At 34.7% G+C, this 57,671-nt stretch carries 48 protein-coding genes (2 of these 48 running past the window's edge); 18 read left to right on the forward strand and 30 right to left on the reverse strand.

Annotated elements, in window-relative coordinates:
• Window positions 1-263, reverse strand: partial view of an amino acid permease gene (locus tag C1638_RS07755; protein ID WP_109619766.1) — the 5' portion only. Its footprint begins 1,255 nt before the window's first position; the window shows 263 of its 1,518 coding nt (coding positions 1-263); it begins with the start codon at window positions 261-263; the stop codon falls past the left edge of the window.
• Between the two features lie 164 nt (window positions 264-427).
• On the opposite strand from C1638_RS07755, the gene pnuC reads away from it, so the two are divergent.
• From pnuC to C1638_RS07780, 5 genes are all read left to right on the forward strand, one after another.
• A complete protein-coding gene (gene pnuC, locus C1638_RS07760; protein WP_109619768.1) occupies window positions 428-1,099 on the forward strand; it encodes a nicotinamide riboside transporter PnuC in 672 nt (223 codons plus the stop codon).
• Window positions 1,100-1,103: 4 nt separating this feature from the next.
• Window positions 1,104-1,772 carry a hypothetical protein gene (locus tag C1638_RS07765; protein ID WP_109619770.1) on the forward strand — a complete coding sequence of 223 codons (669 nt, stop codon included), beginning with the start codon at window positions 1,104-1,106 and terminating at the stop codon, window positions 1,770-1,772.
• Window positions 1,773-1,863: 91 nt separating this feature from the next.
• The gene (gene dapF, locus C1638_RS07770; RefSeq protein ID WP_109619772.1) at window positions 1,864-2,631 is read left to right on the forward strand and encodes a diaminopimelate epimerase; all 768 of its coding nucleotides are present in this window, start codon (window positions 1,864-1,866) and stop codon (window positions 2,629-2,631) included.
• A 33-nt stretch (window positions 2,632-2,664) separates the two neighbouring features.
• Window positions 2,665-3,690: an endolytic transglycosylase MltG gene (gene mltG / locus C1638_RS07775; protein ID WP_109619773.1), complete on the forward strand. Its 1,026-nt coding sequence runs from the start codon at window positions 2,665-2,667 to the stop codon at window positions 3,688-3,690.
• Window positions 3,691-3,821: 131 nt separating this feature from the next.
• Window positions 3,822-6,431, forward strand: coding sequence for a TonB-dependent receptor (locus tag C1638_RS07780; protein ID WP_109619775.1), 2,610 nt, complete (start codon window positions 3,822-3,824; stop codon window positions 6,429-6,431).
• A gap of 46 nt (window positions 6,432-6,477) precedes the next feature.
• On the opposite strand, the gene C1638_RS07785 is transcribed toward C1638_RS07780, so the two are convergent.
• The 5 genes from C1638_RS07785 to C1638_RS07805 are packed head-to-tail and all read right to left on the reverse strand — an operon-like array spanning window position 6,478 to window position 10,285.
• Complete coding sequence (locus C1638_RS07785) at window positions 6,478-6,930, reverse strand: adenylyltransferase/cytidyltransferase family protein (RefSeq protein ID WP_109619777.1); 453 nt, start codon at window positions 6,928-6,930, stop codon at window positions 6,478-6,480.
• Between the two features lie 12 nt (window positions 6,931-6,942).
• Window positions 6,943-7,707 (reverse strand): methyltransferase domain-containing protein, encoded by a 765-nt coding sequence (locus tag C1638_RS07790; RefSeq protein ID WP_109619779.1) that lies wholly within the window; start codon window positions 7,705-7,707, stop codon window positions 6,943-6,945.
• A gap of 11 nt (window positions 7,708-7,718) precedes the next feature.
• Window positions 7,719-8,741, reverse strand: coding sequence for a UDP-glucose 4-epimerase GalE (gene galE / locus C1638_RS07795; protein ID WP_109619781.1), 1,023 nt, complete (start codon window positions 8,739-8,741; stop codon window positions 7,719-7,721).
• Window positions 8,742-8,750: 9 nt separating this feature from the next.
• Window positions 8,751-9,161 carry a hypothetical protein gene (locus C1638_RS07800; RefSeq protein ID WP_109619783.1) on the reverse strand — a complete coding sequence of 137 codons (411 nt, stop codon included), beginning with the start codon at window positions 9,159-9,161 and terminating at the stop codon, window positions 8,751-8,753.
• Window positions 9,161-10,285, reverse strand: a complete 1,125-nt coding sequence (locus tag C1638_RS07805; RefSeq protein ID WP_109620617.1) for a DegT/DnrJ/EryC1/StrS family aminotransferase — start codon at window positions 10,283-10,285, stop codon at window positions 9,161-9,163. Before C1638_RS07805 ends, C1638_RS07800 begins: the two co-directional genes overlap by 1 nt.
• 88 nt (window positions 10,286-10,373) lie before the next feature.
• On the opposite strand from C1638_RS07805, the gene C1638_RS07810 reads away from it, so the two are divergent.
• Complete coding sequence (locus tag C1638_RS07810; RefSeq protein WP_109619785.1) at window positions 10,374-11,978, forward strand: S8/S53 family peptidase; 1,605 nt, start codon at window positions 10,374-10,376, stop codon at window positions 11,976-11,978.
• Between the two features lie 193 nt (window positions 11,979-12,171).
• Here the strand turns inward: C1638_RS07810 and C1638_RS07815 are convergent, their stop codons facing one another.
• A complete protein-coding gene (locus tag C1638_RS07815) occupies window positions 12,172-14,706 on the reverse strand; it encodes a phosphoenolpyruvate carboxylase (RefSeq protein WP_109619787.1) in 2,535 nt (844 codons plus the stop codon).
• 201 nt (window positions 14,707-14,907) lie between these two features.
• Between C1638_RS07815 and C1638_RS07820 the strand changes: the two genes are divergently transcribed.
• The 3 genes from C1638_RS07820 to C1638_RS07830 are packed head-to-tail and all read left to right on the forward strand — an operon-like array spanning window position 14,908 to window position 16,768.
• Complete coding sequence (locus C1638_RS07820; RefSeq protein WP_109619789.1) at window positions 14,908-15,474, forward strand: Crp/Fnr family transcriptional regulator; 567 nt, start codon at window positions 14,908-14,910, stop codon at window positions 15,472-15,474.
• A gap of 56 nt (window positions 15,475-15,530) precedes the next feature.
• Window positions 15,531-16,112 carry a peptide deformylase gene (gene def / locus C1638_RS07825; protein ID WP_109619791.1) on the forward strand — a complete coding sequence of 194 codons (582 nt, stop codon included), beginning with the start codon at window positions 15,531-15,533 and terminating at the stop codon, window positions 16,110-16,112.
• 50 nt (window positions 16,113-16,162) lie between these two features.
• Window positions 16,163-16,768, forward strand: a complete 606-nt coding sequence (locus C1638_RS07830) for a hypothetical protein (protein WP_109619793.1) — start codon at window positions 16,163-16,165, stop codon at window positions 16,766-16,768.
• A 169-nt stretch (window positions 16,769-16,937) separates the two neighbouring features.
• On the opposite strand, the gene lpdA is transcribed toward C1638_RS07830, so the two are convergent.
• Window positions 16,938-18,338, reverse strand: coding sequence for a dihydrolipoyl dehydrogenase (gene lpdA / locus C1638_RS07835; protein WP_109619795.1), 1,401 nt, complete (start codon window positions 18,336-18,338; stop codon window positions 16,938-16,940).
• A gap of 99 nt (window positions 18,339-18,437) precedes the next feature.
• Between lpdA and C1638_RS07840 the strand changes: the two genes are divergently transcribed.
• The 4 genes from C1638_RS07840 to C1638_RS07855 all read left to right on the forward strand — a co-directional run bounded on the left by C1638_RS07840 (window position 18,438) and on the right by C1638_RS07855 (window position 21,555).
• On the forward strand, window positions 18,438-18,851 hold the full coding sequence (locus C1638_RS07840; protein WP_109619796.1) for a winged helix-turn-helix transcriptional regulator: 414 nt from the start codon (window positions 18,438-18,440) through the stop codon (window positions 18,849-18,851).
• Between the two features lie 149 nt (window positions 18,852-19,000).
• Window positions 19,001-20,164, forward strand: coding sequence for an iron-containing alcohol dehydrogenase (locus tag C1638_RS07845; protein ID WP_109619798.1), 1,164 nt, complete (start codon window positions 19,001-19,003; stop codon window positions 20,162-20,164).
• Window positions 20,165-20,371: 207 nt separating this feature from the next.
• Window positions 20,372-20,833 (forward strand): lipocalin-like domain-containing protein, encoded by a 462-nt coding sequence (locus C1638_RS07850; protein WP_109619800.1) that lies wholly within the window; start codon window positions 20,372-20,374, stop codon window positions 20,831-20,833.
• A 65-nt stretch (window positions 20,834-20,898) separates the two neighbouring features.
• Entirely contained in the window at window positions 20,899-21,555 is a 657-nt protein-coding gene (locus C1638_RS07855; protein WP_109619802.1) for a GDSL-type esterase/lipase family protein, read from the forward strand.
• 48 nt (window positions 21,556-21,603) lie between these two features.
• Here the strand turns inward: C1638_RS07855 and C1638_RS07860 are convergent, their stop codons facing one another.
• The 4 genes from C1638_RS07860 to C1638_RS07875 form a co-directional block, all read right to left on the reverse strand.
• On the reverse strand, window positions 21,604-22,956 hold the full coding sequence (locus tag C1638_RS07860; protein WP_109619804.1) for a DEAD/DEAH box helicase: 1,353 nt from the start codon (window positions 22,954-22,956) through the stop codon (window positions 21,604-21,606).
• Window positions 22,957-23,103: 147 nt separating this feature from the next.
• On the reverse strand, window positions 23,104-24,750 hold the full coding sequence (locus tag C1638_RS07865; RefSeq protein WP_109619806.1) for an ABC1 kinase family protein: 1,647 nt from the start codon (window positions 24,748-24,750) through the stop codon (window positions 23,104-23,106).
• A gap of 120 nt (window positions 24,751-24,870) precedes the next feature.
• A complete protein-coding gene (locus C1638_RS07870) occupies window positions 24,871-25,077 on the reverse strand; it encodes a cold-shock protein (protein ID WP_109619808.1) in 207 nt (68 codons plus the stop codon).
• 40 nt (window positions 25,078-25,117) lie between these two features.
• The gene (locus tag C1638_RS07875; RefSeq protein WP_109620619.1) at window positions 25,118-25,327 is read right to left on the reverse strand and encodes a cold-shock protein; all 210 of its coding nucleotides are present in this window, start codon (window positions 25,325-25,327) and stop codon (window positions 25,118-25,120) included.
• Between the two features lie 195 nt (window positions 25,328-25,522).
• Here C1638_RS07875 and C1638_RS22290 point away from each other — a divergent pair, with 195 nt between their 5' ends.
• The gene (locus C1638_RS22290; RefSeq protein WP_165826511.1) at window positions 25,523-25,693 is read left to right on the forward strand and encodes a hypothetical protein; all 171 of its coding nucleotides are present in this window, start codon (window positions 25,523-25,525) and stop codon (window positions 25,691-25,693) included.
• A gap of 55 nt (window positions 25,694-25,748) precedes the next feature.
• On the opposite strand, the gene C1638_RS07880 is transcribed toward C1638_RS22290, so the two are convergent.
• A complete protein-coding gene (locus tag C1638_RS07880) occupies window positions 25,749-27,257 on the reverse strand; it encodes a carbon-nitrogen hydrolase family protein (RefSeq protein ID WP_109619811.1) in 1,509 nt (502 codons plus the stop codon).
• Window positions 27,258-27,360: 103 nt separating this feature from the next.
• On the opposite strand from C1638_RS07880, the gene C1638_RS07885 reads away from it, so the two are divergent.
• Window positions 27,361-27,735, forward strand: a complete 375-nt coding sequence (locus C1638_RS07885; RefSeq protein ID WP_109619812.1) for a hypothetical protein — start codon at window positions 27,361-27,363, stop codon at window positions 27,733-27,735.
• An 83-nt stretch (window positions 27,736-27,818) separates the two neighbouring features.
• Here C1638_RS07885 and C1638_RS07890 read toward each other — a convergent pair whose 3' ends face one another.
• The 12 genes from C1638_RS07890 to C1638_RS07945 form a co-directional block, all read right to left on the reverse strand.
• A complete protein-coding gene (locus C1638_RS07890) occupies window positions 27,819-28,865 on the reverse strand; it encodes a hypothetical protein (protein WP_109619815.1) in 1,047 nt (348 codons plus the stop codon).
• Between the two features lie 167 nt (window positions 28,866-29,032).
• The gene (guaA, locus tag C1638_RS07895) at window positions 29,033-30,562 is read right to left on the reverse strand and encodes a glutamine-hydrolyzing GMP synthase (RefSeq protein WP_109619817.1); all 1,530 of its coding nucleotides are present in this window, start codon (window positions 30,560-30,562) and stop codon (window positions 29,033-29,035) included.
• Window positions 30,563-30,720: 158 nt separating this feature from the next.
• Entirely contained in the window at window positions 30,721-31,959 is a 1,239-nt protein-coding gene (gene purD / locus C1638_RS07900) for a phosphoribosylamine--glycine ligase (protein WP_109619819.1), read from the reverse strand.
• Window positions 31,960-32,048: 89 nt separating this feature from the next.
• Window positions 32,049-33,566: a bifunctional phosphoribosylaminoimidazolecarboxamide formyltransferase/IMP cyclohydrolase gene (gene purH / locus C1638_RS07905; protein WP_109619821.1), complete on the reverse strand. Its 1,518-nt coding sequence runs from the start codon at window positions 33,564-33,566 to the stop codon at window positions 32,049-32,051.
• Between the two features lie 171 nt (window positions 33,567-33,737).
• A complete protein-coding gene (purN, locus tag C1638_RS07910) occupies window positions 33,738-34,304 on the reverse strand; it encodes a phosphoribosylglycinamide formyltransferase (protein ID WP_109619823.1) in 567 nt (188 codons plus the stop codon).
• A gap of 76 nt (window positions 34,305-34,380) precedes the next feature.
• Window positions 34,381-35,373 carry a phosphoribosylformylglycinamidine cyclo-ligase gene (gene purM / locus C1638_RS07915; RefSeq protein ID WP_109619825.1) on the reverse strand — a complete coding sequence of 331 codons (993 nt, stop codon included), beginning with the start codon at window positions 35,371-35,373 and terminating at the stop codon, window positions 34,381-34,383.
• A gap of 290 nt (window positions 35,374-35,663) precedes the next feature.
• Complete coding sequence (locus C1638_RS07920; protein ID WP_109619827.1) at window positions 35,664-36,215, reverse strand: NADPH-dependent FMN reductase; 552 nt, start codon at window positions 36,213-36,215, stop codon at window positions 35,664-35,666.
• Window positions 36,216-36,318: 103 nt separating this feature from the next.
• The gene (locus tag C1638_RS07925; protein WP_109619829.1) at window positions 36,319-37,047 is read right to left on the reverse strand and encodes a pirin family protein; all 729 of its coding nucleotides are present in this window, start codon (window positions 37,045-37,047) and stop codon (window positions 36,319-36,321) included.
• A gap of 298 nt (window positions 37,048-37,345) precedes the next feature.
• Window positions 37,346-37,801, reverse strand: coding sequence for a hypothetical protein (locus tag C1638_RS07930; RefSeq protein ID WP_109619831.1), 456 nt, complete (start codon window positions 37,799-37,801; stop codon window positions 37,346-37,348).
• A gap of 215 nt (window positions 37,802-38,016) precedes the next feature.
• Complete coding sequence (locus tag C1638_RS07935; RefSeq protein ID WP_109619832.1) at window positions 38,017-39,435, reverse strand: MFS transporter; 1,419 nt, start codon at window positions 39,433-39,435, stop codon at window positions 38,017-38,019.
• Window positions 39,435-39,953: a nuclear transport factor 2 family protein gene (locus C1638_RS07940; protein ID WP_109619834.1), complete on the reverse strand. Its 519-nt coding sequence runs from the start codon at window positions 39,951-39,953 to the stop codon at window positions 39,435-39,437. The genes C1638_RS07935 and C1638_RS07940 overlap by 1 nt, the downstream gene beginning before the upstream one ends.
• Window positions 39,954-39,962: 9 nt before the next feature.
• Window positions 39,963-41,825 (reverse strand): glycoside hydrolase family 13 protein, encoded by a 1,863-nt coding sequence (locus C1638_RS07945; protein WP_109619836.1) that lies wholly within the window; start codon window positions 41,823-41,825, stop codon window positions 39,963-39,965.
• A gap of 373 nt (window positions 41,826-42,198) precedes the next feature.
• Between C1638_RS07945 and C1638_RS07950 the strand changes: the two genes are divergently transcribed.
• Entirely contained in the window at window positions 42,199-43,173 is a 975-nt protein-coding gene (locus C1638_RS07950; RefSeq protein WP_109619838.1) for a sterol desaturase family protein, read from the forward strand.
• An 88-nt stretch (window positions 43,174-43,261) separates the two neighbouring features.
• Here C1638_RS07950 and C1638_RS07955 read toward each other — a convergent pair whose 3' ends face one another.
• The 4 genes from C1638_RS07955 to C1638_RS07970 form a co-directional block, all read right to left on the reverse strand.
• Window positions 43,262-45,415 (reverse strand): glycoside hydrolase family 97 protein, encoded by a 2,154-nt coding sequence (locus C1638_RS07955; protein ID WP_109619840.1) that lies wholly within the window; start codon window positions 45,413-45,415, stop codon window positions 43,262-43,264.
• Window positions 45,416-45,496: 81 nt separating this feature from the next.
• A complete protein-coding gene (locus C1638_RS07960) occupies window positions 45,497-46,603 on the reverse strand; it encodes a SusE domain-containing protein (RefSeq protein ID WP_109619842.1) in 1,107 nt (368 codons plus the stop codon).
• Between the two features lie 15 nt (window positions 46,604-46,618).
• A complete protein-coding gene (locus C1638_RS07965) occupies window positions 46,619-48,232 on the reverse strand; it encodes a RagB/SusD family nutrient uptake outer membrane protein (RefSeq protein WP_109619844.1) in 1,614 nt (537 codons plus the stop codon).
• 12 nt (window positions 48,233-48,244) lie between these two features.
• Window positions 48,245-50,977, reverse strand: coding sequence for a SusC/RagA family TonB-linked outer membrane protein (locus tag C1638_RS07970; protein ID WP_123838358.1), 2,733 nt, complete (start codon window positions 50,975-50,977; stop codon window positions 48,245-48,247).
• A gap of 333 nt (window positions 50,978-51,310) precedes the next feature.
• On the opposite strand from C1638_RS07970, the gene metG reads away from it, so the two are divergent.
• Window positions 51,311-53,347 (forward strand): methionine--tRNA ligase, encoded by a 2,037-nt coding sequence (gene metG / locus C1638_RS07975; protein WP_109619847.1) that lies wholly within the window; start codon window positions 51,311-51,313, stop codon window positions 53,345-53,347.
• Between the two features lie 285 nt (window positions 53,348-53,632).
• On the opposite strand, the gene C1638_RS07980 is transcribed toward metG, so the two are convergent.
• Window positions 53,633-55,813 (reverse strand): prolyl oligopeptidase family serine peptidase, encoded by a 2,181-nt coding sequence (locus C1638_RS07980; protein WP_109619849.1) that lies wholly within the window; start codon window positions 55,811-55,813, stop codon window positions 53,633-53,635.
• Between the two features lie 381 nt (window positions 55,814-56,194).
• On the opposite strand from C1638_RS07980, the gene C1638_RS07985 reads away from it, so the two are divergent.
• A protein-coding gene (locus tag C1638_RS07985; RefSeq protein WP_165826512.1) for a helix-turn-helix domain-containing protein crosses the window boundary here: on the forward strand, window positions 56,195-57,671 show its 5' portion. It continues 251 nt past the right edge of the window; only the first 1,477 of its 1,728 coding nucleotides appear in the window; the start codon lies at window positions 56,195-56,197; its stop codon lies off the right edge, out of view.

A 57,671-nucleotide genomic window follows, 5' to 3' on the forward strand; every position in this document is an offset into this window, starting at 1 on the left:
TCAACAGGAATGATGGAGGCGAACTCTGCGTAGCACAATGCTGCAAAAACACAGGCAATACCTGCTATAATAAAGGAGATTGCAAGCGCTGGGCCTGCATGGTAATAGGCTCCCGTTCCTGTAAGAACAAAGATTCCACCTCCAATGATAGCACCTACTCCAATTGCTGTTAAACTCCATTTTCCAAGGACTTTTTTCAGCTCACTTTTCTTCATATCTGCCTCATAGGCACTTAGTGGTTTTTTAACCCAAATTTTCGACATGTTTTTTTATTTATTAAGGATTTACGAAAATATAAAAAATTTAGGAACTCCCGCGTTTATCGTTAAACTTTCATCATTTATTTTACATTAAAGCCTCCAAAACTTAAGCAACACATTATTTAATTCATTTTAAAAAGTCCATTTTTTTGTTTATTTTTGATCGCATGAATTTATATGATCTTTTTGTAAAGCCTTATGAAAGCTATGATTTCTTACAGATTATGCTTGAAGCATCGGGTGCTATTTTCGGAACTCTGAGCGTATATTTTTCCATTAAAAAAAATATATGGGTATACCCTACTGGCATCATCTCTACTCTGATCTATGTGTATATTCTTTTCAACTTTGGTTTATTGGGAGACTGTCTTATCAATGTGTATTATTCTGTGATGAGTGTTTATGGTTGGATTTTATGGGCGAAGAATTCTGAAGATCATGTTCATGTGGAAGTTACCTGGGCTACGAAAAAAGAATGGGTCTATGCTGTCATACTTTTTGTCCTTAGTCTTGTGCTGGTTACCGTTATCTATTATTATAAGCCTTATATTGATAATAAGTTTTCAATGGAAGGTACAAGTCTTGGATTATATCATTTGGATTGGGCCAATTGGATGGATATTTTTACCACTTCAATATTTTTAGTAGGAATGTGGTTTATGGCCAAACAGCGCATTGAGAACTGGATTTTCTGGATTATCGGAGATTTTATTTGCATCCCAATGATGATTTTTAAGGGTCTTGGTATCACTTCGGTTCAATATTTGGTATTTACTATAATGGCTATCTTAGGATACCTTAGTTGGAAAAAAAGTTTTAAAGAAAAAAAAGTACAATAAAGTCATGAAAAATTTATTCAAAATAGCAGTCAGTATTTTTGCTATTACCAGTTTAACATCTTGTTTAGCATATACAGACGGATATGGTAGTAATAGTGGTTATGGAGATCCATACTATAATAACGGATATTACTATGCACCTTCCGGATATTATGGAAATGGAGGATACTATGGTAATGATGGCTATTATTATAGAAATAACGTTAATTATTATTATGATAATGGTATTCCTTACTATTATGATAATTACAATAACTCCAGAAGAAAAGTATACGTAGAAAGAAAGACTACGGTAACTTCACAAAGACCAAATAACGGCTTCCGTAATAATGGTGGTTCATACAACAATGGTGGCTCTTATAACAATGGAAGCTATAATAGAAACTCCAACAGCGGAAGAAATAATAATAGTGGATTCAGAAACCAAAGTAGTGGTAACCAAAACAACCAAGGAAACCAAAGCAGCGGCGGATTCAGAAATCAGAACAGTAGTTCTCAGGGAAGTCAGAACAACCAAAGCTCTGGTGGATTTAGAAACACTGAAAGCAGTAGCAATAGCTCCAGCCGATCAGAATCTTCTAATAGCGGTGGATTTAGAAATAGCTCAGGCACCCAAAGTAGCAGTTCTGGCACTTCAACCAGACAGAACAGCAGCAGCGGAGGCTTTAGATAAAACGATTATAAATAAGGAAACGAACAGTTAACACTGTTCGTTTTTCATTTAAAATATATTAATTTTGTCTCTTCAATTTAGACAAAAATATATGGAATTTTATAAATATCAGGGAACTGGAAATGATTTTGTAATGGTAGACAACCGTGATCTACAGTTTCCTAAAGACAAAAATATCATTGAAAAATTATGTGACAGACGCTTCGGAATAGGTGCCGATGGGCTTATCCTTTTGGAGAACGATCCTGATTACGATTTTAAAATGGTTTACTATAATTCTGACGGTGGCGAAAGTACCATGTGCGGAAACGGAGGAAGATGTCTTGTCGCCTTCGCATTTTTTCTAGACGTTTTTGAAGACAAATGTAAGTTCATCGCAATAGACGGTGAGCATGATGCTGAAATCCATAACGGGATCATTAAACTAAAAATGATTGATGTAAACACCATTTCACATGACGGAAACGATTCTGTTCTTAACACAGGCTCCCCTCATTATGTAAAATATGTAGAAAATCTGAAAGACTTTGACGTTTATACAGAAGGTCATGGTATCAGAAATTCAGAAAATTATATAGAAAAAGGGATCAATGTCAACTTTGTTGAAAAAATTTCCGACAATGAGATCTTTGTAAGAACCTATGAACGAGGCGTTGAGGACGAAACTTACAGCTGCGGCACAGGAGTTACAGCGGCAGCTTTAACTTTTCTTCAAAAAGACAATCTAACTTCTGTAAAAGTTAAAACCCTAGGAGGAAATCTTAAGGTATATGCTGAAAAAAGTGAGGACTCTTTCTGTAACATTTGGCTGGAAGGTCCCGCAAAGCAAGTTTTTAAAGGGAAAGTAGATATTCTTTAAAATCAAAAAACTTTTAATCAACATTATTTAAGAATGAAAAAAGCTATTCTCATTATTATTCTGCTGGTTTTTGTAGTCGCAGGATTTTTTGGTTTGAGATTTTATAATAAATACTTTGGAAACAATGTAGAAAAGGACGGCTATATTTTGATCCCTCATAAGGCAAATTTTAAGCAGATCCTGGACTCTATTGCTCCATATATTAAAGACCGTGAATCTTTTGAGGCTGTAGCCCAGGATAAAGGTCTTAATACAAGCTTTAAAGCCGGACGTTATCATATTGAAAGCGGCAAAGGTAATACCGACTTGGTAAATATGATTAAGGCTGGTAATCAATCAGCAAATTCTTTCAGAATCGGAGATTTTGGAGATATGTACCAAATGATTGGTAAGGTTACCAAAAAAACAGAACTGGATTCTTTACACTTTGTGAATGATCTGGATGGAGTTGCTCAGGAAAAAGGGTACAAAGGCGTTGAAGATTTAAAAAAATATTTCTTCATTGACACTTATAATTTCTTCTGGACAGTAAGCCCAAGAGAATTTTTTGCAAAATTTGAAGATCAGTACAATGACTTCTGGACCAGCGAAAGAAAAAATAAAGAGCAGCAGTCCGGATTAACAAGAGATCAGATCTATGCCCTTGCTTCTATTGTTTATAAGGAATCCGGAGGAAAAAAGGATGAAATGAAAACTATTGCAGGATTATATTTAAACCGTTATAGAAAAGGCATGAAACTTCAGTCTGATCCCACGGTGATCTATGCAATTAATAAACAGACTAATTTTAAAGAGCCTATCAAAAGGGTATTATATAAACATTTGTCTACTCCATCTCCGTATAATACATATGCCAATGCAGGCATCCCTCCGGGACCCATTTGTGTGGTAGATAAGAATTCGGTGGATGCTGTGTTGAGTGCAGAAAACAATAATTATATATTTATGTGTGCAGATCCTGCAAGATTCGGCTACCATAAGTTTACAGCAAGTGCTGAAGAGCATGCTGTAAATGCAAAAGCCTATCAGAATTGGCTCAATTCAAAAAATATAAAATAGGCTAAACAGGCATCTAAAATTTATACAGCTAAAAAAAATAAATAAATCATAATATTTTAAAAATCAAATTGATACAGACTTTTAAAATATTAAGGGTTATCCTTTCACGATTTTATACAAAAAAATAACCTATGAAGAATAAGACAGAAATTGTCAATATTTTCACAAGAAAAACACTAGGACTTACTTTAGTGCTCTCGGCGGCGGCAATGGCTTTCGCACAGGAAAAAGCAGGAGTTTCAGGGATCATTGTCAACAAGAAGAACCAACCGGTTCCTTATGCGTCTGTAACTTTTAGTAATAAATCCAACACTGCATTAAGTGATGCTGTACTTACCGATGAAAAAGGACAGTACCAATTACAACTTACTCCCGGAGCTTATGACATTACCGTAGAAGCTATTGATTACAAAAAAAATGTAGTTAATAAAAATATTACCGGAGCCGGCAACATTGGAGCATTATCCATAGAAGCAGAAGCTACCTCTACTCTGGATGGAAAAACGAATGAATTACAAGGTGTTGTTATTACTGCATCAGCAGCTAAGCCCTACAAAGTAGAACTTGACAAAAGAACTTATGATCCGTCACAGGATATTGTAAGTAAAGGAGGAAATCTTCAGGATGTTTTAAGTAATGTACCTTCTGTTTCAGTAGATACGGATGGAACAGTTTCCATGAGAGGAAGTACAAATGTAAAATTCCTGATTAACGGAAAGCCGTCTTCTCTTTTAGGAATTGATGATGGAGCTAATGCACTGCAAAGTATTCCTGCTGATCAGATTGAAAGAATTGAGGTGATTACCAATCCTTCTTCAAAGTTTGAAGCCAGTGGAACTTCTGGAATTTTGAATATCATTCTTAAAAAGAATAAGAAAATTGGTTTTAATGGTAGTGTGGTTGGAACTTTGGGATATTTTCCAAGAACAGCTCTTAATGCCAATTTAAGCTGGAGAAAGAATAACTGGACATGGTTTGTGAACGGTGGTGGGGGTTATACAGAAAACAAAACCAAAAATAATTCTGAAACAACCTACCATGATATTAAATTTCCAAAGCTAGATCCAATCCCAACAACACCAGCAGAGATAGCAAAAGTACCTAATGTCCCGGTTCATCAGTATCAAAACTCTGTCAATAAAACATATAATAAAAATTATAATGTAAGCGCAGGTTTTGTGTATGACATTTCTGATAAAACATCAGTTAATTTAACAGGATTGGTAAGAACGTTTGAAGGAGATGGAAATGAGCTTGTAAATACCTACGATTCCTTTTATAAATACACTGGAGCAACGTCAGAGCCATGGAAATTACTGAACCCTTATACGCTAAGAGATTCTAAAAGTGTTTTTAACAATCTGGCATTTCAAGGGGATTTAGGCTTAGATCATAAGTTTGATGATAACGGACAAAATTTATCCTTATCATTAAGTTTACAGAGAAACAGAAGCAATAATAACGCTGATATCCTAGAAAGTGTTGACAATATACCATCCGTACAAGATATTACCAGAAGACATTCTGTAAGCAAAACCGTAATAGGAAAAGCTGATTATGAGTTACCGGTAGGAGAAAATTCCAAAATTGAAGCAGGTTACAGATTGGATATCAATGATAATACTTATGATAATTTTGTAAGCAGTACTTCTAACAATCCTCTTATTCCGAATTATAATAACAATACGGATTATAAGGAAATGTTTAATGCATTCTATCTTCAGTTTAGAAGTAAAATAGGAAACTTTGGTTATCAATTGGGATTAAGAGACGAAATTTCAAACGTTAAGATCAATTATATTAGCCAAAACCCTGATAAGGCACCATTAAATAAAACTAAGAATTACAACAACTTGTTTCCAAGTGTATTCTTAAGTTATGATATATCTAAGAATAATCAGATCTTGGTTAACTACTCTCGCAGAATAGACAGACCTAGATCATTCTTTATGGTTCCTTTCCCTAATTACACGAATAATCAGAATATTTTTGAGGGGAACATTGACTTAAACCCATCATATGTAGATTCTTATGAAGTAGGTTATAACATCACTAAGAAGAAGTTTACCATCAACCCTACTTTATATTACAGACATGCAACTGATGATACAAAAATGTTGGTGTACAGACCTGATGAAAGACAAAAGGTATTCTATACAAAACCTGAAAACCTGGGTAATGACGACCGTTATGGTTTGGATCTAAACTTTACATACGATCCTTTTGCCTGGTTCAAAATTATGGGTAGTGTAGATTTATTCGGATACAAAACTTCCGGAATTGCAACTTATGAAACGAAAGACGTAGATGGTTTAACTCAGATACGTTCATTAGATTTTACAGGAAGCGGCTTTTCTACAAGACTACGTCTTAATACAACATTTAAGCTTGATAAGACATTAAGTGTACAGCTGCAAGGCTTCTACAGAGGAGGGCAAAAAACAGCCAGCCAAGACAGAAAAGATATGTATGCCATCAACTTGGGAGCATCTAAAACGATCTGGAAAGGTAATGGAACACTCTCATTCAACATACAGGATATCTTTAATACAAGAGGTATGGAGGTGACTAATTATAGTAATGACTATACCCGTAGCAGCTATATGCAATGGCAGCCAAGACAGTTCTCTATTGCTTTAACCTACAGATTCAAACAAGGTGAAAAAGTAGAGCAGCCTAAGAAGAAAAAGGATATCAACTCCAATGAAACAGGAGACGACCAACAAGGTGGTCCAATGTAATACAACAAAAATCCCGAAAATTAAATTTCGGGATTTTTTTATTCTTCTATTTTACTGACTCTTTTTTGTCATCTCTTTCTTTTTCAGCCTCATAGATTCTTTTTCTTAAATCACTGGTAGAAAAGCGATGATCTCTTTTATTATAAAAAATTTCAATTCCCTTTTCTTCACAGTATTGCTTACCTGTAAAATCTCTGTCCATGTAATCATCACCAATGATTCTTACATCAATTACAAAAGATTTTAAAATATCCAATAAATCTTCTTCTGTATAGTAAGGAATAATCTCATCCACAGAATTTACTGCCTTAAGCTGAATGTATCGCTCTACGATAGTTTGACTTGGCTTATTTTTAGTAGGACGATCATGCGAAGGGTCTATTTGCAACCCTACTATTAAATAATCGCACACTGTTTTCGCTTCTTCAAGCATTTTTATATGACCTGCGTGTAGTAGGTCAAATGAAGAAAATGTAATACCTATTCTTTGTGTCTTCATATTAATTTAAAATTAAAACTTCGCTGAAATAAATGTTCTTTTAAATGGATAAAAGACAGGTGATTCAGGGAAGATGTTTTGTAATTCTTTTTTATAATCGTTTTTAAATTGTTCTTTTAAGTCATTAGGAAGCCTCTCAATATAAGGAAGCATTGCTGTTCCTGAAGCCCAAGTAAATACTGCTTCAGCATTTTCAAGAACATGTGGGAATACTTTCTCATAAACGATAATCTCTCTTCCTTTATTGTCAAATAATATTTTAGCATAGTCTTCTATCTTCAAAACAGGAGACTCTCTTTCCCATGAATGATAAGCAGTTTTATAAGGCTCTGTACTCGCTATTTCCCTTAACAACTGATGTACTACATATTCATGATTGGAAGGTATTTGTACTGCTAATTGACCACCTTTATTGACTTTACTGATTATTCTTGGGAAAAGTTCCTTATGATTATTACACCATTGAATTGCCGCATTTGAAATAATCAGGTCATAAGTGTCTCCCAAATGAAGCTGCTCTTCTATACTTCTTTTTTCAAAGATCAACCTGCTTGTTTTAAACTGAGCTGCCTTTTCAAGCATTTCTTCCGAAGAATCTATCCCTAAAACCTTGGAATCTTCTAAATAATCTAAAAGCTTAGAAGTGAGTTCTCCGGTTCCACAACCCAGATCTATAACAGAGATCCCTGTCCTTGATTCAACAAGGTTTAATAAATCAAAAAATGGAGCTGAGCGCTCTTCTTTAAACTGGTCGTATACTTCGGGATTCCAAGCCATAATTAATATTTTTATGAGTTTCTAGAGTTCAGATACTTTTGCCATTCCCAAGTTGTTTTCAATGATTCTTCAAGTGAGGTTTCAGCTTTCCATCCCAATTCATTTTCAGCTTTAGCAGGATTAGCATAGGCAATGGTAATATCCCCTTCTCGTCTAGGGCATATCTGATAAGGTACCTCTACATTATTTGCTGTTTCAAAAGCTTTGACTATTTCCAGAACAGATGATCCTTTTCCTGTTCCCAGATTATAAGTATCAATCAATGCGTCTTCAGACTGATCGTTTATAAGTTTTTTCAAGGCAGCAACATGGGCTTTTGCCAGATCAACAACATAAATATAGTCACGAACAGCGGTTCCGTCCACTGTTGGATAATCATCACCCCAAATACTTAACTTTTCACGTATTCCCGCAGCAGTCTGCATTACGTAAGGAACCAAATTGTTAGGAATTCCTATTGGCAATTCTCCAAGTTTTGCAGATGGATGCGCTCCAATAGGATTAAAATATCTTAATAACGAAATTTTTCGGTTATAGGCCTTAGCAAAATCAATAAGAATCTCTTCTCCCATTTGCTTGGTCTTTCCATAGACACTTTCAGGCATTTTTAAAGGAGTATTTTCATCAATTGGCATCACATCAGCCTGTCCATAAACGGTGCATGATGAACTGAAAATAAAATTGGAAATCCCTCTTTCCTTAAACTCCTGTAAAATATTGATAAGTGAAAACATATTATTTTCATAGTAATCTACAGGCTTTATCTGGCTTTCTCCCACTGCTTTGAAAGCCGCGAAATTAATACAGCCATCAATCTGGTGTGCATCAAAAACCTGATTAAGCAGTTCTTTTCGCTTTAGATCAAAGGGGTAAAAAACTGGCTTTTTACCTGCAATTTCCTCAATATTTTTTAAAATAAACCTCTCTGAATTGGATAAATCATCTACAATAACCACTTCAAAGCCATTATTAAGAAGTTCCACTACTGTGTGAGAACCGATGTATCCAAGTCCTCCTGTAACAAGTATTGCCATTTTTATTTTTTAATCTTGGTGTTTTCCTATGTTTTCTATTTCTTTAGTTATCTTATATTCTTTTACTTTAAATACATTAACAATAATCAAAATTAATATGAATGAAACTAAAAGTTTAAAACCAAAATGTCCTAAAACATAATACCCATTTAAAAATCCTAAGAGTAAAGGATACCCTAAAACAATTATGGATAAAGATAAACTAAGGTTTAGAAACAAAACAGCTTTATCATATTTTTCAATCAAATTAATGAATGCAAATGCATTAATGACAAGTGAAATACCGATAACTAATGTCTTAAATATGCTGAAATTATCAAATAATTTCAAAATTGAAAATGCAGATATTATAAAAAGCAGTAGGCTGGTAATTACAGCTAAGTAATAAACCAGCCTATGTTTAAATATCTTTCTTTTCATTATTTCATAAACTCAAGCACAGCATCTGTAATATACTTCAACTGCTCTTCGTCTAATTCTGTATGCATTGGCAGAGAAACTACCTGATCCAGAAGTTTGTCTGTATTCACAAAATCTGCATCATTACTTTCCTGGAAGTAAGCTTTTTGCTTTCTTAAAGCCACCGGATAGTAAATCATTGCAGGAATTTCCTTTTCTGTAAGGAATTTCTGAAGTTCATTACGTTTTCCGTTCAGGATTCTTAAGGTATACTGGTGGAATACGTGGGTAGAACTCTCAGATCTTTTTGGAGTAAGGATATGTGGATGACCAGCAAATGCTTCATCATAGTAATCTGCAGCCTTTCTTCTTGCCTCATTATAAGAATCCAGATGAGGAAGTTTTTTTCTTAAAACCGCTGCCTGAATACTATCCAAACGGGAGTTCACTCCTACTTCATCATGGTAATATCTTTCGTACATTCCGTGGTTTACAATTCCTCTTAAACGGTGAGCTAATTCGTCATTATTGGTGAAAATAGCACCACCATCACCATAGCATCCCAGATTTTTTGATGGGAAGAAAGATGTTGTCCCCACAGTAGACATTGTTCCGGCATATTTTACCGTTCCATCAGAGAATGTATATTCTGCACCTATTGCCTGTGCATTATCTTCAATCACATATAAATTGTGCTCTTCAGCAATTTTAAGGATTTCTTCCATGTTCGCACATTGTCCGAACAAATGTACAGGAATAATCGCCTTTGTTTTTGGAGTAATTGCTTTTCTTAAATCATCTGTTGAAATTGTAAATGTATCATAGTCAACATCCACCAAAACAGATTTTAATTTAAGTAAATGGATTACTTCTACTGTTGCAGCAAAGGTAAAATCAGCAGTAATAACCTCATCTCCTTCTTTCAGATCCAGTGCCATAAGGGCAATCTGTAATGCATCAGTTCCATTAGCACACGGAATTACGTGCTTTACGTCTAAATAAGACTCCAATTCATTCTGGAAAGACTTTACTTCAGGACCGTTGATAAATGCCGCCGAATCCATTACATTTAAAACTGCATTGTCTACATCATTCTTTATTTTGTAATACTGACTTTGCAAGTCAACCATCTGAATTTTTTTCATAAATAAATATTTCTGTAAAAATAAGGATTTTAAAATCCTATCAAAAGTTTTATTGGTTTTTGTTTTTATCTTTATACAAAATAATGTCATGAAAAAAATTTTACTCTTTTGTTTCCTTACGGGCTGTGCTTATGTATCTGCACAAACGCAGCTTGTGTTTGTATATTTTAAGGATAAGCCCAACAAAGCTGTATTTTTTGCCAATCCCCTTTCAGAACTTTCACAAAAATCACTTAGCAGACGTACTGCATTAGGAATATCCCTTAATGATCAGGATGCTCCTGTGGAACAGTCTTATATTCAAAATCTTCAAAACCTGGGGTTTACGGTGACAGATTATTCTAAATGGCTTAACGGTGCTGCAGTCAATGCAACACCTGCTCAAATAACAGTTTTACAGGCGCAGCCTTTTGTACTGTCTGTGGAAAGTTTTATACGAAACAACTCAACCGGAGGCAACAAAGTTTCTGCTAATAAATGGAAAGATCAGACAAACACAAATAAAAATCTCACCACCTTTAATTATGGTTCTGGAACCGGCCAAATCGATCAGGTAAACATCAGGCCGCTTCATCTTGCAGGATATACAGGAGCAGGGGTTTCCATTGCTGTTATCGATAATGGTTTTCCTACCGTAGATACCGGAAATGCTTTTTTAAGAATGCGAGCCAATAACAGGATAAAAGCCGGCTATGATTTTGTTACCAAGACCAACAATATCTACAATACATCTTTAAACATACACGGATCAGTAGTTTTAGGTGCTATTGGCGGTTATTTGGAAAATGTATTTGTAGGCTCTGCTCCTGATGCCGATTTTTATTTGTACCGAAGTGAAGACGCCAGTGTTGAGATTCCTGAAGAGGAGATCTACTGGATTGAAGCAGCTGAGGAAGCAGACAGAAAGGGAGTTGAGATCATTACCACATCTTTGGGATACAATGTTTTCGACAACCCTCAATACAGTTACACCTATGCTGACATGAACGGAACTACTTCATTTGTCGCCCGTGGAGCGCAAATAGCAACTGAAAAAGGGATCTTTGTTCTTGCAGCCACAGGAAATTCAGGAGATAAGCCATGGCACTATCTTTTGACTCCGGCAGACAATGCCAAGGTATTCTCTATCGGGGCAGTAGATTCATCAGGAAATTCCTCAGTATTTTCATCTTTTGGCCCCAATTCGCTTAATATTGTAAAACCTGATGCGAGTGCACAAGGAACAGCGACAGCAACGGTTATAGGTGATGTCCCTTTTACGACCAACGGAACTTCCATTGCCACTCCAATTGCTGCAGGAGGTGTAGCATGTTTTATTCAGGCATTCCCAAATATGAACAGGGAGCTGATAAGAACAAAATTAAGACAAACAGCTTCTCTTTTCCCTAATCATACCGATCAAATGGGATATGGGATTCTTAATTTCGGAAGTTTGTTCAATGCTGTTCTGAACACTTCTGAAATGGTAAAAAAGGAAAAATTTTCTATATTCCCGAATCCTGCTAAAAACATCCTGAATGTAGCATCGGAACAGGAAGTTCAGTCTTTAGAAATTTATGATAATCTGGGAAGATTAATCAGAAAAAACAGCAACCAAAAATCTATAAAAGTAGATGATTTTGCAAAAGGAACCTATTATCTGAAAATTCAGACAAGGGATAAGACTTTGTACGAAAAATTCTTAAAGGAATAAGGATCTTGTTTCTCGCGGATTATTCAGATGTAGCAGATTTAATTCCCTATAAACATCCGCGTGATCTGAATAATCTGCGGGAGATATTATTGTGTTAATATTTATGACCTATAACTCATGAATAGTTGATAATAAAAAAACGAGCTAAAGCCCGTTTTATCGTTATGGAAATTATTCCTGTTTCAAAAATAACTTATGCCGAGTTTCTGCTCGCGTTAATATTTCCGAATAAGGAACGGGTCACCAGCTTTTCATAAGCCTCTTTATTCCCTTCTCCTTTTTGAATCTTCATTAAAGCATATTGCTGAATACTTAACAACGGAAGTACAATTTTCTCACGAATCTTCACTGACTTTCTAGACAATGGATCTTCTTCCTGAAGCATTTTGAAACCTGTAAGCTCCAGCATAATATCTCTTGAAAGCTCATATTCACTAAAAAGGACATTCCAGAAAGCGCCGAACTTCGGATTATTTTTGATGTAATAAGTTAGAGGAAAATAAGACTTGTTCATACTCATCATAGAGTTTAGAACTAAAGTTTTAAAGAAATCCGAACCTTTATATAGTTCTCTCACTTCTTCGAATCTTCCCTGCTCTTTCATTTTCTGCATCGCGTATCCAAAACCAAAGAAACCTGGTACATTCTGCTTCAATTGTGACCATGAACCAACAAAAGGAATTGCCCGTAAGTCTTCAAACTTCAATTCGCTGCCATTTCCTCTTTTGGACGGACGGCTTCCGATATTGGTTTTCCCATAATATTCCAGTGTACTCATCTCCTGAAGATAAGGAACAAACATTGGGTGAGCTTTTAGATCAGAATATTTTTGATAACTGATATTTGCCAATTCAATAATTAATGCTCTTTCTTTTTCAGTGAGATCTTTTTTAGCATTTTTAAAAACATCGTTTTCCACTCCGGCTGTTAAAAGCTGTTCAAAATTATATTTTGCCTGCTCTTTATTTCCGAAAATACTGGTAATCGTCTGCCCCTGAATCGTTAGTTCAATCTTATTATTGGCAATAGTTTTCCCTTGCGAAGCATAGAAATCGTGAGTTTTACCCCCTCCTCTTGCCGGTGGGCCTCCTCTACCATCAAAGAATACAACTTTGATATTATTTTGTTCTGAAAGTTGAGTTAGAACTTCCTTAGCCTTATAGATTTCCCAATTTGCTTTTAAATATCCACCATCCTTGGTTCCATCGGAGAAGCCAAGCATTATAGTCTGCTGATTTCCTCTTTTTTCAAGATGTTTTTTATAAACAGGGTTATGGTATAGTTCATTCATCACATTTTCGGCATTGGCAAGCCCTTCCATGGTTTCAAAAAGCGGAACGATATCCATATTGATAGCCTCATCCTGATAACCACAGATTTTAAAGAATGCATACACATTCATTACATCTTTCACGGCATCGGAATTGGAAATAATATAGCGGTTCATTCCTCTCAATCCATTTAAATCCTGAATTTTAGAAACTTGTGAAACCGTCAGCAATGTATCTTTTACAATATCTTCAAAATCATCAGCATTTACAGCGTGTGAAACTTGAATCAATTTATTAAATTTCTCCACGTAATCAGCATTCTCAGTTCCGTATACTTTTGCAAATACCGTATCAATTACTTGTTGATGAATCCTGCTGTCCTGACGGATATCCAATGTTGCAAAGTGAGTCCCAAAAATCTTCACACGATCTCTGAAATTGGCTAAAAGATCTAAAAACAAGGAATTATGCTCATTGATCAATATTTTTTCAGCTTCATCAGTTTTCTTTAAGATCGCTTCTGCTGTAATATTTTTTCCGTCAAAAATTGCAGCATACAATTCTTCACTTAATTGTGTTAGAACCTCTGAAACTCCTCTGAAGCTCAATCTTCTTCTAATGAATTTTAAATGGCTGTAATAAGATTTCAGTATCGCTGAACGAAGTTCTTCTGCTACTCTCTTGGTAACATCTGCTGTCACAAAAGGATTTCCATCTCTGTCTCCTCCTGGCCAGAAACCAAGCTGAATAATATCTTCATGCAAATGAAAATGATCGTTTCCAAAGGTCTTTTTTATCTTCGTAAACAATTCTCCGATGGTATCATAATATACATACCTCAAATAGGAAATAATACTCAATGCTTCATCAACAGGAGTGGGCTTTTCCTTGTTCACAAAAGGGGTTTTCCCTAGCTGCTGTAGAAGCATATCAATCTGTGTAACAGAATCACTGGTAATGGCACCTCTGAGATCCTGAATAATTCTTTGTACTGAGCTTGGATAAAACTGGGTCGGGTGAGCCGTAAATACAACCTTAACGCTGAAATCTTTTAATTTTTCGCGTACTTTTTCAATTTTATGATCCTGAAAAGAACGCTCGAAAAGATTGGTTACTGTTCCACTGTCACTTTCTGAATGGAGATTCGGAAATGCTGCATCTTCAATACTATCGAATAAAACTACCTGTCTTTCTATATACTGAATGATCTTAAAAAGCAGCTCAAGTTTCTGTTCTTCGGTCTGAAGATCTGTATGGTTTTTAAAAAATTCTTCGACGATTTCTTCAGGGGTTTTTCCTGCGTCATAGCCTGTTCTACTTTCTTCATACAAGAATGGAAGAAGCATTCCGATATTCGTCATTTTATCATAAGGCAGGCTCATAAATAATGAATTGTAGATCTGGAATTTGTTCTCCACGATCTGCCTGAATTTTTCTGTGCGTTGGTCGTGTCTCATAGTAACAAATGTAAGTGATTTTAGAATTAGTTGAATTGACAAATGACAAAAATTAAGGGCTAAAAGCAAAAAATATTAGAATGGTTTTTCACAATCGTTATCCTCAATTAAACATTTTGTAACTTTGATTTTTAAATTAATTCATAAATATAATCATCACAATCTCTGAAGTTATATTAAGAATTATTCAAATACATTTCTATGGGTTACATCAGAGAATATTACGAACAAATTGTAAAGTTACAGGAATCAGAATGGGCTTTTATTGCAGGACATTTCCAAAGAAAAGTCTACGCAAAAAATAACATCATTACCCAGCAAGGTGATACAGAAAACTACCTATCCTTTATAGAATCAGGGTTGGTAAGATTTTATATTCCTGATGATGAACACGGCTATACTTTCAGCTTCAGCTTTGAGAAAGAATTCACCTGTGCCTATGACTCTTTTCTTACCCAAACCCCATCGGAATATGAAATGCAGGCGCTCACAGAAACGGTAGTCTGGCAGGTTTCTTATGATGATTTACAAAAGATCTACAATCAGACGAACGTAGGAAATCATTTGGGGCGTTTTGCTTCTGAAAAATTGTTTTTAGCTAAAAGTAAAAGGGAGCTTTCTCTTTTAAAACTTACAGCCAAGGAGCGTTACCTAAAATTATTTACAGAGCAACCCGAACTACTGCAACGTGTTCCTTTAAAATACATAGCTTCCTATATTGGCATTACTCCACAGGCTTTGAGCAGAATTCGCAGGCAGATTAATTAACATAGGTTCATTGCATATCTTTCCCTTTCTAAGGAACTTTGCAGAAAAATAGTCTAATGAATTTATCTATTATAGCCTATGGCAACAGTGTTTTAAAGCAAAAATGCACGCAGCTTAAAGAAAATACTCCGGAAATACAGACACTCATTGCTGATATGTGGGACACCATGAATCAAGCCAATGGCTGTGGTCTCTCCTCCTCTCAAATTGGAAAACCTTTACAACTCTTTGTTGTAGACAGTAAGATTGCTTTTGAAAATCTGGATTCAGAAGATCAGATCCTTTACTTTGAAAAGAATGACAAGGGAATTGTGGAAACTTTTATCAATGCCAGAATCGTTCACAATTCTGAGGAAACATGGGATGATTATGAGGGATGTTTAAGTATTCCCGGATTATCTCAAAAGGTAACAAGACCATGGAAAATTACCATTGAGTATCAGAATCAGGATTTCACCCTGCAAACGAAAACCTTTACCGGATTAACGGCCAGAATCATCCAGCATGAATATGATCATACCCAAGGAATTTTATATACTAACCGCTTGAAACCCTTGACAAGGAAATTGATAGAATCTAAATTGAAAAAGATCATCAGTGGAAATGTTTCAACAAGCTATCCTATGAAGTTTATTTAAATTAGAATCATTAAGTTTTTTTGTAAATTTGCTCCGGAAACACTTCCTTTATGAGAATAATCATCGCTTTTTCCCTGATCCTATCCAATCTGTTTTGTGCACAGATCAAGGTTCCTGATGATTATAAAAAAATTCCTGATATTCTGGATACTACAGACTATCTCTATCCTTTTATTGTACCCGATAAAGAATATGAATACTGGAGAGTGCTAACCAATGACATTGACTTTGAAAAGGCAATAGTGTATGAGAGCCAGGCACCTGATTTTATGACAATCAATGAACCCGTTCCTGAAAAAGGTTTTTTTCAGAAATGTGTTGGCAACAATTGTTTCACCTATATTCTTGCGTGTAAAAAAGACAGATCTGTTTATTTTTCCAATGAACAGCAATTGAGAGATTTTATAGGAACAGTCGATAATCTTCCGGAAGCCATTTTACTGGCTAGAACCTACGGCTACTCAATTGATCCAAAAAACAAATTTACAGGTTCTTATAAAATTGAAAACAACCGTATTTACCTGTATGGCTTACAGTCTAAAGGATGCCCTGCTACCAAAGAATCTTTTTTGATTACGATCAACAGAAAAACCGGAAAGCTGGAAGCTAAAAGCAATGGGATCTATTCCAAAAACGAAGATTGTGCAGCTTTATAATAAAAGCTGTCATCTGTTGGAAAATCGCAAGGACGCAAGGATTTTATCTTCGATAAAATTTATAATTTGATGCACTATATAAGCTCTTTGATTTTCTTGTGTCTTAAAAAGACATTATAGTATAATAAGCCGTCTTTTACACCCTCGCAATTTTTCAACAAACTTTATTTTAAATATTAACAGCTCCTTGTCCAGACGCTATTAAATAAGCTTCCTTCAAGGTTTCAGAATAAGTAGGATGCGCATAAGAGATACGGAACATATCTTCTGCGGTCACTTCATATTCCTGAGCAATTACTCCTTGCGCAATAAGATCAGCAGCCCTTGCCCCAATAATATGCACCCCCAGAACCTCTCCATACTTCGGATCAACAAGCACTTTGGCAAAACCATCTGTATCCATTGAAGCTCTTGCCCTTGCACTGGCCGAAAATGGAAACTTTCCTACATTATAGGCTATATTATTCTTTTTCAGATACTCTTCAGTATATCCAACGGATGCTACCTCAGGCCAGGTATATACAACAGAAGGAATTCTATCATAATGGATATGGTGCTTCTGCCCGTTAATAGTCTCTGCAACCAGAACGCCCTCTTCTTCCGCCTTATGAGCCAACATGGCACCACCAATCACATCCCCAATAGCATAGATATTAGAAACAGCGGTTCGGTTATTTTCATCTACTTTAATAAATCCTCGCTCATCTAACTTTACCTCTGTATTTTCCAGGCCTAATCCTTTTACATAAGGACTTCTTCCGACAGCTACCAAAATATAATCTGCTTGGAGCTCATGAGCTGCACCATTTTTATCCTTAAAAAATACCTTGGCAACAGAATCTGAACTCTCAGTTTTATAAACAGCCTGATTGAGACGAATATCAATTCCCTCTTTTTTAAGTATTTTCTGAAGATTTTTCCCCAGTTCATGATCCATTCCAGCAATCAAATGGTCTGCATACTCAAGAATTGTCACCTGTGTTCCGATACGGCTGAAGATAGACGCCATTTCCACTCCAATCACTCCACCTCCAATAATAATCATAGTTTCAGGCTTTTCCTTTAAGGATAATGCCTCAGTAGAAGTAATGATTCTTTTCTTATCAATTTCTACCCCAGGAATGGTTGATGGTTTTGAACCCGTTGCTATGATGTAATTGTTGGCAGTAATCTCATGGGATTCTGTTTCATTAATAATATTTATAGTGGAATTATTGATGAAGCTTGCTGTGCCTTTCAAGCGGGTAATTTTATTTTTACTCATTAGAAAATCAAGGCCACTCGTGTTTTTTCCAACAACTTCAGATTTTCGCTTGTACATCTGGGGAAAATCGAGTTCTACTCTATCTACCTTAATTCCGTGGTCTTTAAATTTATGATGCGCATCTGCATAATGATGAGTACTATCCAGCAAAGCCTTTGTCGGAATGCACCCAACATTGGTACAGGTTCCACCCAAAGTATCATATTTTTCTATAATCACAGTTTTGTAACCAAGCTGTGCGCTTCTTATGGCAGCAACATATCCACCAGGTCCAGAGCCGATTACGGCAACATCATAATTTCCCATTGATTTATTAATTATTTATGATTAAATTTACTTGCAAAATAAAAGTAAATTTAAAACAAATACTTTCATTTTGCAAGTAATATTTTTAAAATTAAAATAATGGGTAAAAAAAGATCAGACTGCCCCATCAGTTGCTCCTTAGAAATATGGGGTGATAAATGGTCACTCTTAATCATTCGTGATCTAATGATTAAAAAAGAATGTACTTATGGAGAATTTTTAAAAGCTGATGAAAAAATTGCAACCAATATTTTGGCAACACGGCTTCAAACGCTCCTGGAAAATGGAATTATAACTAAAAAGGATCATCCTGATAATAAATTGAAAATCCTCTATCATCTTACAGAAAAAGGAATTGATCTGGTTCCTGTCATTGTGGAAATCAATCTTTGGGGGCACAAATATCTAACGATTCCGGATGACAGAAAGAAATTATTGGAGGATATTAAAAAAGATAAGATAGATTTCATCAAAAGAGCAAAAACCTATCTTTCCGATAATCCTACCTCATAATATTCAAGATAACAGACAACAGCCGCTGTTTTGTTATGAAATAAACCCTCAATAGCTTTCATTAAACTTAATGATAGCAATTTTAAAATTTCATTAACTCAATTTTCCTTTTTCATTCCGTAAATTTGGGTTAAAATAAATTTAGAACAATGCTTAATTTCGAACTTAAAAATCCAACAAAAATACTTTTCGGGAAAGGTGAAATTGCTAAAATTTCAAAAGAAATCCCTCAGGATGCTAAAATATTAATGATCTATGGTGGTGGAAGCATCAAAAACAATGGAGTTTATGATCAGGTAAAAGAAGCTTTAAAGAATCATGATCTTTATGAGTTTGGCGGAGTTCCTGCCAACCCTGAATATGAAGTTTTGATTAATGCACTAAGCTTCATTAAGGAAAAAAACATCAATTATCTTCTTGCTGTAGGTGGCGGATCTGTAATTGACGGTACTAAGTTTATCTCTGCAGCAGCCAACTACAATGGCGAACCTTGGGATATTTTAACCAAGCAAGTAAGAACCTTTGAAGGAGAAGGAATGCCTTTCGGAACTATTTTAACGCTTCCTGCAACCGGTTCTGAGATGAATTCAGGGTATGTAATTTCAAGAAGAGAAACCAATGAGAAGCTATCTTCGGGTGGTCCCGGACTTTTTCCTCAGTTTTCGGTTTTGGATCCTGAAGTAGTAAGATCTATTCCTAAAAATCAAATTGTAAATGGCCTTACAGATGCTTACACCCACGTGTTGGAACAGTATATGACGGCTCCGTCTTCTGCTGACCTCCAGGAAAGAATTGCAGAAAGTATCTTAATAAGTATTCAGGAAACAGCACCAAAAGTATTGGCAGATGATTTCGATTATGATGCAGCAGGAAACTTTATGTGGTGTTGTACAATGGCTTTAAACGGATTAATCCAAAAAGGAGTTATCACAGACTGGGCTGTACACGCCATGGGACATGAACTGACAGCTTATTTTGGTATAGACCATGCCAGAACATTGGCTATCATTGCTCCATCTCACTACCGTTACAATTTTGCAGACAAAAAAGGAAAGTTGGCTCAGTATGCTGAGAGAGTGTGGGGAATTAAAGATGGCACTATAGAAGAAAAGGCAGAATTAGGAATTAAAAAACTAGAAGAATTCTTCCACAGCCTGCATATCAAAACCAAGCTTTCAGAATATACAGAAGAATTTAAAGGTACTGCTGAAAGAGTGGAAAAAGCTTTTACAGACAGAAATTGGCTAGGTCTTGGAGAGTATAAGAAATTGACTCCTCAGGATGCTTCCAAAATTGTGGAAATGAGTTATTAAAAACTTCTTGAATAGATAATATATAAAAGCGGACTAAGGTTCGCTTTTTTTGATGCTTAATAACAAAATCTTTTAATAGTTTATCCTCACTCAATCTCATGATCTTTTAAATTATCTTATTTACAAACATTTGTTTAAAAAATCATGATTTCATTACAAATATTTCAAATTTATTTATATTTTAGCATATTCTTAAAATTTGTGAAAATGAAAAAACAACTACTTTTATTTGCCTTTTCTACTTTGGCATTAACTTCTTGTAACGATGATAACCTTCAAGCCTATGAAATGGACATAATGAAGGGAGATTGGAAAGAAGTGAAGAGAGAAGTAATTTCCGGAAAGGACAATAAAACAGTTCTTCAAACCGATGTTTTAACAGGATGTGCTACAAAAAACACTCTTTTCTTCAGAACAGATTTTTATATCAGCTACACGGGGTATGCCGGAACTGGTGCAGATTGTCAGATACTTGCAAAAAGCGAGGGGAATTATACATATGACCAAGAAACTAAAATTTTAGGTATCAAATTTGACAAAGAAGAAAGCATGAATTACAAAGTTGATATTCTGACAGGTCAAGACCTTAGGTTGGCACAACAATTTGGTAATTATGATCGAGACGGTGATAAAATACCGGATGTCACTTATATTACTTACAAAAGATAAAACCTAAACTCCCGCTGATCGGGAGTTTTTTATTACTTTTATCTCAAATTTTAAATCTGAAAATAATGAAGAAGATTCTAACGGCATTTCTATTGCTGTGTTTTACCATTGCCTTTTCTCAGGAAAAAAAACCAATGTTCTGGCAGGACATTCAAGAGTTTAAAAAGCTGGATCAGCAGAATCCACCACCCAAGGATGCCATTTTATTTTTAGGAAGCTCTTCCTTTACCAAATGGACAGATGTTGCTGATTATTTTCCAACTAAAACCATTATCAACAGAGGTTTTGGTGGTTCAAGGCTTACAGATCTCAATTATTTTGCTGATGATCTTTTAGCTCCTTATCAGCCTAAACAAATTATTATATATTGTGGGGAAAATGACTTTGCAGACAATCATCAGTTGAAAGCTCAAAAAGTTGTTAAAAGATATAAAACCCTTTACAAAAAGATCCGTGAAAGATTTCCTAATATTGAAGTGGATTATATCTCTATAAAATATTCTCCCAGCAGAGAAAAGCTTTGGCCACAAATGAAAGAAGCTAATAAAAGGATTGCAGCTTTTATGAAAAAGGAACCTAATGCTGAGTTTATTGATGTTACCAAGGCAATGGAAGATGCCAACGGAAATGTCAGAAAAGATATTTTTGTGGAAGATATGCTCCATTTTAAACCGGAAGGGTATCAGATCTGGACCAAAGTAATGAATCCTTACATGAAATAATCTATCATCATGATAAAAAAAAGACTCCCGATTGGGAGTCTTTTTTTATTATTTCTTTCTTTTCGATTTAGATATCGCTTTTTGTTGTGATCTGTTGGCTCCAAATTTCTTAGGTGCCTTTCTTTTCGATGGGCCACCCCAGTTTTCTTTAGTATTCTTCGTCTTTTTCTCATGGAAAGCTCCTCCTCCATCATTCAGTTTTACCTGAGCTGGGTTCTTCATCACCACTTCATCTTTCTCAGAAGCAATCTTATTAGGATTAATTTTCACGCCCTCTGGGAAGTCGTTAAACTTTAAATCCTTATCCATCAATAGCTCAATATCAAGAATTAAAGGCTCTTCTTTTTTAGTTACAAAAGTTACGGCCTTACCTTCTTTATCAGCTCTACCTGTTCTACCAATTCTGTGAATATATTGTTCTGGGATATCCGGTGTTTCAAAGTTGATAACGTGGGTAATATTTGAGATATCCAAACCTCTCGCCATTACATCTGTAGTAATCAAACCTCTGATTTCTTCATTTTCAAAGCTTTTCATCGCTTTAAGTCTATAGTTTTGAGACTTGTTGGAGTGAATCACGTCAAATTGCTCTGGAAAAAGCTCATCAATCTTCGTGAAAAGCAAATCTGCATGCTTTTTATTATTATTAAAAATCAATATCTTAGACATATCTGTCTTATTCTTCAATAAATGCTCAAGTAGATTGATTTTGGTATTGAAGTTTTCAACTTTATAGGCAGTCTGTTCGATTTTTTCAAGCGGTGTTCCTGATTTTGCCAATGAAATTTCTACCGGGCTGGCGAAATATTCATCCAACATATCATCTACAGCCTCCGTCATGGTTGCAGAGAAAAGGATATTTTGTCTCTTCTCTTTCATCATTTCAAAAATGTGAGTCAACTGTGGTCTGAAACCAAGGTTAAGCATTTCATCAAATTCGTCAATAATCAGCTTCTGAATTTCTTTTAGGGAAATTGCATTGTCTATGGAAAGGTCCATCACTCTACCCGGAGTTCCTACTAAAATATCACAACCATCATTAAATAATAACTTCTGGGTATTGATATTTTTTCCACCATATATTCCAATTACTCTTGCTGTAATATTTTCTGTCAGTTTCTCAATGATCTCGGTTACCTGTACTACCAATTCTCTTGTAGGAACAAGTACTAAAACAGTTGGATTTCCTGTTTTACTATACTTCCAAGTCTTTAAAACAGGTAAAAGATAGGCCAATGTTTTCCCGGTTCCGGTCTGTGCAATTCCCATTACATCTCTCCCGGAAAGGATCGGCTTTAAGCTTTTCTCCTGAATAGGTGTAGGCTCAAATAATTCTAAATCCGCTAAAACATCAAGAATTTTAACCGGCAGGTCAAAATCTGCAAAAGTGAGTTTTTCCATTTTGCAAAGATAGGTATTAATATGTAGAATTTAAAATCAGGTTTAAGAGGTAGCAGATGATAGATTTCAGGCAGCTTGTAACAGCTCTTCGATTGATATCATCACTCAATATCTAACCTACCATTTTTCTGACTTCTCATATCCAATTTACTTTCTTGTTACCCTCAACAAGAGTATCAAAACTAAAATAATTGAAAAAATAAATCCCAAGACTGCAACAACAGACAACTCTCCAATTCTTGGGCCTGATTCTGAAGTAAATACTATGGAGGTTGCTATAATATTTGCGCCCAGGATCATGGCTAAAATTAAATTGACAACACTGGATTTTATGAGCTGGTTTGTCTTTTCAATATTTTTAATTTCACTGGAAACTGTAAACTTATTTTCATCCAGCTTTTGAAGCACAGAACGAAGTTCCTTGGGAATTTCATCTACATTGTCTGTAAAATTCATCATTCTGTCCATACCCGTCTTTAGAAGATTCTTTGGACTGATTTTTTTTGTAAATATTTTTCGGGTATACGGGTGAAGACTTTTTACAATATCAAGATCTGGATTAATATTTCTTCCAACTCCCTCTATCAGACTGATTCCTTTAAATAAAAGATAAAAATAATCAGGCATATAAAGTCTGTTATCTTTTAAAATATCTTTCATTTTATTGATGATCACCTGAACGTTGATTTCCTGCAATGAGGAACTGTGAACAAAATTCAGAATATCTTCCACATCATTTTCAAACCTTCTTTCATCCGGAATTTCATAGCTTACGGCCATTTTCTTGAGAGAGCGAACTATTTTATGCGAATTTTTGGCAACAAAGCTTACGATCAGATTTTCAAGAATTTCTTTGTCATTCGGCTGTATCTTTCCTACGGCACCAAAATCTATAAAAACAATTTTTCCATTTTTTTTCACGAGAATATTTCCGGCATGCGGATCTGCATGAAAGAATCCATAGTCGAGGATCTGGGAAACAAAAAGTCGTAATCCAGCTTCAGAAACCTTTACTGGATCAATATTATTGGCTAAAAGAACAGATTTATCCGTCACCTTGATTCCATCAATGAATTCCATACAAAGAATATTGTTGTTGGAGAATTCATCATATACTTTGGGAACGTAGGTTTCTTTATTATTTTTAAAATTAAGACGAAACTGTTGAATATTATTCTTTTCGTTGATGAGCGATACTTCTTCCAGTAATGATCTTTCGAAAGTTGAAATAGCTTGTTTGAGATTAAGCTTCTCTCCTATTTCTGAATAGGCAGAGATTAATTTTTCAATATCCTTAATTAAAAGTAAATCATCTTCAATAACAGACTGTACATCTGGTTTTCTCAATTTTAAGATTACTGGACTTCCATCCTGTAAAACGGCTTTATAAACCTGTGCAATAGAAGCTGTAGCCAATGGTTCTTTCTGAATTTCCAAAAAATGGTCTTTCACTGAGATATTGAATTCGCTTTCCAAGGCTTCTTCCACATCCATGTCTACCATTTCTACTTTATCCTGTAGTTTCTGTAATTCTTGAATCAGCTCCGGAGGAAGTAAATCTTCTCTATTACTGAATGTTTGACCAAGCTTTACAAAGGTTGGACCCAGCTCTTCAAGAGCGAGTCTGATTCTTTCATAAACGGTACCTTTTGAAATAACCTCATCCGAATTTGAGGTTTCTTCCTGCTTATTTCCTCCATTCATTCTCGCCAACATGTCTTTAAAACCGTATTTACTTAGCACGGAAATAAGTCTGGCGGATCTCTTCAGTTTTCTTTGCTGCTTGTCAAACATAATGTATTAATAGTAAGTGCAATTTACTCCAAAAACCATTCCCAACTCTATTTTTATAAAAACACTTACTAAAAAACGACCAGAACACTGGTCGTTTTTCATATAATTAATCTTTAAGATTTACTCCGATAATTTCACATTACTTGCTTCTAATTTCCCTGTTTTTGCTCTAACGAGTTCAAATGAGACTTTCTGTCCTTCGGATAAAGTTGTTATTCCTACCACTTTTAAAGCAGAATAGTGAACAAAAATATCTACGCTGCCATCATCGGGGGAAATAAATCCATATCCCTTTGATTCATTATACCATTTAACGATACCTGTCATTTTTTTATATTATATTTTAGTGATTTTTAATTGAACCTATTTAGTTACCGTTTACTATTCTCACATTTTCTGCCTGAACTCCTCTGGGACCTTCTACGATACGAAATTCTACAACCTGCCCTTCTGACAGAAACTTTGAAGAATCAGCAATAGCTGAGTGATGGCAAAAAATAGCATCCTCTCTTCCTTCCGGAGTGATAAAGCCATAGCCTTTTTCAGCGTTATACCATTTTACAATTCCTTTTTGCATAGTTTTTAGTTTTTTATTAATGATTAAATATAATGATTTTAAAGAATACATTGAAAAATTAAACACATAACCAGTATATTACACAATAAAAAATAATCATAATGATAAAATTCAATCATTAGTGATAAAATTTAATATATTTTTCTATATTTACAGCGTACAAATATCAAAACAAATCAATAAAAGTATTACACTATGAAAAATCTACGTAACAGTAAACTTTCAAGAGAACAATTAAAAGGTATTGCAGGAAGCGGGGCACTTAACCCAATCAAAAACTGCACAACTGAATGTTGCCCTACTGACGGAAGACAAACTTGCCCTTGGCTAATGTGTCCTGATGTGGTTTGCCCACAGTATTCATAAAATACTCCATTAAATTTTAGGTAAAAAAAACAGAATGCAAATGCATTCTGTTTTGTTATTTAAGATAGGTTTCATAAAGGTCTTTTCTTCTATCCTTCATCACCTGAACGGAACCATTGTGATGGAGATCCTTTAATAAATTTAAATCTACATCTACAATTAATGTCATCTCTGTATTGGGAGTAGCTTCTCCTTTAACAGCATTGGATGGAAACGCAAAATCTGATGGTGTAAACACTGCAGCCTGTCCAAACTGAATATCCATATTATTTACTTTCGGAAGGTTACCTACACAACCTGCGATTGCTACATAGCATTCATTTTCTATTGCTCTTGCTGCAGCACAATGGCGCACCCTCATGTAAGCGTTTTGAGTATCTGTAAGGTAAGGAACGAATAGGATCTTCATACCCTGATCTGCCAGAATCCTTGGTAACTCAGGGAATTCTACATCATAGCATATAACAAGACCTATTTTACCACAATCCGTATCAAAAACCTTTATTTCATTCCCTCCTTTCATTCCGTAATACCTCTTTTCATTGGGAGTAATGTGAATTTTTCGATATTCATCTATACGTCCGTCACGGTGCAGAAGATAGCTTACGTTATACAAATCATTATTATCATGATCAAAAACAGGCATGCTTCCGGAGATAATATTCACATTATAACTGATGGCCAATTCTGAAATTTTCTTTTTGATGTCTTCAGTAAGTTTAGCCAGTTCTATCATACTATCTCTTTCTGAAAGTTTGTTGAAAGGAGCCAGCAACGGTGTATTGAACAGCTCCGGGAAAAGCACAAAATCGGATTTGTAGTCTCCCATTACATTCACAAAGAACTCCACTTGTTCATAAAATGCTTCTATATCTTTAAAATGTCGCATTTGCCACTGTACCAAACCGAGACGAATGATACTATCCTGCATGGTATTAGGACTTTTGCTGTAGTAAATATTATTCCACTGCAAAAGAACAGCGTTTTCATGTGAAGCTTCATCTTCAGGGAGATACTTTTTTAGAACCCTGATCGGAAGAAAATTATTAGAAAGCTGAAAAGATAAAACGGGATCATAAATCTCCTTATCTCTTACTCTTCGTATATATTCTCTTGGAGAAAGTTCGTGGCTGTATTTGTGATAATTCGGGATTCTCCCTCCAAGAACAATCGATTTTAAGTTTAATAATTCACAAAGTTCTTTTCGGGCATCATACAACCTTCTTCCGAGACGAAGTTCACGGAATTCCGGATCTACAAAGACTTCTATTCCATATAAAACATTCCCTGTGGATAAATGAGTATTAAATGTATAATTTCCTGTTATGTCACTATACGTATGATCGTCTCCAAATTCATCATAATTAACAATAATGGAAAGTGCCACGGCGGCTAGTTTTCCGTCTACGGTAATGCAGATTTGCCCATTGGGAAACATTTTTGTCAGTTTTTCAATACTTTTTTTGGACCAAATGGATTCCGACATCTGTGGATAAGCCCTTTTCATTGTTTCCGCCAATTCATTATAATCCTGAAGCGTCAGGTTTCTTGTATCTATTTGCATTTGATGTAATTTTACTTAAATTTAGTGAAAATAACCTGAACAACACCAATGGATCTATTTGGTTATTTATTTTTTAATAAGTAAAACATCACATAATACAACCATGAAACTCAATTTATTTCTCATTATAATCTTATTTTTTACAGGATGCAATAAATTAGAAAAGCAAGAAGTAAAACCATCAGAAGATAGCTTGATCTGGATGAAAGATTCTTTAGGCTGTATGGGAAAGCGAAGCTTTGAATTGGCTGAGAAACTTATTTTGGAAAATACATTGGAAAATAGTTCAACTGAAAAATTCAAAACGGTATTTGGAAAGCCCAACGAAACTAACGAGGATAGAGGTTTTACCAGTTTTACTTACTATGTAGAATCCATATGCAATCATGATTCGATTCAAAAAAATTCTGACAAATGCTTTGTAGTATTTACTTTTAAGCATAATAAACTCATTGATCACAACAATGCTTGTGAATAAATCATAAGGTTTTATATAGCAAATTATTTCAATAAAAAAATCCCACCCCAAATGGGCAGGATTTATATTTTAAACTTAGTTTCTTATTTCTGTGAACTGATCTCTCTAATGATCTCATACTTGCCATTAAAATAGTCCAAGCGGCATTCATATTGTTTTGCTTTTCCCGTTTTTATCAAAATCCCAATTACTCCACCTACTACTCCGCTAATCAATTGTACTGTTATTCCTCCAGAAAACTGTCTTTTACCATTTGGCAGCTCATGAAGTTTTGAAATGAAATAAAAATCTTCCGGTGTTTTTCTCATTGGATACAACTCATCGGCATAAAGCACAAAAGGTCTTCCTTGGTAAACAACAGCGTACGAATCTTTTTTTGCATTTTTCTTCTTTCCTTTATCATCCATATAAGTTACCTTGGTAATCATTCCTTGCTCCATTTGTATTTCATCAATTGGCTGATCAGGAGTTTGCATACTGAATGATTTATAATTTAGGTAAATCCCATCTGTAAGCTTTTGGTTAGTATACAAAGGTAGTCGTGATTTCGCTATTTTATCATAATTATTAATATCTTCTAAAGTATAAACCCTATTATCAATAGGACTGGCAGAAACGCTTTCGAATATCGAATTTTTGATATAGTCCAAAGACTGCTTTTCCATTTCTTTTGTAACATCCATTTTATACAAAACCAATGTAGTGTCAATTTTTTTAATCAGTTGGTACTGATTACCCTTACCTCCAAAGATCAATCCTTTAAAATCAAAATATCCGTACTGAGTAAAGTCAATGGTTACTTCCAGATAATTCAAATCTCTCAACTGGAAAAATAGCTCCTGATCTTTTGCAGAGCTTTTATCAATTCCTTTATCAAACATTTTGGTGAGCTGCTCTTCAAAACTCGGACTGAATTTGACCTTAGCTTTTCTATCGGATACTCCTTTCATTACTATCCCGAAATTTTCGGGATCAGGCCTTACATCCTGAAGCTTGATCTTATTATAATTGGAGTTGGAAATTGCCTGCGTAGGATCTGGCAGATTTAACTCTTCAATAATAAACTTTTTAGATTGAGCAAAGATAGAGGTTACTGTTAGAAGCAGTAAGAATGTTAACGTGTTTCTCATACATAATTTGTATACCGATGGATATATTATTAAGGTTATCCATTCTGATTAGTGTTTCCATGATTATTTATGCTAAATAAAGGTTTTTCTCAGAAATAATAAAAACATTTAACAAAAAATCCCACCCAAAAATGGGCAGGATTTATATTTTAAATTCAAGTCAAAAATTATTCCCACTCAATCGTTGCAGGTGGTTTGCTTGAAATATCATAAGCTACTCTGTTGATTCCTCTTACTTCGTTGATGATTCTGCTTGAAACAGTATCTAAGAACTCGTAAGGAAGTCTGCTCCACGTTGCCGTCATAAAGTCGATTGTATTAGCAGAACGAACTACAGCTGTGTATTCATAAGTTCTCTCGTCACCCATTACTCCTACAGATTTTACAGGAAGCAATACCACGAAAGCCTGAGATACTTTTTCGTAAAGGTCATTTTTGTATAATTCTTCAATGAAGATATCATCAGCTTCTTGAAGGATTCTTACTTTTTCAGCATCTACAGCTCCCAATATTCTGATTCCAAGTCCAGGACCTGGGAAAGGGTGTCTGTATACCATGTGATGAGGAATTCCTAATTCTTCTCCTACTCTTCTTACTTCATCCTTGAAAAGTTCTCTTAATGGCTCTAATAATTCGAAGTCCATATCTTCAGGAAGTCCTCCAACGTTGTGGTGAGACTTTATCACTGCAGATGGTCCGTTTACAGACTGGCTTTCGATAACGTCAGGATAAATTGTTCCTTGTGCCAAGAATTTAGCTCCCTCAATTTTGTGAGATTCTTCATCAAAAACATGGATAAATTCGTTTCCGATAATTTTTCTTTTTGTTTCAGGATCATCTACTCCCGCTAATTTCGTAAGGAATCTTTCTTGAGCATCAACCATTTTAATGTTCATATGGAAGTGCTCTCCATATTGGTCCATTACTTTTTTCCCTTCATTTTTTCTCAATAATCCTGTATCTACGAAGATACAAGTCAACTGATCACCAATAGCCTTGTGAATCAAAACCGCAGCTACAGAAGAGTCAACACCTCCGGAAAGACCAAGGATCACTTTATTGTCTCCTACTTTTTCACGAATTTCTTCAACTGTTTTTTCAATATAATTAGTTAGTTTCCAGTTTTTATCTGCGTTACAGATTCCAAAAACAAAATTTTCAAGCATTTTCCCTCCTTCTTCTGTGTGAGAAACTTCCGGGTGGAACTGAACACAGAATATTTTTTTATCTTCGTTGGAAATGGAAGCAATTACTCCTGATTTTGCGTTTAATTCAAAACCTGCAGGTAATTCTCCTACTTCATCGAAGTGGCTCATCCAAACAACAGAGTTTTGAGTTACCCCTTTTAATAAAGAGCTTTCTTTAATGATTTCAAGGTTAGCCTTTCCATATTCTCCTTTTTCTCCCTTGTCTACTTTTCCGCCTAAAAGGTGAGCTGTCATCTGCATTCCGTAGCAAATTCCTAAAACAGGAACTCCCTGCTCGTATAATTCTTTTTCAACCAGGTGAGCATTTTCTGCATTCACAGAACTTGGTCCACCGGAAAGGATAATTCCTTTTGGCTGTCTTGCTAAAATATCTTGTAAAGGCGTATTGTAAGGTAGGATTTCAGAATATACACCCATCTCACGGATTCTTCTTCCGATAAGTTGGTTGTACTGGGATCCGAAATCTAAAATAATAATACCGTTGTTCATTTTATAACTGATTTTTTTTAAAGATATCAGATTTAGACCTCAGATTTCAGGGTTTTATGCTGAACTCTGTAATCTTGTATCTGACACCTCATTTCTAATATTGACTGTGTTACAAAAAAAGACTTGGAATTTCTCCAAATCTTTTTTCATGATTTTTATTAAAACTTTCCGATGTCTTCTCTGTAGAAGCCGTAATCGAAATGTACGTGACCTGCGTCTTCGTAAACTTTCTTGCGGGCATCTTCGAAAGTAGCTCCTGTTGCTACAATGTTCAATACTCTACCACCGTTGGAAACCACTTTATCTCCTTTTCTGATAGCTCCTGCATATAATAGTTTACTGTGATGTACTTTATCTTCACCTGTAATTGCAAAGCCTGTTTCAATGTTTCTAGGATATCCTCCTGAGCACATTACAAGACAAACTGCTTTTTCGTCCTTAAACTTAAGCTCAATGTCTTTTCCTTCCATACAGTCTTGGATCACATCCAGAAGATTATTTTCCATAAGAGCCATCAATACCTGAGTTTCAGGATCTCCGAATCTCATATTGTATTCAAGAAGGTAAGCTCCATTTTTAGTTACCATCAATCCGAAGAAGATGATTCCTTTAAATCCGAAGCCTTCAGCCTTAAGACCTGTAATGGTTGGTTCTAAGATATTTTTCTCGAAATCTGCATAGTGCTCCTGAGTAAATTCCGGACTTGGCGCTACTGAACCCATACCTCCTGTGTTTGGTCCTGTATCTCCGTTTCCAGCTTTTTTATAATCTTTTGCAGCTACACAAGGGAATAGTTTTTCACCGTTTGAAAAAGCGATGATAGATGCTTCAAAACCTTGTAAATATTCTTCGATAACTAAACGGATACCAGCATCTCCATAGATTCTTCTGATCATGAAATCATGGATGGTAGCTTCAGCTTCTTCAAGGGTGTCACAAATAACAACACCTTTTCCACCTGCTAAACCGCTTGCCTTGATTACTAAAGGATACTCCTGTGTCTGCACATATTCTTTAGCCTCATTATATGAATCAAATACTACAGCTTTTGCTGTTTTGATATCATAGGTCTGCATAAATTTCTTAGAGAAAGCTTTACTTCCTTCAAGGCTGGCCACTTTTTGAGTGGGTCCGAAAACTTTAAGATCGTGTTTTTTGAACTCATCCTTTAAACCCGCAACTAGTGGAGCTTCAGGACCTACAATCGTAAGATCAACCTTTTCTTTAATAGCGAAATCTCTAAGTTCTTTGATTTCTGATAAATGAACATTTTTCCCTATTACATCGGTAGTAGCATTCCCGTTAGCAAAAAACATTTTAGAAATTCTTGAGTCATTCTGAAGCTTTGCCGCTAAAGCAGATTCTCTACCGCCTTCACCTATGATTAATATTCTCATACTTTATTTATTATCTAGTCTTATTTTACAAATATATAATTTTGAATGCTAAAAATACAATCCCTAATTATTTTTTAATTCTATTTTAATTAGTGGAAAAAGTGTCTAACACCTGTAAACATCATTGGGATACCGTGCTCATTTGCAGCTTCTACACTATCCTGATCTTTTACACTTCCACCCGGCTGAATGATGGCCTTAATACCTTCCTGAGCGCAGAAATCTACTACATCACGGAAAGGGAAAAACGCATCTGAAGCCAGTACTAAATCTCCTGTGAATTTTTCTTTTGCTCTTTCAATAGCCTGTTGTGTAGCCCAGATTCTGTTTACCTGTCCACCTCCGATTCCGAAAGCCTGAATCCCATTGGAAACTACAATAGCGTTTGATTTCACATATTTTACAACTCTCTGAGAGAAAAGTAGTGCTTTTTTCTGCTCTTCTGTAGGCTGAACTTCAGTTACCACCTTAATATCATCAGAGAAATGAGTATCGTTATCCTGAACCAAGATACCACCATCCACTTTCACCCATGTCTGCTTGTCTGAAACAGGGTTTACAATTTTGATGATTCTCAGATTTTTCTTTTTTCTTAAAACTTCAAGAGCTTCTTCATCGAAGTCTGATGCCATTACAATCTCAAGGAATGTTTTGTTCAATTCCTCAGCTGTAGCTGCATCTATTTTATAGTTCATAGCAACAATTCCGCCAAAGATGGATACCGGATCACATTCGAATGTTTTTTGGTATGTTTCCAATGCTGAAGTACCGATTGCAACACCACAAGGTGTAGAATGTTTTACGGCACAACAAGCCATTTCTTCTTTGAACTCCGTTACCACTTTCCAGCAAAGGTCCATATCACGAAGATTGTTGAAAGAAAGTTCTTTACCTCCAAGCTGTTCAAAGTCTTTCATTGCTCCATTCTCGAAAGTAGAAGCATAGTAAGCCGCTGTCTGGTGAGGGTTTTCACCATATCTTAGGTCAGCAACCTTTTTGTAAGAAGCATTTAAATAGGTAGGATATTCCTCATCTAAAAGCATTCTTGAAATAGCTGCATCATAAGCAGATGTAAGGTTGAATACTTTTCCTGCAAGCTTTTTACGGGTTTCGATGTAAGTATCTCCGTTTTGCTCCATTTCCAGTTTTACTGTTGTATAATCTTCTACATCAGTAATTACCGTTACAGAGTTAAAGTTTTTAGCTGCAGAACGAAGCATTGATGGACCACCGATATCGATAAACTCTACTTTCTCGTGTAATGAAATATTTTTATTTACATTTTCGAAGAAAGGATAAAGATTTACGATAACCATGTCAATCAGATCAATTCCGTGCTCCTGAACCGTTTTCATGTGCTCTTCGTTGTTACGAACAGCTAGCAATCCACCGTGAACTTTTGGGTGTAGAGTTTTCACTCTTCCGTCCAACATTTCAGGGAAATTGGTTACCTCATCAATCTGAATGGGATTTAAGCCAGCGTCTTTCAAATGTTTGAACGTTCCTCCTGTAGAGATCAACTCATAGTTCTGAGCTTCCAAAAACTGTGCGAACTCAATTAATCCGCTCTTGTCAGAAACACTGATTAAAACTCTCTTTTTACTCATTTTACTTTCAATTTTTTACTTTTTACAGCTATTTCAAACTGTGTCCGGGTCTTTCACCTCCGAACTTACTTTTATTTTACTTAGATTTTTTTTTATTAATTTAACAATGTATCAGTCTAGCAATGTAACAATATCATCAATACTGGTTGTTACATTAGTACATTGTTAAATTTATTTATTTCCCAGGACCTTATTGATCGCTATTGGAAATATTTCATATTCAATTTGATGAACTTTCTGAGCTAGTGTTTCAGGAGTATCATCCGCTGTTACTTCAAAAGATTTTTGAAGAATAGCTTCTCCCTCATCAATGCCCGGTGTTACAAAATGCACTGTTGCCCCACTCTCTACTTCTTTAGCTTCAATTACTGCATTATGAACGTTCATTCCCCACATTCCTTTTCCTCCGAACTTCGGAAGCAATGCGGGATGAATATTGATTATTTTACCATTCCAGTTCTCACAGAACTCAGATTTTAAGATGGATAAGAATCCTGCCAATACGATTAGATCTGTATCTTGTGGGATTGCCTTAGCCAATTCGCTGCTGAAGTTCTTTCCTCTTGGGATGAGTATATTTTCTATATTATGATTCTTTGCTCTTTCCAATCCGAAACATTCTCTGTCGGCAATTACCAAAGTTACTTTTGCATTCTGGATTTCTCCAGCTTCAATGGTATCAATGATTCTTTGCAGATTGGTTCCGGAACCGGATACGAGTACAACGATGTTCTTCATATTCTTGTAAAATGTAAAAAGTATTAATGTATTTATGACTTAAAATCAGAAATACTTTTTACGTTCATACATTTATTTATAGTGATAAATTAATTTTCTCTGCTCTTTCTGTGATCTCACCAATTTCGTAAGCATCATCTAAAAGGTGTAATACTTTTTCAGCATGCTCAACATCTACTACGATGATCATCCCAACACCCATATTGAATGTTCCGAACATTTCTTCACGAGTAACTCCACCTCTTTTTTCCAGTTCAAGCATTACACTTGGAATTCTGATTTTTGAACCGTCGATAGAAGCACAAAGCCCTTCAGGGATGATTCTTGGAACGTTTTCGTAAAGTCCACCACCTGTAATATGAGCAATCCCTCCTACTTTTACTTCTTCCAATACTTTATGAATATCCTTGAAATATAATCTTGTTGGAACTAAAAGGGTTTCATATAAAGGTTTTCCTTCAAACTCCTCTTCGAAGTTCGGGAATACTTTTCTTACTAAAGAGAATCCATTTGAATGGAATCCTGAGCTTGGTAATGCAATAATTTTGTTACCTGGTTTAATGTTGGAACCATCAATGATTTGGTCCTTTTCCACGATTCCTACACAGAACCCTGCAACATCATAATCTCCTGGCTGGTACATTCCCGGCATTTCAGCAGTTTCTCCACCAATTAATGCACAGTTGTTATCCTTACAAGCTTTCACCATTCCTAAAACGATCTCAGCTGCAATTTCAGAATCAAGTTTCCCACAAGCTAAATAATCTAAAAAGAATAATGGCTTAGCACCGTGACAAAGAATATCATTGGCACACATGGCGAAACAATCTACACCAATAGAGTCGTATTTTTTAGTATCCAAAGCTACTTTCAGCTTTGTTCCTACTCCATCTGTTCCTGAAACAAGAACCGGATTTTTATATCCTCCGATCTCATAGAAAGCACCAAAACTTCCCAAGTGATTCAATACATTGGAGTTGTGGGTTTCACCGACCGCTTTTTTGATCTTGTCAACCGTTTTGTATCCTTCTTCTTTGTCTACTCCTGCTGATTTGTAAGTGTTGCTCATGTCTGCTTAGATTTTTAGATTTCAGATTTCAGATTTCAGATTTCAGATGATTAATTGTCTTGCATCTGACGTCTTGTGTCTTCTTATCTTTTAATATTTCAATTACTTTTATACTCGATTTTAAAAAACAAAAAAGCCGACAATCTTTTCAGATTATCGGCCGTTATTTTATCTCAGAATTTCAGAGTCCACAATTTTCCCTTTATGAGAAAAACATTGTTTATAGGAGGTCTGAATTTTCATCTCTTTTCTTTTTGCAAAAATAGTAATTTTAAATGAATATTCAAATTCTATTTTTCAAGGATAGTTTCAATGGCCGCAATCTTCTTGATTTTTTCCTTTAATTCACTGTTTTTCTCTTCATTAGAAATTTTTTGTTCAGCTTTATCAAAGTTATCATTAAAGAAAGGAAGAGAGAAAGTTTCTACCACATTTCCACCGTGGAAAGGGAAACGCTTTGATGCTGCATCCAAAACTCCTGCACCACCTCTACCTCCCGGAGATGTAGCCATCAATAGCATTGGCACTTCATTCCACACTGTTCTGTCTTTGATTCTGGACACCCAGTCGAACACATTTTTGAATGCCGTAGAGTAAGTTCCGTTATGTTCTGCCAAAGCAACCAGCAATACGTTTGCTCCATCGATCTTAGCAGCAAAGTCATGAGCTTCCTGAGGCACACCACCTGCTAATTCTCTTTCATGTTTATAAATTGGCATTTCGAAAGGGTTCAGATCCACTACTTCTACTTCTGCATTTTCAAATAATGTTGATGCATAGGCTACCAGCTGTTTATTCATTGAAACGTCTGAATTACTTCCTGCTATTGCTAAAATTTTCATATGTAGTATTTATTTTTAAGTTATACCAAACCACCATTCACAAGAATTCTGTAAATCGTGATTTGATACTATTTTTAATTTTTAAGAATACAAATTTAGTTTTTTATTTAAGATAAGATGGCAATTCCATTGGGACTTCCATTAATAATATTTCGGTGTCTTCTACCGCTTCAATATTAAAACTTTGTGTATCCCAGATTCCCAAACCGTCTCTTTCATTAAGGACACGATCTCCTACTTTTGCACTTCCTTTTAAAACAAAAGCATAGACTCCGTTTCCTTTTTTGTTCAACATATAGTTTTTGCCATTTCCTTTTTTGAAGTTAGCCAAATTGAACCAGGCATCCTGATGAATCCAAACTCCATCATCATTTTTATTTGGAGATAAAATCTGTTGGAATCCATTAATTTTTTCTCCTTCTTTGATGCTTTTCTGGTCATATCTTGGTTCAACATTCAATTCTTTAGGAAAAACCCAGATTTGTAAAAATTTTACTTCTTCATCTTTATTCTTATTGTATTCACTGTGCATCACTCCGGTTCCGGCACTCATCACCTGAATTTCGCCTTTCTTGATTACCGCAGCAGTTCCCATTGAATCTTTGTGTTCCAAATCTCCCTCCAAAGGAATGGATATAATTTCCATATCTCTGTGTGGGTGTGTTCCGAATCCCATTCCCTGAGAAACGGTATCGTCGTTCAATACTCTTAAAACACCAAAGTTCGTTCTGTCGTTGTTTTGATAGTTTGCAAAACTGAATGTATGATAAGAGTTTAACCAACCATGATTAGCATGGCCTCTTGAATCTGCTTTATGATATACTGTTTTCATTTCTGTGATTATTTATAGTACAAATGTAAGGGATGTGATGATGAAAAAAAGTTGATGTAGGTTAAGAAAGGAACGAATGGTTTTCGAAAGGATAAAATTGCTAATAAATTAGATTACGCAAAGGCCCCATTGATTTATTCTTTATGCTTTTAAGACACAAGGATTTTATCTTTTATAAAATTTCAGGTTGGATAGTATTTTTTCTTACAGAGTGAGCGAATTGAGCAGATTATATAAGGTAGTTGTAAACATCTGCGAAATCTAAGAGAAATTATTATCCTATTTCAATGGGAAATTCTTATTTGTTTTTATAAAGTATAGTGGTATAATCCGTATTATAATTTCGTGTTTCTATATTTAGTTTATTTAGTAGTTCATCAGCATCAATCTTTATATTTTTCCAGATTTCATTGGTATCCAGAAACTCCCAATCCCAAATTTCCACAGGGATATCATCCACTTTCTGTTTAAAAATTAAAAGTTCGGACTTAAGAGACTCATCTATTAGTTTGTTTCTAAATACTGTTTCAAATAAAACCGGTAAAAATGCATAATCCAGTTCTTCATATAGCTCCGTTAATGGATCTATTAAAACCGGAGCCATTTCATCTAATTGTTCCACACTATAGGTATACAGAATTAGTGAGTTTATAATATTTGTATAATAAAAATTCACATGTTTATCATATTCAAGCAACTCTTCTTGGGTAAATCCAAGGTCATCGGACTTATTCGGTTCTTCAATCTCTGACATCTTTTATTATTTTGATTTAAATAAGTGATTAAAAATACTAATTTAATTAACCTATTGGGGTTTAACCTTTTTACAGAAGATTATAAATATAAATATGTTTTGGCTAAAGCCAATGGATTTTTCTTGAAATACAAAAGCGGGCTAAAGCCCGCTCCTATTAAATATTAATTCTATTATTTTTATCTTATAGATGCTATAATATTTTTAATTTCTCACTAAAAATGCACCTGTTTAATCTCCTCTTCAATTTCTTTAGGGGTTTCATTTTCTGATGTAACGAAAATCATGGTGACTAAAGCTCCGACCAGCATGCAAACACCTCCTACCACTACATAATCCATTGCCTGCTTACCAAAAACACCACTTACGATTGGTCCTCCAAATAAACCATTGATGATCTGCGGAATAACAATAAAGAAATTGAATATCCCCATATAAACACCCATTTTTCTTTGTGGAATTACCTCAATAAGCATTGCATAAGGCATTGCCAGGATACTTGCCCAGGCAAATCCCAGTCCGATCATTGAAATCCATAGATTGTTTACATCCTTGATAAAATACATAGAGATCAGTCCCAAACCACCACATAATAAGGCTAAAGCATGGGTTTGCTTTTTACCAATCCACTTTGCTATGGGAGTTAATAAAAAGGCAAAAGGTATTGCCCAAAGATTATACATTCCAAAGAGTTTACCTGTTAAGTCTCCTGCATCATTGAATGCTTTGGAGTGTGTATCCTCAGGAGAAAGTCCCATATGATGGGTTGCCAGCGCACTGGTTGTAAACACCCACATGGTAAATAATGCAAACCATGAGAAGAATTGAACAATTCCCAATTTTTTCATTTGAACAGGAATGGAAGCAAAGTCTTTGAATATATCTGAAAATTTTGATTTTTCTTGTTCTGTTTCTTTCCCGTCTTCAAACTCAGCAAATTCCTGTGGAGAATATTCTCTGGTCGTCATGATTGTATACAGAATGGATATAATAAGCAGTACAGCTCCCACATAAAAGGAATAAATTACGTTATCTGCAACAAACCCCTTGGGTGCTTCATTAGAAATCCCAAGCTTTGTCAACCAATCCGGCAAATAAGAACCTAGTACCGCTCCTATTCCGATCAAAATGGTTTGTACTGAAAATCCTATTGTTCCTTGATGTTTCGGAAGCATATCTCCAACCAAAGCTCTGAAAGGTTCCATAGCAATATTTACGGACGCATCCATCATAGCAAGGAAAATGACGGCTAATAACAAGGCATTTGCAGCAAACATCTGAGTTACAGAAGCTGCATTTGGAAGTAAAACCAATCCTATGGCACACAAAACAGCACCAATTAAGAAATAAGGTTTCCTTCTTCCTAATGGGCTCCAGGTATTATCTCCCATATGCCCGATAATAGGCTGAACGATTAAACCAGTAATGGGAGCAACCAGCCAGAACCAAGACAGTTCATGAACATCTGCTCCTAAATTACCCAAAATACGGCTTGCATTTCCGTTCTGTAGTCCAAACGCCATTTGAATTCCTAAAAATCCCATGCTCATATTAATGATTTGCAGCATGGAAAGATTAGGCTTTATTCTTTTCCCAGATGAACCATCTGCATATCTCCCGTCCATTACTGCCATTACGACTTCAATTTTTGGATTAATACATCTTCTATTGGTGCTTTTTCAACTACAACTTTATCTACTACATCATTCGGAACGGTCATAGAAAGAACGTATTGTTTAACTTTCCAGCTTCCATTAATTTTTTCTACAACACCTGAACCACGGCAAATTTTCATTTGAGTATCCAATAATTCATCAAACCAAGCCAGTTTTCCATCTTTACTGAAATAGATATTTCTTTTAAGAGAGGTAAAATTCCAGGTTTTCTTTTTATCGAAATGAGGTTTTGCCCAAACCATGAATTCTTTTTTATTCCAGATTTCAGTGGCATCAGTTCCTATAAATGTAGATTCGTCAGCAAAATAATTGAAATAAGTTGTATAATCTGCTTTTGCAGCGGCTACATTAAAGGCATCCAGCATTGTACCTATTTCTGACTTTTCTTTTTCAAATGCCTTTCCTGATTGTGCTGAAAGCATTGAAAATCCTAATAAAAACAGAATGAATGTATGGACAGTTATTAATTTTCTCATAGGTATTATTTATTTTTCAAGTTCAATGATTAATGAGGTTTTCGCAGGAATTGTTATATTATTTTGTAACATGAATTCTTTTCCTGAAATCACCTCTTTTCCTTTGGAGAACCCTTTTAATGACTCTTCAAAATATTTTAAGTCTAACGTTTGATCTTTTGTATTATTGTTGATAACAACCATTACACTTTCTTTATCATTATATCTGAAATAAGTAAAGACTCCATCTTTAGGAACGAAATTTTTAGTTTTCCCTGTATGAATTACTTCTTTACCTTTTCTCCAGTTCAGTAATTTCTGTGTAAATTCATAAAACTCTTTCTGCTCAGAAGTTTGTGCTGATGGATTGAATGCGTTTTGTTTATCTGATTTCCAACCTCCCGGAAAGTCTCTGCGAATATCTGCATCACCACCTTTTTTCTTATCACCACGCATTCCGATTTCCGATCCGTAATAGATCTGTGGAATTCCACGAACAGTTGAAATTAAGGTCAATCCCATTTTATAAACGTTTGGATCTGCATTGAAGATTTCATTCCATCTCTCAGTGTCATGATTTTCAAAGAATACCATCACATTATTAATATCCGGATAAAGGAAGTCGCTGCTAAAGGAGTCATAAAGCCTTATTAAACCGGTATCCCAATCTTGTTTTTCTTTAAAAGCTTTAGGCATGTCTCCAAACAGCATAAAATCCATTACAGATGGTAGATTAGAGTTATATCCCGCTGCTTCTCCTGTTTTGGAATTCTTTTGCCATGCGGAAATTTGCCCTGCGGTATACAACCATGATTCTCCTACGATATTGAATTTAGGATATTCATCAGTAATCGCCTTGGCCCATTTTGCCATTGCATCTTTATCATTGTAAGGATAGGTATCTACACGGAAGCCTCCCAATTCGGCATATTCTATCCACCAGATTGCATTTTGAGTTAAATATTTTAAAACCAGAGGATTTTTTTGGTTAATGTCAGGCATTGTAGAATCAAACCATCCATCCAGCGCATATTTTTTATCAATTTCTGAGGCATTGGTATCAAACTGTGTTGATGTTTTATAATTAGATCTTTTGAAACCATTCTCTCCCTCTTTGAACCAGTGAATCCAGTCTTTTGTAGGAAGATCCTTGATCATCCAGTGAGAAATACCCCAGTGATTGGTTACATAATCCATCACCAGCTTCATATTTCTTTTATTTAATTCTTTGGAAAGGCTTTTGTAATCTTCGTTGGTTCCGTAGCGGGAATCAATTTTATACAGATCTGTTTGGGCATACCCATGATAAGAATATACTTTTTCATTATCCTCGTTTACAGGAGTTAGCCAAACAGCTGTTGCTCCAAGATTTTGGATATAATCAAGGTTATTCATGATCCCACGCAAATCTCCGCCATGTCTACCGTTAGGCAAACTACGATCAACCTTTTCTGTCAGAGTTGGAACAGAGTCATTTTTTTCATCTCCATTGGCAAAACGATCCGGCATAATCAGATACATTACATCCTTTGAAGTATAGGATTCACGGTCTGCAGACCCCAAGTTCCTTTGTTTCAACTCATATGTATAGGAGCCTAGATTTTTTTTATCTTTTTTAATAGTAATTGTAAACTTCGGTACGTTGATTTCATTGGTATTAACCGTGATAAAAACATAGTTTGGATTTTCTACCTTTTGAATATCTTTAATTTGAATTCCGTCTGACAGACTGATTTCATTATTAGCAATCCCTTTTCCGTAAACAAGGATTTGAAGTTCAGGATTTTTCATTCCTTTCCACCAGAAAGCCGGCTCTACTTTTTCCAATACTTTTGATTGTGAAAAAGCAATTGAAGCAGCTGAAAGGGCAAAAAACATATATATTTTTCTCATAACTTAGTCTTCGTCTTCAATTTAATAATCAGTTGTATATCATGAAGCTATATTAAAAACAACATTCATTACATTGAAAAACAGATCGTTACATGAATCCATACAACAATTTAACAATGAACAACTTAGGAGCAAATTACGAAAAAAATTTAAGAGTTATTACAAAATAATTGTTAGAATTTTCTTTTATTCATAGGGATTCTACATCTATTGATTAATGAATATCTAAACTAAAATTTATTGAAGAAAATAATAATATTTCACAATTACGCCTATAGTTATTATCGATATCTCAAAAAAAAGCTGTGTAAAAAGAACATTTAATCTAAAAATAACACTTTTTATCTATTTAATTTTTAATTTTACAGAAAAAATGTTTGATTTTAGTAAAATCTTTGAAAGCGATGGGCCGGATATTGTTTATACTTGGACCATTCCTGTATTTGCGGCTATTATTTTTATAGAGATGGCTTATAGCCATTTTAATAAGGAAAAGCTTTATGAGACCAAAGATGTGGCTACTAATGTTCTTTTTGCTCTTTTAAACTATAGCCTGGATATTATCATGAAAGGATTTTCCATGTTTGTCATGATGTTCTTTTATCATTACCGTATTTTCGATTGGGAAGTTGGAATATGGTATTGGATTGCGGTATTTCTAGCCCAGGATTTTGCTTATTATGTTCATCATTATGTAGACCATCACTCCCGTGTTTTCTGGGCGGTACACATTACTCATCATAATTCTGATTATTTCAATATCACCACAGGTTTCAGAAGCCCAGTATTTCAGCCTTTGTACAGATATCTGTTCTTTTCTCCGTTAGCGCTTGTTGGGTTCCATCCATTGCATGTCATGGTAGCTTATTCTTCCATCCAGATCTATGGTACCTTTGTACATACACAATCTATTAAAAGCATGGGGTTTCTGGAATATTTTTTAGTAACACCCTCGCACCACCGTGTACATCACGCATGTAATATCAAATATCTCGACCGTAATATGGGCATGGGATTGATTATCTGGGATAAAATCTTCGGAACATTTGAAAAGGAAGATCCTGAAGTTCCTGTTAAATATGGTATATATCCCAAAATGAAGTCTAAGGATCCGGCAACAGTTCTGTTTTATGAATGGCGAAGAATAGGAAAAGATCTCAGACAGCCAGGGCTCTCTTTGAAAAATCGAATTCAATATCTCTTTTACTCGCCGGGATGGAGGCATGATGGCACCGGAAAGACGGTAAAACAGTATCAAAAGGAATACAAAGAAAAGGCAATGAAGAACGCTCCGATTGTAGCAGAAGAACTGACTTCAGAACCAAAATATGAATATTCCGATAAATAAATCTATAGAGAAAGTTATCCTATCTACTTAAAAACAAATTGCCCCGATCAATATTATGATCGGGGCAATTTTATTATTGCTTTTAAAATTATTTTACTGGTTTAATAGAAATTGCGAATCCGCCACTTCTTACCATTTTAAAATTAATTTTTGATTTGCTGTTAATCTCTTTTTTGTAGATGTTATAGCTTTGGGGATTATCAATATAATCAGCATCTTTTCCATCTTCATAGATTGTTGCCTCATATTTCTTTCCTTTGTCTAAGAATGAGAAATCTACCGTATATTCACGTTTGTTCTCATCAGTAATACCTCCTACAAACCAGTTTTCAGTACCTTTTGCTTTTCTTGCTGTAATTACATAGTCACCTGGCTCCGCAGATAAGATTTTTGTATCATCCCAATCTGCTGCTACATCCTTGATAAACTGGAATGCATCCATATGTTTTTTGTAGTTCTCAGGAAGGTCTGCTGCCATCTGAAGAGGCATATACATTGTTACGTATAATGCAAGCTGTTTCGCTAATGTTGTTTTCACAAAACGCGTATCACCAGGGAAATAGTAATCTAGCTTAGTTTGGAAAATTCCTGGTGTATAATCCATTGATCCTCCCATCCATCTTGTAAACGGAAGAACTGTTTGGTGATCAGGTTTGTTACCTCCAAATGCTTCATATTCTGTTCCACGGGCAGCTTCTGCAGAAATGTAGTTTGGATACGTACGGCTTTCTCCTGTAGGACGCACAGATTCGTGAGAATTCACCATGATTTTATATTCATTAGCTTTTTCAGCAATTCTATAATAGTGGTTGATTGTCCATTGAGAATAATGATGCTCTCCTCTAGGAATTATATCTCCTACATATCCTGTTTTTACAGCATCATAACCGTATTTGTTCATGGTCTGGAAAGCTTTGTCTGCCCATCTTTCATAGTTCGTTGCAGAACCTGAAGTTTCGTGGTGCATGATGAGCTTAATTCCTTTGGAGTGTGCATATTCATTCAACATTTTGATATCAAAATCCGGGTAAGGAGTAATGAAGTCAAAAACAAATTCTTTAGAATGCCCGAACCAGTCTTCCCAACCGATGTTCCAACCTTCAATTAATAGCCCCTGGAATCCATTTTCTGCTGCAAAGTCGATATATTCTTTAACTTTAGTGTTATTCGCAGCATGTTTTCCGTTAGGAGTTAACTTGGCAAAGTCAGTTTTGTCTATATGAACGTTTTCTTCTGTAGAATAAGCCCACTGAGATTTCCCGATGATCATTTCCCACCAAACTCCCATGTATTTTGTAGGGTGAATGTAAGAAGTGTCTTTATATTTTGTAGGTTCGTTAAGGTTAAAGATCATTTTTGAATCCATCACCTGTTCTGCCTTTGGAGCAACGATAATGGTTCTCCATGGTGTTACTGACGGAGTCTGAATGTATCCTTTTGCACCTTGTCTGTCTGCTGTTAAATGCGTTTTAAACTTGAAGTTCTGCGCATCTACTTCCAAATGAGAAGCCGGATAATCCAATACTGCTGCTTCAGCAACGTTAATGTACAAAGGTTCCTTTCCTTCTTTCTTAAGCATTAAAGGAGACTGAACTGCATTTTTCACTAAACTCTGAGAGGCATTGGCATCGAATGCTTTATCCCATTTTGCCGGAATTTCAGAAACTTTTGACTCCTGATATTGATATTCCTGAGAATCATAGTCTGCCACAAGCCACCATGCTTTCATATCTGTAGGAAAATCAATTTCAGAATCTTCTTCTCTGATTACGAAATAATTAAGATTTTTCTGCTGTGGAAATTCATATCTGAATCCAAGACCATCATTGAACAATCTGAACTTCACAACAATACTTCTGTCTGTAGAAGCCTGATTCAGCGTAAGTGCCAATTCGTTGTAGTGATTGATATAATTTTTCTTTTCTCCAAGAATCGGCTGCCAGGTCTCATTTTTGGAGTCTCTTTTTTCATCTACCTTAGCAAAACCGTTATTCAAATCGAATTTTGCATCTTCCGGCTTTGCGATTTCGGAAGCAAATTTTATGGCTGTGTCTTTAAATAATCTCAGTCCCAATTTTGAATCTTCAACTACCACCGCACCGTTGTATTTCAGATTATAGAAAGGAACTCCATCTTTCAATTGGAAGTTCATTTCAAATTTACCGTCCGGCGATTTTAAAGATTGTGCTTTCACACCTAACATCATTGAGAGCAAAAGGGCTCCAACTGTAATTTTCTTCATAATGACTATTTATTAACTTAAAAAAATAGATAAAGTGCTGCGGTAAAGCAGCACTTTGCTTTTATAATTAAACTTAATGTATTATAATGGTTTTATTGTGTAGACTCCTAGTTTTAAATCTACAGTAATTTTATAGGCACCTCCCGTACCATCAAATTTGATATTTCCATTGCTTCCTTTCGGTCCAATATACCCAGTGTTTCCATCAGCTGTTATATTTCCCCAATCTAATTCTCCCCAGCTCTGCTGACCTAGAAATTTAAATTCAGAAGCTGCCGGAAGAGCAACTGTGTACTCAAATTTTCCATTTCCTAAATTACTCATCGGAATGGCTGTACCTGAATCCCAACCATTAACTGTACCAACTATGTATAAATTAGCCGGATTCCAATTATTAAGAGGGGACGGAGAAACTGTAATTGATTTCTGTGCAGCATCTGCATCAATAACGATTTTATACATCCCTGTAGGTCCATTGAACTGAATATTTTCAGCCGGTGCAGCCACCAAGTTAGGAGACCAGGTTTTAAAATACCTATTTTCAGCCTTTATTTCCGCTACATCTAAACTATAATTTATAGGATTCCAATCCTGTTGTCCTAAAAATCTAAATGCTTTTCCATTTTCCAAATAAGTGTATATGGTAGAGAAATTATCATTTTTATAAAGAAGCTGTGCACTTGATGCATTCCAACCCACAGCAGAAGCTTCCCCTACAAGATAAAAAGATGGAAGTTCTGTCAAATATGGTGTTACTGTAATAGCAACAGGATTAGAATACAATGTTACATTTCCTACTTTTGATCTCATTCTGACTTCAATTTGACTAGCTGCACCGGGTAAAATTCCAGCACTTAACATCATTTTGTTAAAATCGCGAATGGTATATGTTACAGTCTGATCTTTAGCAACTACATCAACACTTTTTGCATCTTTAAAATTGGTACCTGCTTTAGCAATTTCAAATGCATTATTAAAAGCAACCTGAATATTAAATTTTGGGTTTACCCAATCAAATTTTATGGCTTTATCATTTTCATGATCCTTATCCAATATCAATACTTTCGCATCAGCTGCGAGGGAAGGGTTGGTACCCTCTCCTAAAACCGCCTGATCTTCATCTTTTTCACAAGATATAACAAAGACTCCTATAACAAGGGCTATAAATATTTTAAAGAAATTTTTCATGTTTGTTATTTTATATTAGTATCCAGGATTCTGAGAAAGATTACTGTTTAGGTTAAGATACTTGTTAGGAATAGGGAAAAGCAATTTATTGCTGGTAAGATCTGATCCATTCATGCTTCCACCTTTCCACTGCCATGTATAGCCAGAAGTAAATTTTCCGAAACGGATAAGATCCTGACGTCTGTAGCCTTCCCAATAAAGCTCTCTTCCTCTTTCATTCAATATAAAATCCGGAGTTAAAGCAGACTGCATTACAATAGGAGCTCCAGCTCTGGTTCTTAGTATATTGATGTAGTTTAAAGCAGAAGCTATACTTCCTTTTCCATTTACTACAGCAAGTTCAGCATACATTAAATAAGCATCCGCCATTCTAAATAAAGGGAAATCTGCATCTACAAAATTTGCATCACTTCCATTGGATCCTGTTGAAGTCTTATTAGAAAATTTAATAAGCTTTGTACCTTGGTCAAATTTTAAATAATCTGAAATAGCAGCAGGATCAGTATTTCCAGCAACTTTCATCACCCTTGGGTCTGTATTGCCTACTGATTCCATAAATTCTTGTCTCACTCTATATCCCTGCCATCCAAAATCAATACCTAAAGTTACTCCTACTTCATTGGTACAGTTTGCATGAACAAGGAATGTAGTGCCTCCGTAAGTTCTTGTTCTGATTCCATCAAAAGCTATCGGAAAAATAATTTCTTCCTGAGCTCCATTACTATTATTATCTGCTTTAAATAAATTGTTAAAAGGAATTTGTGCCACTTTATAGCTTGAACCAATTACTTTTTCAACTTCTGCAAGGGCTTCAGTACTTTTATCAGCACCTGTATAAACTTTAGCGTTAAGGTATAGCTTTGCTTTTAGCATCCATATAGCTGCTTTATCAGCTCTTCCATATTCATTCATTCTAGGTGCAGGAAGTTCTCCTTCAATGGCATTCAGCTCACTAATCACATAATTGAACATAAATTCTCTGGACTGCATTACCGGCTTTGTTCCTAAAGGATCATTTTCTGTGATAAATGGCATTTTTCCATAAATATCAATAGCGTGATAAAAAGATAAAGCTCTTAAAAATCTAGCTTCTGCTCTGAAAGTTTTGATTTGTGCTTTTAAATCTTCTGCAACTCCTCTTGAGGCAAGTTTCTCATCAGTTGTTTCTCTTAAATACTCGTTAACCAATCCTATCTGAAAGAAAACTCTTGCAAAAAAAGCTTCATTAAAAATATTATCTGCATTCCATGTATTGAAATTCAGATCTCTGATTGTTGGATTATCACTTTCTCCCCAAGCGATCAGAGCTTCATCAGTAGTCAGCTCTTGTAATTGCCAATATCCTCTAAGATACTGCGAAAAACCTTCATTTGGACCTCCATCATCTTCAGCACCAAGGTCAGAATCTCCATTTCCTGCTTTTTGACCCGTTACTGCAAGTCCAGCATATATTTTTGCCAAAAACTGCTTATAAGAAGCGGGGTTAGCATAAAATTGCTCTGATGTATATAATTCATCATCATTAACTTTCACATCAAGATCATTTAAACATGACGATGTACTAAAAAGAAAAATACCTGCAATGGCTAAATTTCTTAATTTGAATATTTTTATCTTATTAAATTTCATTGTTAAAACGGATTAAAAGTTAGCACTAACACCTAAAGTGAACATCCTTGCTCTTGGATAAATCGAATTATCGATTCCATTATTAAATATTTCAGGATCTAGGTTTTTGTATTTGGTAATAACCAAAACATTCTGCGCTGCAACATACATTCTCAGAGAAGCATTCTCTCCAATGAATTTATTGAACGTATATCCTACCGTAACGTTATCAAGCTTCAGGAAACTTCCATTTTTAAGATAGTAATCCGACATTTTATTGGCTGATATAAAATGTGTTGAATTGAAGTCTACAGGTGCATTGTTAATTGTATTATCTACTGTATTATTAATATTCCCCAAGTGTGCTCTGTCTGCAGAGATCTGGTCATATACATAGTTTCCAATACTTGCTCTCCAAGCCATTGAGAAATCCCAGTTTTTTCCTAATGTTGCATTGGTCATTAGTCCCATTGTAACATCTGCCTGAGGTTTTTTATAATTGTATTTATCGGCAGAAGTAATTACCCCATCACCATTTCTGTCCACATAAGCTCCCTCTACAGGCATCCCGCTTTTATCATATACTTGTTGATACACCCAAAATGCATATGGAGAATATCCTTCTCTAAAGGTCTGTACAAATCCACCTAAACCAACTCCTCCTCTGTCAATTCCATTAACTTCAAGCTGTTGAATGTTAATTTTATTATATGAAAGATTATAGTTGAAGTTCAATGTAAAGTTCTCTTTTTGTATTGCCTTTATATCCAACCCAAGGTCAATTCCTTTGGACTGAAGTTTACCAATATTTTTAGGGCCAATAATTCTCAGGTTTTCAAGAGGTCCCTCAGGCACAATTGACAAAAGGTCTTTTGTATCCGCAAGATAAAAGTCCAAAGTACCTTTAATTCTGTTATTTAGCAATCCAAAGTCTAGCCCTACGTTATATTTTAAACTTTCTTCCCACTTTAAGTTTTGGTTATATCCATTTGCTTTTGCAATTTCATAAAACTGGTTTCCAAATTGGTAATAAAGCGTTGACGAAACATTATAAGTTTTGAAGTAGTCATACCTGTAAATTCCAATATCTTGTTGGCCTGTCTTCCCAACACTCGCTCTTAGTTTTAAATCTGAAATGCTACTATTTCCTTTTAAGAAATCCTCTTCAGAAATTTTCCAAGCAGCTGCAACTCCTCCAAAATCACCCCATCTGTTATCTTTACTGAATCTGGATGATCCATCCTTTCTATAATTAATAGTAAGTAAGTATTTATTCGCAAAACCTAAATTCAATCTTCCAAAGAACGCCTGTAGATTTACATCAGGTTTAGAGTCTGGATTATAAAAATTGTTGGTTGGATCTAAAGTATAAAGCAAGGTGTTTCCTGATGCTGAACTTACTTTATGATAATTTTGATATTCATATCCTGCCATTGCCTCTAAATTAAACTTACCAAAAGTCTTGGTATAGTTAAACTGGGCATTTGCATTTTTGTTTAGGATGTTTTCATCAGAATAAGAATCTTCTCCATAGAAACCAAAAACATTTTTCACAGAATAATATCCGTTTCTTGAGTATTTATTGGTAACCACATGTCCGTCTAGTTCTTTACTATCCAAACCTGCATTTACAATTAATCTTAATTCAGGAAGGAAATGGAATTTATAGTCCATACTGATATTTCCAAAAAATCTTTTGAAATTTTGAACATCATGCTTGTTTCTAAGCATACTCACAGGGTTTGAAACACCATATGCTTTCAATACCTGCTGTCCATTTTCATTATCATATCTAGTCCATTCCGTATAACCGTCAAATGGAGAGCCTGAATCATATACAGATTTTGTAGGATCATATGAAAGAGCATTTTTTATAGCATCTTCATTAGCCTTATTCTGAAACGTATAAGAATAGGTACCAGTAATATTAAATTTTAAATGATCATCGAAAAAGCTTGGACTTAATGAAATATTTGCTGTTGTTCTTCTGTATCTGGACGTTATCAATAGTCCCGAGTTATCCATATTATCTACAGAAAAACGAGCAGGTACTTTACCAAATAAACTACCCGACACGGAAGCATTGATATCAGAAGTCACGGAAGTTCTAAATATTTCATTCTGCCAATCCGTATTCGCCGTGCCCAATTTACCCGCCTTTTCAGGTGCAAACTGATTAATGATCGCTCGGAATTCATCTCCCGAGTACATTTTAACTTTTTTGGCTAACGTATTAACCGTAGTGAATGTATTTAAAGATACTCGGAGTCTTTTACTTCCTTTTTTTGTCGTAATTAAAATTACCCCATTAGATCCTCGTGAACCATAAATTGCTGTAGAAGCTGCATCTTTCAAAATAGAAAATGATTCAATATCATTCGGGTTAATTGTTGATAAAGAAACTCCATCTAAAGGCAAGCCATCTACTACTAATAATGGATCATTACTTGCATTTAAAGAAGAACCTCCTCGAATTCTAATCGTCGCCTCATTTCCTGGTGTACCAGACTGAGTAATTACCAATCCCGAGGATCTACCGTTGATTAGCCCCTCGGCGGTAGTTACAGCGCCTTTGTTAAAATCTGCGGTGGTCAAAGCTGTAATAGATCCCGTAAGGTCAGTTTTCTTCTGCTTACCATACCCAATCAGTACAACTTCCTCTATCTTTTTCTCTTGAGGAATAGAGTCCTTAGTCTGCGCGTGCATTACTGTACTTGCCAGTAAAAAAGCAGGCGCTATTTTTAATACCGTTGTAAAATTCTTCACAATCTTATTTTTATAGTTTCGTTTTCAGTCTTGTTTCTAGCCCTTGGCCAGCGTTGCAATTTAAAAAAAAATTAGAATTATCATAATTTTAATATAATTTAAGATAAAATTATGTATATTACGAAACGCATTTTAGTTAGTTTTTTATCCATCAATAGCTTACACGATGCTATGCAATACATAATATTTGTTTTAAGTTCATAATAAGTTAAACATTTGTTTAACTTAAATTCATATTCAAAGCTGAAAAACAGGAAGATTGTTCATAATAACTCCTCAAAGAGCGGTATTAAAGAGATAATCCTTATCTTTGCAGTCAAAACTTTACTATAAATGTCAAACAGAAAGATGATTACGGCAGCTTTGCCTTATGCAAACGGACCGGTTCATATAGGGCATTTGGCAGGTGTCTATATTCCTGCGGATGTTTACGCAAGATTTCAAAGAAGATTAGGAAAGGATGTAGCGTTTATCTGTGGTTCGGATGAACACGGTATTCCTATTACCATAAGAGCTAAAAAAGAGGGAGTTACTCCTCAAGATATTGTTGATAAATATCACGGGATCATTAAAAAATCTTTTTCTGATCTTGGAATTTCATTCGATGAATATTCTAGAACAACTTCCCAAAATCATTATGAGACCAGTCAGGATTTCTTCAAGGTTTTATATGAAAAAGGAAAATTTACAGAAGAGATTTCTGAGCAGTATTTTGATGAACAGGCGGGAGAATTCCTTGCAGACCGATATATTGTAGGAACCTGCCCGAATTGTGGCAACGAGAATGCTTATGGTGATCAGTGTGAGAAATGTGGTTCTACCCTTTCTCCATCAGAATTGATCAACCCGAAATCAATGCTAAGCGGAAATGTTCCTATCCTTAAGGAAACTAAGAACTGGTACCTTCCTTTAAATGAATATGAAGATTTCTTAAATGAATGGATCATTGAGGGTCATAAAGACGACTGGAAGCCGAATGTTTACGGACAGGTAAAATCTTGGCTGAACGATGGTTTGAAGCCTCGTGCTATGACAAGAGACCTGAACTGGGGTGTTCCGGTTCCACTTCCGAATGCAGAGGGGAAAGTTCTTTATGTTTGGTTTGATGCTCCTATCGGATATATTTCATTCACTAAAGAATGGGCGGAGAAAAACGGAAAAGACTGGAAAGATTACTGGCAAAGTGAAAGCAGTGACCTTGTACACTTCATTGGTAAGGATAATATTGTATTCCACTGTATTATCTTCCCTGCTATGATGAAGGCACATGGAGACTATATTATGCCTAAAAATGTTCCTGCTTTTGAATTCCTAAACCTTGAGAATGACAAAATCTCAACTTCAAGAAACTGGGCAGTTTGGGCGCACGAATATGTGGAAGAATTCCCTGGCCAACAAGATGTTTTAAGATATGCACTTCTTTCATCAGCTCCTGAAACTAAAGACAACAACTTCACATGGAAAGATTTCCAAACGAAAAATAATTCTGAGTTGGTAGGAATCTTCGGAAACTTCATCAATAGAGTGGCAGTTCTTGTTCATAAATATTATGATGGTGTTATTCCTCAGGGAGATGTAAACAGTCCGGAATTAAAAGAAATAAATAAAGCAGCAAAAGAAATTTCAGGATTCTTAGACAACTACGAGTTCAGAAACGCATTATCTGCATTAATGAACCTTGCAAGATTCGGAAACCAGTATCTTCAGACAGAAGAGCCTTGGAAGACCATTAAGGATAGTCCTGAGAAAGCAGCACAATCCTTATTTGTAGGAGCACAAATTGCAGTGGCTTTGGCTCAGTTGTGTGAACCGTTTATGCCTTTCAGCTCTGAAAAGTTATTGAATATGTTCAATGTTGAAAAGAAAAGCTGGAGTGATGTTGAAACTCAATCTGTTTTAATTGAAACAGGTCACAAAATCAATGAAGCTTCTCTTCTTTTCTCAAAAATTGAAGATAATGTAATTGAAGCTCAGATTCAAAAGCTTGAAGACACTAAACAAAACAATAAAAAAACAAACCCTAACGCAAAACCAATGAAAGAGGAGATTACTTTTGATGATTTTACTAAAATAGATCTTAGAACAGCTACTATTCTGGAAGCTGAAAAAGTAGAAAAAGCAGACAAATTACTAAAACTGACTGTAGATACAGGTGTAGATGTAAGAACTGTGGTTTCAGGAATTGCAGAAAGCTTTACTCCTGAAGAACTTATTGGTAAGCAGGTGATGATTTTATTGAACCTTGCTCCAAGAAAAATCAGAGGAATTGAATCTCAGGGAATGTTGTTATTAACAACTAAACCAGATGGGAAACTATCTTTCGTAACACCGGATGACAGCAATGTTGAAAACGGTATTGAGATCGGATAATCATTTTTGATTTAATATATAAAGAGACTGCCTTTGGGTGGTCTCTTTTTTTATAAGCTGTTTTTAGTATTTATATTTGCGGCCATAATTATAGCTACCAAAAACAAGAAAATGTATATCCAACCTCGTCTGAGATTTGTCAGTTTCATAATTGAAAATATTGAAGTCTCTAAACTGAAATTTTCCAATCCCACTCCCACAAAAAAAATAATAGGTACAGCATGTACTCATCCGGCTATAATATTTTTAGTATGAATTGTATTTTTATTTTTTATATTAAAAAAACTACTTTGAGTTATTCCCTTTTGGTTGGTAATCAGGATGCCCTAATTGCCATAATGCAAAAGTAAACATATCCCCTAAGTTAGCATATCGTTGTGTTATAGGAACATTACCAGAATGACCACCCTCAAAGTCTATTTTTAATAGTATTGGATTAGCTGAAGAGTCATTAGCCATTAATTTAGCTGCAAATTTTACAGGTTCCCATACAGTTACTCTTTGATCGTTCATTCCTCCTGTTATAAATGTTGCAGGATATTTAACTCCCTTTTTAAGATGTTGGTAAGAGTCCATTTCTAATAAGGCTTTAAATTCTTTTGGATCTTTTATTGTTCCAAATTCTTTTGGTTGAGCATTAGGTGTTGCTTCATCCCTAATAGGATTCATAACACCAACCTCTGCAATGACAGCCTTAAATAAATCAGGTCTTTCAGTCATAGCTCTACCTATTGTAATTCCTCCTGCACTTACTCCCCATATTGCAACTTTATCTTTGGAAGTATATTTCTCATTTATCAAATACTCTGTACAATCTATTAAATCTTTCCAGGTATTGGGTTTGGTTTCTTTATAGCCTCCTAAACGCCATTTTTCTCCTTTTTCTCCTCCTCCTCTTACATGGGCTATAGCCATTATCGCTCCCTGAGTTGCCCATAATAAATAAGTTTTGGCAAAAATAGGGCTATCAGTTATCCCATAAGAGCCATAAGCTTCTATTAATAATGGAGATTTACCATTTTTAACTAAATTCTTGTTATAAATTAAGGATAATGGAATTTCTTCTCCATCTCTTGCTTTTATGGTTATTTCTTTTACTGTTATATCTTCAAATTCAGGATATTCTACAATAGCAACAAGGTTTTCTGGTTTAAGAGTATTTGTTTTTATATCATATCTAAAACGTTGTTCATCATTGGCCCAGCCGGAACATGTTATCCAAAAATCAGAATAGTTCTCTCCTTTACATTCTAAACGAATATTTCCAGATGGATATGGGGGCTTAATAAGAATATCTTTTCCATCCTTATATAAATACAATTTTGCCTCTACTCCATTTTTGGTCGTAGTATAATAGATCCCATCTTTTGTAATTCTATAACTTTTAATAAACTCATCTTTTTTTTCGGGAACTAAAATCTCAGCATTTTTGAAATCCGGAGTATTAATATTAGTCTTACACAGTTTATTAGAAGATGATCCATAACCTGATAGAAAAACAACCTCATCTTTTTTATGTAATTCTAAATTTTTTGCTTTATCGCTTCCGTCAGAGAATAATTTCCAGTTTCTTTTGCCAGCTAACAAATCTTTTTTCTTGATGATAAAGGTTTTCCTATAGTAATCATAATCCACAACCATTCCTATATAATATTCATCATTCTTTTCAAAATCCAGGATTATAGGAAACTGATTTTCAGCAATATTCAGATCAGGATTATTCTTTCGAGAAAAGACATCATTGATTTTTTTTGGATCTGTACCAATTTTATATAAAACAGTCTGAGAATTTTTATAAAAATCTTGAGATTTAGGATTAGATGTAGGATAATAAAGATAGATAAACCCACTGTTATCATCCAGCCATTTAACCCCTCCGGAACTTACAGGTTCAATATTAGTAATGACTTCAGAATAAACCTGTTTAGTTTTCACGTCCATAATAATCACTTCCCCCAGTTCATTCCCTTTCTCAGCCATTGATATTGCAATTTTATTTCCATCCCAGCTTGGATTTATATAATTAATAACAAAATCATGATTGGGTTCATTTTTTTTATAATTAAAAGGATCATAAAGTAATTCTTCTTTACCTAAAAAACCATTCCTATAATATAATTTGGCTACTTTTCCATCGCCATTTTTCTTCAAATAAAAGTATTTATCACTGTTCGTAATTTTCAAGTCAGATACAGAATACCCTTGTCTTTTATCAAATTCTATCCTTTTTTCTAAATAATAATTTTTATTTGGAATTAAGTCTAAAGCAGAGTTTGTGTAAGCTGTCTGAGATTTCATCCAATTGATTGTCTGCGGATCTTCTAAATTTTCCAAATTTCTATATTCATCTACTATATTGGTACCAAAATAATTGTCAGTAACAGTTTTAGATGATGCAAAGTTGGTTTTTTGAGCATCTAAAAAGGCTATTGAAAAAAGTGCAGTGATAAATATTTTAATTTTCATTTTACAAATAAAATTTGTTACAGTCCTCCTCCCTGTGTTCTAGGTTTAGTAATGGGTTCATCATTTCCATCAAATAACATGGCATTTCCTCCATTAATTGTTTTCATACCACTAATTTTCACCAAGCGTATTTTGTTTAAAGATAATTTTTTTTCTTTTTTGAATTGTTTTTTCATTTGTAGTTTATTTGAATTGAGATGCAAATAAAAGCATATTTTGCAACCTGACAATAAAAATGATATATAGATTTATAAATTTACAATATTAAAAAAAACAAAAAAAACACACTAAATATCAACAACTTATAAAAAATAACATCAAATTTAAACTGAATAGATTTTTGATTAATAAAATGTAAATTAGCACCCTATATACAAAATGATGAAATTAATATTTCCTATCCTATTAATGTTAAGTAATTTGATTTATGCACAAAAAACATTCAAAAATGATTCTTTAAAAGAATATAATTTCTTAGATCTCAAAGTTAAATTTGATGATTATTACTATAGAGATAAAACCCATGAATCCAAAATCATCGCTAAATATTTTCTTCAAAAAGCAAAAAATGAAAAAAATGAAAGTCAAATAGCGGAGGGATATATGTTAATGCAATTTGATGTACCCTTTACCGATGCTTTAAAATACATTGACAGTGTAAAGATCTATTCAAAAAAATTAGACAAAAAAGTATATCCTGCAAAAATTTATTTATTACGTGGCAACCTATACTTTAAATTTGACTATTTAAAGCAATCACTTGATAACTACATTTTAGCACTAAGATATGCTAAAGAAAATAAAAACGAAAGACAAATTGCCTTTACAGAACTTAATATTGCTTTTTTACAAAACTATATTGGCAAGTATAAGGAAGCCACAAAAATCTTTAGACATTATTTGTATAATGCTAATTCTTTACATAATATCGAACGTGATCAGATACAACAGAATTTAATTGATGCTTATATTATGCTTAACAAACTAGATTCTGCAAAAGTATTAATTAAAGGAGGCATTCAATCTTCTTTGAAAAATAAAGATAAATATAACTATTATAAATATTTATCCTTATCAGGCTTTTATAATATTAAAAAAGAAAATTACAAAAAAGCAGTGGATGAACTACTGCTTTGTAAAAAATACTTTTCAACAGATATTACTGATTTAAATATCAACTATACCTTATTTGTTTTAGGCAAAGCTTATATCGGATTATATAAGAAAGACAAAGCAATTCAAAGTTTTACAGAGCTAGACTCTAATGTACAAAAAACAAATAATACTTTCCCCGAACTTCGAGAAGTTTATACTTATCTTATAGACTATTATAAAGAAAAAAATGATAAAGAAAAGCAACTTTATTATATTGAACGTTTTTTAAAAATAGATATAAAGTTAGATGAGCAGTTCCAATATTTATCCACAGAGCTACCCAAAAAGTATGATACTCCCATTCTTTTACAAGAAAAAGAAAATATTATCAATGATTTAGAAAACCGAAAAATAATTCTATTCTCTTCTATTGGTATTCTATTAACAGCTCTTTTATTACTTTCCTTTTTTTATTATAAATCTAAAAATACCGAAAAACAGCATCGAAAAATTGCACAGGATTTAATCAATTCGATTGAGAGGAAAAATCTTGAAACTCCAAAAGCAGTATTAGTTCCGGAACAGCTTCAAAATATTAAAGAAATTAATATAGAGGATAAAACAAATAAAACGATTTCGGAAGAGGTAACTCAATTCATTTTAAAAGAATTAGAAAATTTTGAAACCAAAGAGTTTTTTTTAAAGAAAGGTATTACATCAGCCAGTTTAGCAAAAAGTATAAAAACAAATACTACTTATTTAT

This window comes from Chryseobacterium oncorhynchi, assembly GCF_002899895.1.
Taxonomy (GTDB): Bacteria; Bacteroidota; Bacteroidia; order Flavobacteriales; family Weeksellaceae; genus Chryseobacterium; species Chryseobacterium oncorhynchi.

Coding starts and splice junctions, on each gene's coding strand:
- pnuC (WP_109619768.1), top strand. CDS start 428: ATGAATTTATATGATCTTTTTGTAAAGCCTTATGAAAGCTATGATTTC.
- C1638_RS07765 (WP_109619770.1), top strand. CDS start 1,104: ATGAAAAATTTATTCAAAATAGCAGTCAGTATTTTTGCTATTACCAGT.
- dapF (WP_109619772.1), top strand. CDS start 1,864: ATGGAATTTTATAAATATCAGGGAACTGGAAATGATTTTGTAATGGTA.
- mltG (WP_109619773.1), top strand. CDS start 2,665: ATGAAAAAAGCTATTCTCATTATTATTCTGCTGGTTTTTGTAGTCGCA.
- C1638_RS07780 (WP_109619775.1), top strand. CDS start 3,822: ATGAAGAATAAGACAGAAATTGTCAATATTTTCACAAGAAAAACACTA.
- C1638_RS07785 (WP_109619777.1), bottom strand. CDS start 6,930: ATGAAGACACAAAGAATAGGTATTACATTTTCTTCATTTGACCTACTA.
- C1638_RS07790 (WP_109619779.1), bottom strand. CDS start 7,707: ATGGCTTGGAATCCCGAAGTATACGACCAGTTTAAAGAAGAGCGCTCA.
- galE (WP_109619781.1), bottom strand. CDS start 8,741: ATGGCAATACTTGTTACAGGAGGACTTGGATACATCGGTTCTCACACA.
- C1638_RS07800 (WP_109619783.1), bottom strand. CDS start 9,161: ATGAAAAGAAAGATATTTAAACATAGGCTGGTTTATTACTTAGCTGTA.
- C1638_RS07805 (WP_109620617.1), bottom strand. CDS start 10,285: ATGAAAAAAATTCAGATGGTTGACTTGCAAAGTCAGTATTACAAAATA.
- C1638_RS07810 (WP_109619785.1), top strand. CDS start 10,374: ATGAAAAAAATTTTACTCTTTTGTTTCCTTACGGGCTGTGCTTATGTA.
- C1638_RS07815 (WP_109619787.1), bottom strand. CDS start 14,706: ATGAGACACGACCAACGCACAGAAAAATTCAGGCAGATCGTGGAGAAC.
- C1638_RS07820 (WP_109619789.1), top strand. CDS start 14,908: ATGGGTTACATCAGAGAATATTACGAACAAATTGTAAAGTTACAGGAA.
- def (WP_109619791.1), top strand. CDS start 15,531: ATGAATTTATCTATTATAGCCTATGGCAACAGTGTTTTAAAGCAAAAA.
- C1638_RS07830 (WP_109619793.1), top strand. CDS start 16,163: ATGAGAATAATCATCGCTTTTTCCCTGATCCTATCCAATCTGTTTTGT.
- lpdA (WP_109619795.1), bottom strand. CDS start 18,338: ATGGGAAATTATGATGTTGCCGTAATCGGCTCTGGACCTGGTGGATAT.
- C1638_RS07840 (WP_109619796.1), top strand. CDS start 18,438: ATGGGTAAAAAAAGATCAGACTGCCCCATCAGTTGCTCCTTAGAAATA.
- C1638_RS07845 (WP_109619798.1), top strand. CDS start 19,001: ATGCTTAATTTCGAACTTAAAAATCCAACAAAAATACTTTTCGGGAAA.
- C1638_RS07850 (WP_109619800.1), top strand. CDS start 20,372: ATGAAAAAACAACTACTTTTATTTGCCTTTTCTACTTTGGCATTAACT.
- C1638_RS07855 (WP_109619802.1), top strand. CDS start 20,899: ATGAAGAAGATTCTAACGGCATTTCTATTGCTGTGTTTTACCATTGCC.
- C1638_RS07860 (WP_109619804.1), bottom strand. CDS start 22,956: ATGGAAAAACTCACTTTTGCAGATTTTGACCTGCCGGTTAAAATTCTT.
- C1638_RS07865 (WP_109619806.1), bottom strand. CDS start 24,750: ATGTTTGACAAGCAGCAAAGAAAACTGAAGAGATCCGCCAGACTTATT.
- C1638_RS07870 (WP_109619808.1), bottom strand. CDS start 25,077: ATGACAGGTATCGTTAAATGGTATAATGAATCAAAGGGATATGGATTT.
- C1638_RS07875 (WP_109620619.1), bottom strand. CDS start 25,327: ATGCAAAAAGGAATTGTAAAATGGTATAACGCTGAAAAAGGCTATGGC.
- C1638_RS22290 (WP_165826511.1), top strand. CDS start 25,523: ATGAAAAATCTACGTAACAGTAAACTTTCAAGAGAACAATTAAAAGGT.
- C1638_RS07880 (WP_109619811.1), bottom strand. CDS start 27,257: ATGCAAATAGATACAAGAAACCTGACGCTTCAGGATTATAATGAATTG.
- C1638_RS07885 (WP_109619812.1), top strand. CDS start 27,361: ATGAAACTCAATTTATTTCTCATTATAATCTTATTTTTTACAGGATGC.
- C1638_RS07890 (WP_109619815.1), bottom strand. CDS start 28,865: ATGAGAAACACGTTAACATTCTTACTGCTTCTAACAGTAACCTCTATC.
- guaA (WP_109619817.1), bottom strand. CDS start 30,562: ATGAACAACGGTATTATTATTTTAGATTTCGGATCCCAGTACAACCAA.
- purD (WP_109619819.1), bottom strand. CDS start 31,959: ATGAGAATATTAATCATAGGTGAAGGCGGTAGAGAATCTGCTTTAGCG.
- purH (WP_109619821.1), bottom strand. CDS start 33,566: ATGAGTAAAAAGAGAGTTTTAATCAGTGTTTCTGACAAGAGCGGATTA.
- purN (WP_109619823.1), bottom strand. CDS start 34,304: ATGAAGAACATCGTTGTACTCGTATCCGGTTCCGGAACCAATCTGCAA.
- purM (WP_109619825.1), bottom strand. CDS start 35,373: ATGAGCAACACTTACAAATCAGCAGGAGTAGACAAAGAAGAAGGATAC.
- C1638_RS07920 (WP_109619827.1), bottom strand. CDS start 36,215: ATGAAAATTTTAGCAATAGCAGGAAGTAATTCAGACGTTTCAATGAAT.
- C1638_RS07925 (WP_109619829.1), bottom strand. CDS start 37,047: ATGAAAACAGTATATCATAAAGCAGATTCAAGAGGCCATGCTAATCAT.
- C1638_RS07930 (WP_109619831.1), bottom strand. CDS start 37,801: ATGTCAGAGATTGAAGAACCGAATAAGTCCGATGACCTTGGATTTACC.
- C1638_RS07935 (WP_109619832.1), bottom strand. CDS start 39,435: ATGGCAGTAATGGACGGGAGATATGCAGATGGTTCATCTGGGAAAAGA.
- C1638_RS07940 (WP_109619834.1), bottom strand. CDS start 39,953: ATGAGAAAATTAATAACTGTCCATACATTCATTCTGTTTTTATTAGGA.
- C1638_RS07945 (WP_109619836.1), bottom strand. CDS start 41,825: ATGAGAAAAATATATATGTTTTTTGCCCTTTCAGCTGCTTCAATTGCT.
- C1638_RS07950 (WP_109619838.1), top strand. CDS start 42,199: ATGTTTGATTTTAGTAAAATCTTTGAAAGCGATGGGCCGGATATTGTT.
- C1638_RS07955 (WP_109619840.1), bottom strand. CDS start 45,415: ATGAAGAAAATTACAGTTGGAGCCCTTTTGCTCTCAATGATGTTAGGT.
- C1638_RS07960 (WP_109619842.1), bottom strand. CDS start 46,603: ATGAAAAATTTCTTTAAAATATTTATAGCCCTTGTTATAGGAGTCTTT.
- C1638_RS07965 (WP_109619844.1), bottom strand. CDS start 48,232: ATGAAATTTAATAAGATAAAAATATTCAAATTAAGAAATTTAGCCATT.
- metG (WP_109619847.1), top strand. CDS start 51,311: ATGTCAAACAGAAAGATGATTACGGCAGCTTTGCCTTATGCAAACGGA.
- C1638_RS07980 (WP_109619849.1), bottom strand. CDS start 55,813: ATGAAAATTAAAATATTTATCACTGCACTTTTTTCAATAGCCTTTTTA.